The sequence below is a fragment of the Mitsuaria sp. CC2 genome (assembly GCF_048957715.1).
Lineage (GTDB): Bacteria > Pseudomonadota > Gammaproteobacteria > Burkholderiales > Burkholderiaceae_C > Roseateles.
In genome coordinates this window covers 282,762-330,580 of sequence record NZ_JARVXN010000018.1, presented here as the reverse complement: position 1 = coordinate 330,580, position 47,819 = coordinate 282,762, and the positions used below count along the sequence as shown (strand labels likewise).

General features: G+C 69.1%; 45 protein-coding genes (1 of these 45 only partly in view). 18 read left to right on the top strand and 27 right to left on the bottom strand.

The window, feature by feature from the left end; all coding sequences use genetic code 11:
- From PV762_RS14135 to PV762_RS14110, 6 genes are all read right to left on the bottom strand, one after another.
- On the bottom strand, positions 1 to 1,010 hold a 1,010-nt coding region (locus PV762_RS14135; RefSeq protein WP_421035642.1), incomplete at its 3' end, for a peptide chain release factor 3.
- Between the two features lie 63 nt (positions 1,011 to 1,073).
- The gene (locus PV762_RS14130; RefSeq protein ID WP_421035641.1) at positions 1,074 to 1,679 is read right to left on the bottom strand and encodes a DJ-1/PfpI family protein; all 606 of its coding nucleotides are present in this window, start codon (positions 1,677 to 1,679) and stop codon (positions 1,074 to 1,076) included.
- 67 nt (positions 1,680 to 1,746) lie between these two features.
- Positions 1,747 to 2,127 carry a hypothetical protein gene (locus tag PV762_RS14125; protein ID WP_421035640.1) on the bottom strand — a complete coding sequence of 127 codons (381 nt, stop codon included), beginning with the start codon at positions 2,125 to 2,127 and terminating at the stop codon, positions 1,747 to 1,749.
- A gap of 2 nt (positions 2,128 to 2,129) precedes the next feature.
- Positions 2,130 to 3,353: an acetate/propionate family kinase gene (locus PV762_RS14120; protein WP_421035639.1), complete on the bottom strand. Its 1,224-nt coding sequence runs from the start codon at positions 3,351 to 3,353 to the stop codon at positions 2,130 to 2,132.
- 3 nt (positions 3,354 to 3,356) lie between these two features.
- On the bottom strand, positions 3,357 to 4,148 hold the full coding sequence (gene fabI, locus PV762_RS14115) for an enoyl-ACP reductase FabI (protein WP_421035638.1): 792 nt from the start codon (positions 4,146 to 4,148) through the stop codon (positions 3,357 to 3,359).
- Positions 4,145 to 6,421, bottom strand: coding sequence for a DUF3141 domain-containing protein (locus PV762_RS14110; protein ID WP_421035637.1), 2,277 nt, complete (start codon positions 6,419 to 6,421; stop codon positions 4,145 to 4,147). The genes fabI and PV762_RS14110 overlap by 4 nt, the downstream gene beginning before the upstream one ends.
- Positions 6,422 to 6,540: 119 nt before the next feature.
- Between PV762_RS14110 and PV762_RS14105 the strand changes: the two genes are divergently transcribed.
- From PV762_RS14105 to PV762_RS14095, 3 genes are all read left to right on the top strand, one after another.
- Positions 6,541 to 7,494 carry a phosphate acetyltransferase gene (locus PV762_RS14105; protein ID WP_421035636.1) on the top strand — a complete coding sequence of 318 codons (954 nt, stop codon included), beginning with the start codon at positions 6,541 to 6,543 and terminating at the stop codon, positions 7,492 to 7,494.
- A gap of 168 nt (positions 7,495 to 7,662) precedes the next feature.
- On the top strand, positions 7,663 to 8,067 hold the full coding sequence (locus PV762_RS14100) for a RusA family crossover junction endodeoxyribonuclease (protein WP_421035635.1): 405 nt from the start codon (positions 7,663 to 7,665) through the stop codon (positions 8,065 to 8,067).
- On the top strand, positions 8,064 to 8,744 hold the full coding sequence (locus PV762_RS14095; protein ID WP_421035634.1) for a hypothetical protein: 681 nt from the start codon (positions 8,064 to 8,066) through the stop codon (positions 8,742 to 8,744). Before PV762_RS14100 ends, PV762_RS14095 begins: the two co-directional genes overlap by 4 nt.
- A gap of 83 nt (positions 8,745 to 8,827) precedes the next feature.
- Here the strand turns inward: PV762_RS14095 and PV762_RS14090 are convergent, their stop codons facing one another.
- The 3 genes from PV762_RS14090 to PV762_RS14080 all read right to left on the bottom strand — a co-directional run bounded on the left by PV762_RS14090 (position 8,828) and on the right by PV762_RS14080 (position 12,208).
- Positions 8,828 to 9,352, bottom strand: coding sequence for a Dps family protein (locus tag PV762_RS14090; RefSeq protein WP_067280034.1), 525 nt, complete (start codon positions 9,350 to 9,352; stop codon positions 8,828 to 8,830).
- 239 nt (positions 9,353 to 9,591) lie between these two features.
- Entirely contained in the window at positions 9,592 to 11,076 is a 1,485-nt protein-coding gene (locus PV762_RS14085) for a catalase (protein WP_421035633.1), read from the bottom strand.
- Between the two features lie 211 nt (positions 11,077 to 11,287).
- Positions 11,288 to 12,208 (bottom strand): hydrogen peroxide-inducible genes activator, encoded by a 921-nt coding sequence (locus PV762_RS14080; protein ID WP_421035632.1) that lies wholly within the window; start codon positions 12,206 to 12,208, stop codon positions 11,288 to 11,290.
- Between the two features lie 101 nt (positions 12,209 to 12,309).
- On the opposite strand from PV762_RS14080, the gene panB reads away from it, so the two are divergent.
- From panB to PV762_RS14065, 3 genes are all read left to right on the top strand, one after another.
- Entirely contained in the window at positions 12,310 to 13,197 is an 888-nt protein-coding gene (panB, locus tag PV762_RS14075; RefSeq protein WP_421035631.1) for a 3-methyl-2-oxobutanoate hydroxymethyltransferase, read from the top strand.
- A 13-nt stretch (positions 13,198 to 13,210) separates the two neighbouring features.
- Complete coding sequence (gene panC, locus PV762_RS14070) at positions 13,211 to 14,044, top strand: pantoate--beta-alanine ligase (protein ID WP_421035656.1); 834 nt, start codon at positions 13,211 to 13,213, stop codon at positions 14,042 to 14,044.
- A gap of 217 nt (positions 14,045 to 14,261) precedes the next feature.
- Positions 14,262 to 14,981: a peptidylprolyl isomerase gene (locus PV762_RS14065; RefSeq protein WP_421035630.1), complete on the top strand. Its 720-nt coding sequence runs from the start codon at positions 14,262 to 14,264 to the stop codon at positions 14,979 to 14,981.
- 36 nt (positions 14,982 to 15,017) lie between these two features.
- Here PV762_RS14065 and recG read toward each other — a convergent pair whose 3' ends face one another.
- Positions 15,018 to 17,168, bottom strand: coding sequence for an ATP-dependent DNA helicase RecG (gene recG / locus PV762_RS14060; protein WP_421035629.1), 2,151 nt, complete (start codon positions 17,166 to 17,168; stop codon positions 15,018 to 15,020).
- Positions 17,169 to 17,297: 129 nt separating this feature from the next.
- On the opposite strand from recG, the gene PV762_RS14055 reads away from it, so the two are divergent.
- From PV762_RS14055 to PV762_RS14030, 6 genes are all read left to right on the top strand, one after another.
- A complete protein-coding gene (locus tag PV762_RS14055; protein ID WP_421035628.1) occupies positions 17,298 to 19,673 on the top strand; it encodes a YCF48-related protein in 2,376 nt (791 codons plus the stop codon).
- Between the two features lie 241 nt (positions 19,674 to 19,914).
- On the top strand, positions 19,915 to 22,332 hold the full coding sequence (locus PV762_RS14050) for a YCF48-related protein (RefSeq protein WP_421035627.1): 2,418 nt from the start codon (positions 19,915 to 19,917) through the stop codon (positions 22,330 to 22,332).
- A gap of 170 nt (positions 22,333 to 22,502) precedes the next feature.
- Positions 22,503 to 23,264: a substrate-binding periplasmic protein gene (locus tag PV762_RS14045; protein ID WP_421035626.1), complete on the top strand. Its 762-nt coding sequence runs from the start codon at positions 22,503 to 22,505 to the stop codon at positions 23,262 to 23,264.
- Between the two features lie 16 nt (positions 23,265 to 23,280).
- Complete coding sequence (gene queA, locus PV762_RS14040) at positions 23,281 to 24,324, top strand: tRNA preQ1(34) S-adenosylmethionine ribosyltransferase-isomerase QueA (protein ID WP_421035625.1); 1,044 nt, start codon at positions 23,281 to 23,283, stop codon at positions 24,322 to 24,324.
- Positions 24,325 to 24,328: 4 nt separating this feature from the next.
- Positions 24,329 to 25,246 carry an RNA polymerase sigma factor SigJ gene (sigJ, locus tag PV762_RS14035; RefSeq protein WP_421035624.1) on the top strand — a complete coding sequence of 306 codons (918 nt, stop codon included), beginning with the start codon at positions 24,329 to 24,331 and terminating at the stop codon, positions 25,244 to 25,246.
- 124 nt (positions 25,247 to 25,370) lie between these two features.
- Positions 25,371 to 26,042, top strand: a complete 672-nt coding sequence (locus PV762_RS14030; protein WP_421035623.1) for a PEP-CTERM sorting domain-containing protein — start codon at positions 25,371 to 25,373, stop codon at positions 26,040 to 26,042.
- Positions 26,043 to 26,281: 239 nt separating this feature from the next.
- On the opposite strand, the gene argG is transcribed toward PV762_RS14030, so the two are convergent.
- The 3 genes from argG to PV762_RS14015 all read right to left on the bottom strand — a co-directional run bounded on the left by argG (position 26,282) and on the right by PV762_RS14015 (position 29,562).
- Positions 26,282 to 27,622 (bottom strand): argininosuccinate synthase, encoded by a 1,341-nt coding sequence (argG, locus tag PV762_RS14025; RefSeq protein WP_421035622.1) that lies wholly within the window; start codon positions 27,620 to 27,622, stop codon positions 26,282 to 26,284.
- Positions 27,623 to 28,108: 486 nt separating this feature from the next.
- On the bottom strand, positions 28,109 to 28,705 hold the full coding sequence (locus tag PV762_RS14020) for an IMPACT family protein (protein ID WP_421035621.1): 597 nt from the start codon (positions 28,703 to 28,705) through the stop codon (positions 28,109 to 28,111).
- 65 nt (positions 28,706 to 28,770) lie between these two features.
- The gene (locus PV762_RS14015) at positions 28,771 to 29,562 is read right to left on the bottom strand and encodes a substrate-binding periplasmic protein (RefSeq protein WP_421035620.1); all 792 of its coding nucleotides are present in this window, start codon (positions 29,560 to 29,562) and stop codon (positions 28,771 to 28,773) included.
- A gap of 112 nt (positions 29,563 to 29,674) precedes the next feature.
- On the opposite strand from PV762_RS14015, the gene tgt reads away from it, so the two are divergent.
- Genes tgt through PV762_RS14000 form a run of 3 tightly spaced genes read left to right on the top strand, consistent with a single transcriptional unit; the run spans position 29,675 to position 31,874 of the window.
- Positions 29,675 to 30,802 carry a tRNA guanosine(34) transglycosylase Tgt gene (gene tgt, locus PV762_RS14010; protein ID WP_421035619.1) on the top strand — a complete coding sequence of 376 codons (1,128 nt, stop codon included), beginning with the start codon at positions 29,675 to 29,677 and terminating at the stop codon, positions 30,800 to 30,802.
- A 40-nt stretch (positions 30,803 to 30,842) separates the two neighbouring features.
- Positions 30,843 to 31,343 (top strand): hypothetical protein, encoded by a 501-nt coding sequence (locus PV762_RS14005; protein ID WP_421035618.1) that lies wholly within the window; start codon positions 30,843 to 30,845, stop codon positions 31,341 to 31,343.
- 12 nt (positions 31,344 to 31,355) lie between these two features.
- A complete protein-coding gene (locus PV762_RS14000) occupies positions 31,356 to 31,874 on the top strand; it encodes an STY0301 family protein (protein WP_421035617.1) in 519 nt (172 codons plus the stop codon).
- An 84-nt stretch (positions 31,875 to 31,958) separates the two neighbouring features.
- Here the strand turns inward: PV762_RS14000 and PV762_RS13995 are convergent, their stop codons facing one another.
- From PV762_RS13995 to PV762_RS13975, 5 genes are all read right to left on the bottom strand, one after another.
- The gene (locus tag PV762_RS13995; RefSeq protein WP_421035616.1) at positions 31,959 to 33,884 is read right to left on the bottom strand and encodes an MFS transporter; all 1,926 of its coding nucleotides are present in this window, start codon (positions 33,882 to 33,884) and stop codon (positions 31,959 to 31,961) included.
- 68 nt (positions 33,885 to 33,952) lie between these two features.
- Positions 33,953 to 34,780, bottom strand: a complete 828-nt coding sequence (locus PV762_RS13990) for a DUF2145 domain-containing protein (protein WP_421035615.1) — start codon at positions 34,778 to 34,780, stop codon at positions 33,953 to 33,955.
- Positions 34,777 to 35,226 (bottom strand): hypothetical protein, encoded by a 450-nt coding sequence (locus PV762_RS13985; protein ID WP_421035614.1) that lies wholly within the window; start codon positions 35,224 to 35,226, stop codon positions 34,777 to 34,779. The genes PV762_RS13990 and PV762_RS13985 overlap by 4 nt, the downstream gene beginning before the upstream one ends.
- Before the next feature lie 74 nt (positions 35,227 to 35,300).
- Entirely contained in the window at positions 35,301 to 35,774 is a 474-nt protein-coding gene (locus tag PV762_RS13980; protein WP_421035613.1) for a YiaA/YiaB family inner membrane protein, read from the bottom strand.
- A 229-nt stretch (positions 35,775 to 36,003) separates the two neighbouring features.
- Positions 36,004 to 37,251, bottom strand: a complete 1,248-nt coding sequence (locus PV762_RS13975) for an amidohydrolase family protein (protein ID WP_421035612.1) — start codon at positions 37,249 to 37,251, stop codon at positions 36,004 to 36,006.
- 160 nt (positions 37,252 to 37,411) lie between these two features.
- On the opposite strand from PV762_RS13975, the gene PV762_RS13970 reads away from it, so the two are divergent.
- Positions 37,412 to 38,176: a helix-turn-helix domain-containing protein gene (locus PV762_RS13970; protein ID WP_421035611.1), complete on the top strand. Its 765-nt coding sequence runs from the start codon at positions 37,412 to 37,414 to the stop codon at positions 38,174 to 38,176.
- A gap of 18 nt (positions 38,177 to 38,194) precedes the next feature.
- On the opposite strand, the gene PV762_RS13965 is transcribed toward PV762_RS13970, so the two are convergent.
- The 4 genes from PV762_RS13965 to PV762_RS13950 form a co-directional block, all read right to left on the bottom strand.
- The gene (locus PV762_RS13965; protein WP_421035610.1) at positions 38,195 to 38,869 is read right to left on the bottom strand and encodes a CAAX prenyl protease-related protein; all 675 of its coding nucleotides are present in this window, start codon (positions 38,867 to 38,869) and stop codon (positions 38,195 to 38,197) included.
- Positions 38,870 to 38,959: 90 nt separating this feature from the next.
- A complete protein-coding gene (locus PV762_RS13960; protein WP_421035609.1) occupies positions 38,960 to 39,367 on the bottom strand; it encodes a DUF2000 family protein in 408 nt (135 codons plus the stop codon).
- A gap of 40 nt (positions 39,368 to 39,407) precedes the next feature.
- Entirely contained in the window at positions 39,408 to 40,259 is an 852-nt protein-coding gene (locus PV762_RS13955; RefSeq protein ID WP_421035608.1) for an AraC family ligand binding domain-containing protein, read from the bottom strand.
- A gap of 28 nt (positions 40,260 to 40,287) precedes the next feature.
- Positions 40,288 to 41,220, bottom strand: a complete 933-nt coding sequence (locus tag PV762_RS13950) for a LysR family transcriptional regulator (protein WP_421035607.1) — start codon at positions 41,218 to 41,220, stop codon at positions 40,288 to 40,290.
- Between the two features lie 150 nt (positions 41,221 to 41,370).
- Here PV762_RS13950 and PV762_RS13945 point away from each other — a divergent pair, with 150 nt between their 5' ends.
- Entirely contained in the window at positions 41,371 to 42,012 is a 642-nt protein-coding gene (locus PV762_RS13945; RefSeq protein WP_421035606.1) for an NAD(P)-dependent oxidoreductase, read from the top strand.
- On the opposite strand, the gene PV762_RS13940 is transcribed toward PV762_RS13945, so the two are convergent.
- Entirely contained in the window at positions 42,013 to 42,867 is an 855-nt protein-coding gene (locus tag PV762_RS13940; RefSeq protein WP_421035605.1) for a 23S rRNA (adenine(2030)-N(6))-methyltransferase RlmJ, read from the bottom strand.
- A gap of 193 nt (positions 42,868 to 43,060) precedes the next feature.
- Positions 43,061 to 44,284, bottom strand: a complete 1,224-nt coding sequence (locus PV762_RS13935; protein WP_421035604.1) for a hypothetical protein — start codon at positions 44,282 to 44,284, stop codon at positions 43,061 to 43,063.
- Positions 44,285 to 44,533: 249 nt separating this feature from the next.
- Here PV762_RS13935 and PV762_RS13930 point away from each other — a divergent pair, with 249 nt between their 5' ends.
- Complete coding sequence (locus PV762_RS13930; RefSeq protein WP_421035603.1) at positions 44,534 to 45,610, top strand: alkene reductase; 1,077 nt, start codon at positions 44,534 to 44,536, stop codon at positions 45,608 to 45,610.
- Between the two features lie 3 nt (positions 45,611 to 45,613).
- Here the strand turns inward: PV762_RS13930 and PV762_RS13925 are convergent, their stop codons facing one another.
- The 3 genes from PV762_RS13925 to PV762_RS13915 all read right to left on the bottom strand — a co-directional run.
- The gene (locus PV762_RS13925) at positions 45,614 to 46,180 is read right to left on the bottom strand and encodes an MOSC domain-containing protein (RefSeq protein WP_421035602.1); all 567 of its coding nucleotides are present in this window, start codon (positions 46,178 to 46,180) and stop codon (positions 45,614 to 45,616) included.
- 22 nt (positions 46,181 to 46,202) lie between these two features.
- Positions 46,203 to 47,513, bottom strand: coding sequence for a GAF domain-containing protein (locus PV762_RS13920; RefSeq protein ID WP_421035601.1), 1,311 nt, complete (start codon positions 47,511 to 47,513; stop codon positions 46,203 to 46,205).
- A gap of 214 nt (positions 47,514 to 47,727) precedes the next feature.
- Positions 47,728 to 47,819: the 3' end of a YDG domain-containing protein gene (locus PV762_RS13915; protein WP_421035600.1), read on the bottom strand. 6,088 nt of this gene lie beyond the right edge of the window; 92 of the gene's 6,180 nt are visible here — the last part of the coding sequence; its start codon lies off the right edge, out of view; its stop codon occupies positions 47,728 to 47,730.

Below are 47,819 nucleotides of genomic sequence, written 5' to 3'. Positions count from 1 at the left end.
GAGCGGACCACCTTCAGGCGCATGCCGCGCTCGAAGTGGCCCGAGGCCACGCGCAGGAACGCGATGCGGTCGCGGTGCGCCGGGTCCATGTTGGCCTGGATCTTGAAGACGACGCCGGTGAACTTGGGTTCTTCCGGCTGCACCACGCGCTGCATCGCGGCGCGTTTGGCCGGGGCGGGCGCCAGCTCGACCAGCGCGTCCAGCACTTCCTGCACGCCGAAATTGTTGACCGCGGAGCCGAAGAACATCGGCGTCTGCTTCCCGTCGAGGAAGGCGGCTTCGTCGAAGGCGGGCGCGGCTTCCTTGACCAGTTCGATCTCGCCCTGCGCGTTGTCGTACTGCATGCCGAAGCGCTCGGCGTAGGCCGGGTTGTCCAGGCCGTCCAGCACTTCCTCGGTCCCGGCGGCGCGGTCCTCGCCGGGCGCGAAGACGCGCATGCGCTGCTGGCGCAGGTCCATCACGCCGTGGAAGTGCTTGCCCATGCCGACCGGCCAGGTGAACGGCACCACCGTCATGCCCAGCTCGCGCTCGATCTCGTCCATCAGCGCCAGCGGTTCCTGGACCTCGCGGTCCATCTTGTTGACGAAGGTCAGGATCGGCGTGTTGCGCGCGCGGCAGACCTGGATCAGCCGGCGGGTCTGCGGCTCGACGCCGTTGGCCGCGTCGATCACCATCAGCGCCGCGTCGACCGCGGTCAGCACGCGGTAGGTGTCCTCCGAGAAGTCCTGGTGGCCGGGGGTGTCCAGCAGGTTGATGACGCAGTCGCGGTACTCCATCTGCATCACCGACGAAGCCACCGAGATGCCGCGCTGCTTCTCGATCTCCATCCAGTCCGAGGTCGCGTGCCGCGAGGCCTTGCGCGCCTTCACCGAACCCGCGATCTGGATCGCGCCGGAGAACAGCAGCAGCTTCTCCGTCAGCGTGGTCTTGCCCGCGTCAGGGTGGGAAATGATGGCGAAGGTGCGGCGACGGCGCACTTCGGAGGGGATGCGGGAGAGGTCGGTGGACATGGCGACTCGGGGCGGCTCTGGGGCGGCGAACCCGCGATTATCGGCCATGCACCGCGCGCGTTCTCACGGCGTCGCCATGAAGGGACGCACGCGCGCCAGCAGCCGTTCGACGTACTCGTCCTTCTCCCCGACCGGCGCGGCATAGGTGAGCGCATCGCGCGCGGCGGACTCGCCGGCCTTGCTCCACATGAGCCATGCCGAGAGGTATTGCGATGCGAGGCAGCCGCCCGAGGTCGCCACGGGGCCGCGGGCGTGGAAGGGTTCGTCGAGGACCCGCACGCCGGCTTCGACCAGCCAGGGGCGGGTGGAGGCGTCGGTGCAGGCGGGCGCGTCGCCCAGCAGCCCCAGCCGCGCCACCAGCAGCGCGCCCGAGCATTGCGAGGCGACCAGCTGCCGCGTCGGGTCGAGCTGCAGCCGGTCCAGCACCGCCGAGTTCTCCGCGATCGCCCGCGTGTAAATGCCCGAGCCGAACCAGACCGCGTCGGCCTCGTTGGCCCATTCGAGCGGATGCTTGAGCTGGACGGTGACGCCGTTCATCGAGGTGACCGTCGGCCCCGGCCCGCAGAGCTCGGCGGACCAGCCCAGCGGCTTGAGCCGGTTCAGCAGTCCCAGCGGGATGAAGCTGTCGATCTCGTTGAAGCCGTCGAAGGAAAGGAGGGCGATGCGCATGGATGGACCCCGCAAGGCGATGCGGCCCACTGTAGCGCCGACGATGGCCGCGCCCAAGCCGATGGGGTTATTGAGCGCCAGGACCGCCCGGACCGGCGGCATCGCCGGGCGCCTGCGGCGTGCCCAGCGTGCCGAGCTGCCTGCCGATGCGCACCAGCAGGTGCTGGCGCACGCGCTGGACCACTTCGGCCGCGTCGACCGGACCGAGTTCCTCGGCCAGCCGGGCCTGGACTTCATAGTGCAGGTAGAGCATGCCGCGCAGTGTCTCGAAGCCGCTCTCATGGCCTTCGCCGCAGATGCGCAGGTCGTTGTCGAGCACGCGCTCGATGACGCCGGGATCGAGCAGCCGCACGTGGCACATGATCGCCAGCTGCGCGATCTGAAGGTCGACGTCCTCGACGGTCTTCTCCCATTCGTCGTGGCTGTAGCGTTGCTTGGGGGTTCGCATGGTCACTCCTCCCCGGCGAGCAGCCGGAACGTGTGGCGGGCCATCATGAGTTCCTCGTCGGTGGGGATCACCCAGGCCTCGCACCGGCTGTCGACGGTGCTGATCCGACGCTCCGCCGGCCCCTCGCGGTTGGCGGCGTCCTGCACGGACACCCCCAGCCACAGGCAGCGCGACAGCACGCGGCGACGGACTTCCGCGGCATGCTCACCGATGCCGGCGGTGAACACCAGTCCGTCCAGGCCGCCCATCTCGGCGGCCAGCGCGCCGATCTCGCGGGCGACCCGGTGGACGAAGACGTCGATCGCGAAACGCGCCCGCGGCGCGTCGCTGGCCAGCAGCTGGCGCATGTCGCTGGACACGCCGGACAGGCCCAGCAGGCCGGACTGCTTGTAGAGCAGGGCTTCGAGCGCGCGCGCGTCCATGTGCTGCTCGTCCATCAGGTAGATGAGCACGCCGGGGTCGACCGCGCCGCTGCGCGTGCCCATCGGCAGGCCGTCGAGCGCGGTGAAGCCCATGCTGCTGGCGACGCTGCGGCCGCGGTGCAGCGCGCAGGCGCTGGCGCCGTTGCCCAGGTGCAGGATGACGGTGCGCCCGTCCGCCAGCCGCGGCGACAGCGCCGGCAGCCGCGACGCGATGTACTCGTAGCTCAGCCCGTGGAACCCGTAGCGGCGCACGCCGGCCTCGAACAGCGCGTAGGGCAGGGCGAAGGCATCGGCGACGTCGGACTGGCCGCGGTGGAAGGCCGTGTCGAAGCACGCGACCTGCGGCAGTCCGGGCCGCGCCGAGAAGGCGCGGCGGATCGGTGCCAGGTTGTGCGGCTGATGCAGCGGTGCGAGCGGCGTCAGCGCCTCCAGTTGCGCCAGCACCGGCGGCGTCACCCGTACCGGCTTCGCGAACGCGGTGCCGCCGTGCACGACGCGATGGCCGATGCCCAGCATCTCGATGCGCGGGAATTCATGGGCGACGAACTCGACCAGGTGATCGAGCGCCCCCTCGTGCGTCAGCGTGTCGCCGACGGGCCAGTCGCGCGAGCCGGCGGTCGAGCCGTCGGCATGCGAGGCCTCGAAGTGGGGCTTGGCCGTCCCGATGCCGTCGACCTGCGCGCGCAGTTCCAGCCGCAGCGGTCCCCGCCGGCGGTCCTCGTGCAGCGAGTACATCGACAGCTTGATGCTGGAGGACCCCGCATTGACGACCGCGATGAATTCGCCTTCAAGTCGTGCATCCATCGCTCACCCCATGATGTGATAGCCGCCGTCCACGTAGAGCGTGGAGCCGGTGATGAGCCGCGCGTGATCGGCCGCGAGCATCGCGGTCGCATAGCCGACATCGTCGATCGTCGCCAGCGCATGGGCCGGCGCGCGGGCGGCGGCGTCGGCGAGCAGCTGGTCGAACTCCTCCAGGCCCGAGGCCGCGCGTGTCGCGATCGGCCCCGGCGAGATCGCATGCACCCGGATCCCGGCCGGACCCAGCTCGTGCGCCAGGTAGCGCACCGAGGCTTCCAGCGCTGCCTTGACCGGACCCATCAGGTTGTAGTGCTCGACGACGCGGCTCGCGCCCTGGAAGCTCATCGTGAACAACGTGCCGCCGGAGGTTCGCATCAGCGGCTCCGCCAGGCGCGCCATGCGGATGAAGCTGTGGCACGAGATGTCCATCGCCAGCGCGAAACCGGCGGCGCTGCTGTCGACGAGCCGGCCGTGCAGGTCGTCCTTCGGTGCGAAGGCGATCGAATGCAGCGCGGCGTGCAGGATGCCCCAGCGCTCGGACACGGCGGCGAAGACGGCGTCCAGTGCGTCGGGATCGCGCAGGTCCAGCGGCAGCAGCAGTTCGGCGCCGAGTTCGTCGGCCAGCGGCTTCACGTGCGCGAGCGCCTTGTCGTTGAGGTAGGTCAGCGCCAGGTCCGCGCCCATTGCGCGGAAGGCCCGGGCGCAACCGTAGGCGATGGACTGGTCGTTGGCGATGCCGGTGATCAGCACCTTGCGCCCGGCCAGCAGGCGGCCGAACTGGACGGCGGCGGAGTTCATGCCACCGCCTTGCGGCGACGCGCGGGCTTGGCCGCCGCCGTCGAGGCCGCGATCGAGACCGTCGCCGTGGTCGCCGCGATCGGTGCCGACAACGCGAGCGCCATGTCGGCGACACGCGCCGGATCGACGTGCAGCAGGTCGTGGACGTAGCGCGCCGCGGGCGACTGCGGGTCGGCGAGCTCGGATTCGGCCATCAGCACCGCGCTCGCCAGGGCCAGCGCCTGCTCCCGGTCCTCGAGCGTCGGCAGCAGCGTCGGCAGCGCGGCCATCGCCTCGTCGGGCGCGAAGGTCACGATGAGCGCCTGCCGATGCAGGAGCGTCGCCCAGTCCTCGCCGGGCACCGCCGCGGCGGCGACGGCCCCTTCGGCCTCCTCGGCCATGCGGCGGTGGGAATCGGCCAGCAGCTGGCCCAGGACCAGCCCGCGCCGCTGGACGACGCCGCGATGAGCCAGCCCCGCCAGCAGGATGCGGCAGACCGCGTCCGCGAATCCGCCTTGTTCGACCTGCTCCAGCGCCATGCGACGGCCTTCGCGCTCGTCGGCGGCCGCGTGCGCGATGCCGGACGCGAGGTCCGAGTCACGCGGTGGCAGCACGGCGCCCAGCCCGCCCGGGCCATACACCGCCTCGACCCAGTGCACGAGCGTCGCGTCACGCTGGTGGCCGAGCCGGTCCAGCGATTCGCTGATCGCGCGGGAGCCGAGCTGCTCCCACTTCAGCCACGGGTTGTCGGCATCGACGTTCTGGCGCTGCGTGCGCGCGTGGTCGGCGGCCTGCTTGAGCCACGGCGCCAGCGGATGCAGGTCGGAGATCGCCAGATGCTGCAGGCGCAGCGGGTGCGTCCAGCGCAGCCACTCGCCGAGCGCCTTGCTGCCGACCGCGCGCACCGCCGGTTGCAGCCACTGGCGGTAGCGACGCATGTTCATCTCGGACACCTGCGCGATCGTGCTGAACAGCGCCTCGTCGCGGCGGCATTCCGGATTCAGCGCGCGCAGGTCGTCCACGGTGCGGGTCTCGAAGCTCACCGAGTAGTCGCCCGATTCCAGCGCCGCCAGTGGCGCGTCGGGATCGCGGGCATCGATCTTCATTTCGTAGAGACCGGGCGGCAGTGCGACGATCTGTTCGAGCGTGTCGAAGATCTGCTCATGCTCGCGCCGCGCGATGCCGCCGCCGACGAAGATGCCCAGGTGACCGATCTTCGGATGCAGCATGTAGACGATGGTGCGGCCCGCCTTGACCAGCGCCTTCTCGCTGCCCCAGACGTCGATGATCCAGTCCAGCGCCTGCTGCGGCGGCGTGATGTTGTCGCCCCAGGACGCGAAGATCACCATCGGCGCGGTGATGTGGCGCAGGTCCAGCCGGTAGCCTTCGAGCTCGACCTCGCCGCGCGCCAGCCGGTTGCCGATGAACAGGTTCTCGACGATCGCCTCGATCTCCTCGCCGGTCATCCGGAAGTAGCCGCCCCACCAGCGCTCGAAGTCGAGGAAGCGTTCCCGCTCGGTGTCGACGTTGGCATAGAGGTGGTAGTACTTGTCCCACCAGCTGTTGGCGAGGTTGAGGTTCTCGAAGTTGGAGACCAGGTGCGCGCCGTCGAAGCGGTCGCCGCCCAGGTCCGCCGACATCGCCGACATCCAGGCGCCGCCGAGCGCGCCGCCCGCGTAGCGCATCGGGTTCTGCTCCGGCGAGCCGGCCCAGTACGACAGCGGGGCGCCGTTCAGCACGATCGGGCCCATCAGGTCGCTGCGCACGGCGGCCAGCGCGGCGACGGCCCAGCCGGCCTGGCAGTTGCCGATCACCGCCGGCAGCCCCGGCGCCTTCGGATGGCGCCGGGCGACTTCCTCGATGAACTGTGCTTCGGCGCGGGCGACATCGAGCAAGGTCTGACCCTCGACCGGTTCCGGCTCGAAGGTGATGAAGTAGACCGGATGACCGGCGCGCAGCGCGACGCCGATCTCGGAGTCCGGCTTGAAGCCGCCGATGCCGGGTCCGTGGCCGGCGCGCGGGTCGATGACGACGATAGGCCGCCGCGCGGGATCGACGATGTCGCCGTCCGCCGGCAGGATGCGCAGCAGCGCGTAGTTGCAGGGCTGCGGCAGGTCGCGGCCGTCGATCAGCAGTTCATGTTCGAACTTGAGCAGCGCCGGCTTGCCGGCCTGCAGATGGTCGAGGAACACGTTGCCGCGCTCGCGCATCGTGTCCAGCGTCAGCAGCGTGCGCTGCCACGCGTCGGTCGCGTACGCTTGCCAGTCGTGGATCCAGTCGGACGTTCCGGACATTCGCTTTGCTCCCAGCACTGCCTCGCGAGATCCGCTCGGCTTGATTTGTTGCACCGCAGCATGCATCATCGACCGCGACTCGTTGCCAATGTCCCAGGGAGACGCAGGGTGATCGAACAATGACCGAACAAACGCCCCAGGCCCATCCGCACTACGACCGTCTCATCGATGCGGTGCGCGATCTGCCGCCGTTGCGCATGGCGGTGGTCCATCCCTGCAACGAGGTGTCCCTGCTGGCCGCGACGGAAGCGGCGGCGTTGGGTCTGATCGAGCCGATCCTGATCGGCCCGGCGCGCAAGGTGTCAGAGGCCGCGGCGGCGGCCGGCGTGGACCTTTCTCGCTACATCCTGGTCGACGTGCCGCACAGCCATGCGGCGGCGGAGATGGGCGTGGCGATGGCGCTCAAGGGCGAGGTCGACGCGCTGATGAAGGGCAGCCTGCACACCGACGAACTGATGGCCGCGGTGGTGCGGCGCGACGGCGGCCTGCGGACCGCGCGGCGGATCAGCCACTGCTTCGTGATGGACGTGCCGGGACATGCGCAGCCGCTGATCATCTCGGACGCGGCGATCAACATCGCGCCGACGCTGGAGGAGAAGGTCGACATCGTGCAGAACGCGATCGACCTGGCGCATGCGCTGCACCTGCCGGAGGTGCGGGTGGCGCTGCTGTCGGCAATGGAAACGGTGAATCCGAAGGTGCCGTCGACCTTGGACGCGGCGGCGCTGTGCAAGATGGCGGACCGCGGACAGATCACCGGCGCGGTGCTGGACGGTCCGCTGGCGATGGACAACGCCATCGATCCCGAGGCGGCGCGCATCAAGGGCATCGTGTCGCCGGTGGCGGGCAAGGCCAACGTGCTGATCGTGCCGGATCTGGACGCGGGCAACATGCTCGCCAAGAGCCTGAGCTTCCTGGCGCAGGCCTATGCGGCGGGGGTGGTGCTCGGCGCGAAGGTGCCGATCGTGCTGACCAGCCGCGCCGATTCGCGCACGGCGCGGCTCGCGTCGTGCGCGTTGGCCTCGATGCTGGCGCAGGCCCGCCGGGACGGGCGCATCAAGGCCGTGGGGTAGTCACCCCGATTTAATCGCAATGCGCAGCTGGCGTGCCCTTCCAAGCGCCGACTCACAGCACCAAGCTGGGGCAATGTGTTGGGGCAGCACCCTCTCTGAGGTGATGGCTCTCCGCGAAGCGCTCTGGAGAATGGTGGCAGCGATTCATTCTTTCGAACACGCCTGCCGTTGATTGTCGATTTCCTTTTGCCGAGAACTCCGGTTTCTCATCAGGCCAAGAACAAGGACCACAAGGAGGCTTGGCGGGACTACGTTTATGGCCGAGCCATGCAGGCTTGGCCTGCGAATCCATTGATCGACTGTCATCTCAAGTTCACGATGGTCTATTTGGCCGATGATCCCAGGGCGGGAGACATCAACAATTTTGTGAAACCGGTGCAGGACGCGTTGTGCGCGTTGATCTATGCGGACGACGCGATGGTCCTGGACGTTTCCGCGCACATGCGTTCGCTTACTGTGCCTAATTCGATTGCAGGAATTCCACGTTTGTTGGCTCAAGCGATCATCGATGGGGAGCCTTGTGTGTATGTAGCCATCTCGGATTCAAGGGATCTGGCAGAGGAACTGAAATGAGTACAGAAAAGGCCCGTCAGGCAGAACGTTTGATCGCCAAGCGCTACGAGTTGCAGGGATATGCGGTAACAGTGGAGCCATCCATGAGCCAGCTTCCGTTCTCACTTGGAAGCTATCGTCCCGATCTACTTGCAGTTAATGGGAAGGAACATCTGCTGATTGAGGTAAAGACGGCAGGCAGCCCGCTAAATGCCGAACTCATCTTTGACGTGGATCAGGAAGTTCAGCGCCATCCCGGCTGGAAATTTCTGATCGTCACGGTTCGCGACGACGAGTTGGTGGATGACGCATCGTCAGGGCCGACGGCATCGGGCGGCGTCACGATTCGCAGCTTGCAGGCCCGATTGGCAGAAGTCGATCGACTTGGAATTCGAGCTGAAACTGCGGGCTTCTTGGTGCCAGTCCTCTGGACCGTGCTGGTGTCCGCGTTGAGAGCGTTGATTTCAAAGGATGGCGAGGTGGCGGACGGCTACACAGATTTCAGCCTCATCAACAAGGCCTATTCGTCAGGGCACATCTCCGCCGAGCAGCATCAAACTCTAAAGAAGTTTCTTTCCCTCAGGAACGACGAAGTGCATGGGCTGGAGTCGAAGGCTACAGAAGCAGATTGCTGGGCAATGCGAGACATGGCCGAGAGCTTGACTGTGTGGCTTCAAGAGGGAGACCGAAGCCGTTGAGCGTCACGCGACACGCGATGGAATCAAAGAAAAAGGGACCGAACGGTCCCTTCCTTCTCAGCGAGCAATGCGTTGGCGGCTGATCACTCTTCCAGCAGCGAGCGCAGCATCCACGCGGTCTGCTCGTGCACCGTCAGGCGCTGGGTGAGCAGGTCGGCGGTCGGTTCGTCGCTGGCCTTGTCGACCAGGTCGAACAACGCGCGCGCGGTGCGGGCGACGCCTTCATGACCGTCGACCAGGATGCGGACCATGTCCAGCGCCTTGGGCGGCGTGGTCGGCGCGTCCGGCAGCGAGCTCAGCGCCGCGAATTGCGCGTAGGAGCCCGGCGCCTTGTGACCCAGCGAGCGGATGCGCTCGGCGACCGGGTCCACGGCGTTCCACAGCTCGGTGTACTGGGCCATGAACATCGCGTGCAGCGAGTTGAACATCGGCCCGGTCACGTTCCAGTGGAAGTTGTGCGTGGTCAGGTAGAGGGTGTAGGTGTCGGCCAGCAGCTTGGACAGGCCCTGCGCGATCGCGGCGCGGTCCTTGTCGCTGATGCCGATCTGGATGGACGGCGCGCCCTTGGCGGAGGCGGCTTTGGCGGGCGAGGGGCTCTTCTTGGCCATCGAGGGACTCCTTACGGGAATGGAAGACAAAAGACGCCCCGCAGCCTAACCGATCCAGGGGATCGGCAACATGACCGTGGGGCGCGAGGCGGGTGCTGCTCAGGTGACGCTGTGTTGCATCCAGTCGATCAATGACTGTGCATTCAGCGCGGCGCCGGCGGCCACCAGCAGCCAACCCAAGGTGCGTTGTCCGGATCGTGGGGTCATGTCTTGCTCCTTACAGATGAAATCCGGCGGTGTCAGACGGTGAACTCGATGTCGAGCGCGCTCAGCGCGGCGCGCACGACACGGCCGTAGGCCGGATCGGCCTTGTCGAAGTGGCCCAGCTGTCGATCGATGATGAAGGACGGCACGCCGCGCATCGATTCGGCGATGTTGCGACCCAGGCGCTGCTGCTGTTCTTCGCCGAGCAGGCGGAACAAGGCGCCGGGCTGCGCGTAGTCGTCGTTGCCGACGCGATGGTCGAAGCGCGCCGCGTCGCCCTGCAGACGCAGCGGCGGTTCGGCCACGGAAGGATCCTGCGTCGCGCCGCCAAGGCTGTTGGGCTCGTAATACGCGTTCGGATTGCCGGTCGGCGTGCGGAAGAACTTCATCGCGCCGTCCTTGTGATAGTGATGGACGGGGCATTTGGGCGCGTTCACCGGCAGCGCCTCGTAATGGGTGCCGAGGCGGTACCGGTGCGCGTCGGCGTAGCTGAAGATCCGCGCCTGCAGCACCTTGTCCGGGCTGAAGCCGATGCCCGGGACGATGTTGCTGGGCGAGAACGCGGCCTGCTCGATCTCCTCGAAGTAGTTCGCCGGGTTGCGGTTGAGTTCCAGCACGCCGACCTCGATCAGCGGGTACTCGGCGTGCGGCCACACCTTGGTCAGGTCGAAGGGGTTATAGGAGGTCTTGTCGGCGTCGAGTTCCGGCATCACCTGCACGGACATCGTCCACTGCGGGAACTGGCCCTGGTCGATGGCGCCGAAGAGGTCTTCCTGGTAGCTCTCGCGGGACTGTCCGATGACGGCGGTCGCTTCGGCGTTCGTGAGGGTGCGATGGCCCTGGCGGGTCTTGAAGTGGAACTTCACCCAGAAACGCTCGCCGTCGGCGTTCCAGAAGCTGTAGGTGTGGGAGCCGAAGCCGTCCATGAAACGCGGGCTGACGGGGATGCCGCGGTCGCTCATCAGGATGGTGACCTGATGCAGGCTCTCCGGCGAAAGGCTCCAGAAGTCCCACGCGGCGGTGCCGGAGCGCAGGTTGTTCACCGGATGGCGCTTCTGCGTGCGGATGAAGTCGGGAAACTTGAGCGGGTCGCGGATGAAGAACACTGGCGTGTTGTTGCCGACCAGGTCCCAGTTGCCTTCCTCGGTGTAGAACTTCAGCGAGAAGCCGCGGACGTCGCGTTCCGCGTCAGCGGCGCCCTGCTCGCCGGCGACCGTCGAGAAGCGCGCCAGCAGGGGCGTCTGCTTGCCGACCTCACCGAACAGCTTCGCGCGGGTGAAACGGGTGATGTCCTGCGTGACGGTGAGCGTGCCGAAGGCGCCCCAGCCCTTGGCATGCACGACGCGTTCGGGGATGCGCTCGCGGTTCTGGTGGGCCAGCTTTTCCATCAGCTGGTAGTCCTGCATCAGGACGGGGCCCCGCGGGCCGGCGGTCAGCGAGTTCTGGTTGTCGGCGATCGGCGCGCCGGCGCTCGTCGTCATGACCGGGCACTGGGCGGGATGTTGGGGCTTGGCGCTCATTCGGGGCACTCCTCGATGCTTCAGACAGGGACGCTTTTGTAGAGGTCCGGACCGGCGCTGAACTCTCCCGGAAGGAGGACCGCGACGGCGCATGAGGAGGACTTTAGATAAATGCTATCGATGAAGATATTTGGATAGCTTAAAACTGGCGATTGGGAAAAACTAAAGCGACCCCGAGGCGGCTGTGGCTGGGGTCGGGTCTTGCGCGTGGTTACGACAGCAACGTCACCCCTTTGAGCGTGCACGCATACACCGCGTTGCGCAGTGCCGCGACCGCCTCGTAGCGGGTGAAGGTGCGGCGCCAGGCCAGCACGACGCGGCGCGTCGGCGCCGGCTCTTCGAAAGGCACGTAGCGCAGGTGCGGCGGGACATGGTCCGGCACGCTCAGCGCCGGCACCACGGTGACCCCCATCCCGGACGCCACCATGTGCTTGATCGTCTCCAGCGAACTGCCCTCGAAACTCTTTCGGATGCCTTCGGCGTCCGTCGAGAAGCGCGCGAACTCCGGGCAGACCTCCAGCACGTGATCGCGGAAGCAGTGGCCGTTGCCCAGCAGCAGCATGGTCTCGGCCTTGAGTTCCTCGGCGCTGATGCGCGGCTTCTTCGCCAGCGGATGCACCGCCGGCACCGCGACGACGAAGCTCTCGTCGTACAGCGGCGCCACCGCCAGACCCGCGTCGGGGAAGGGCTCGGCCATGATCGCGCAGTCCAGCTCGCCGGTGCGCAGCATGTCCAGCAGCTTCTGGGTGAAGTTCTCCTGCAGCATCAGCGGCATGCGCGGATAGAGGTCGATGCAGTGCTTGACCAGTTCCGGCAGCAGGTAGGGCCCGATCGTGTAGATGATGCCCAGCCGCAGCGGCCCATCCAGCGGATCCTTGCCGCGCTTGGCGATGTCCTTGATCGCACTGGCCTGCTCGATCACCGATTGCGCCTGTCGCACAATGTCCTCGCCCAGCGGCGTCATCGTCACCTCGTTGGCGCCGCGCTCGAAGATCTTGACGTCGAGTTCCTCCTCCAGCTTCTTGATCGCCACCGACAGCGTCGGTTGGGAGACGAAGCAGGCTTCCGCGGCGCGGCCAAAGTGGCGCTCGCGGGCGACGGCGACGATGTAGCGCAGTTCGGTCAGGGTCATGGCCGGCATTGTCCTCAGAAAGCGGCATCGTGGCATCGCCCCGGTACACTGCCGGCCCATTCCCCGGCCCCTCCCCGGATCCATCCTCCAGGGGGACACGCATGACCGACTCGACCTCCCCCCCGAATTCCCCGCCGCCGTCCGCCCCGACGTCGCTTTATGCGGTGCCGCGTCCGGCCGGCGCTTCGCCCGACCGCAAGCCCGTCACGCTGCAGCGCCTGCTCGACATGCATGCCGCCGGCGAGAAGATCGCGATGCTGACCGCCTACGACGCCACCTTCGCGCACGCGATGGAGGACGCCGGCGTGGATTCGATCCTGATCGGCGATTCACTGGGCAACGTCGTGCAGGGCCTGCAGACGACGGTGCCGGTCACGCTGGAAGCGATGGTCTATCACACGGCCAACGTGGCGCGCGCGCGCCGCGTGTCCTGGGTCGTCGCGGACCTGCCGTTCGGCACGTACCACGAGTCGCCGCAGATCGCCTGGAAGAACGCGATGCAACTGGTGCAGGCCGGCGCGCACATGGTCAAGCTCGAAGGCGGCGGCTGGACCACCGAGACGGTCCGCTTCCTGACCGAACGCGGCATCCCCGTCTGCGCCCACCTGGGCCTGACGCCGCAGACCGTCACCGCGCTGAGCGGCTTCAAGGTGCAGGGTCGCGACGAGGCCGGCGCCGCGCGCATCAAGGCGCATGCGCGCGAACTGGTCGACGCCGGCGCGCAGATGCTGCTGCTGGAGATGGTGCCGGCGGCGCTGGCCGGTGAACTGACCCGCTCGCTCGGCGTGCCGGTGATCGGCATCGGTGCCGGCGCGGAATGCTCCGGCCAGGTGCTGGTGATGCACGACATGCTGGGCGTCGGCGGCGGGCGCAAGCCGCGCTTCGTGCGCGACTTCCTGCAGGGCGCGGGCTCGATCGGCGAGGCCTTCTCGCGCTACGTCACCGACGTGAAGTCCGGCGCCTTCCCCGCCGCCGAGCACACGTACTGATCGCCGGATGATCATGAAGATCCACCACGACATCGCCGGCCTGCGCGCCGCGCTCGCGGGCGGCCGCCCGGTGGCGTTCGTGCCCACGATGGGCAACCTGCACGACGGGCATCTGGCGCTGGTGCGCCAGGCCCGCGAGGCGGTCGGTCCGGACGGCCTCGTCGTCGCCAGCATCTTCGTCAACCGGCTGCAGTTCGCGCCGCACGAGGATTTCGACCGGTATCCCCGCACGCTCCCGCGCGACGCCGAGCTGCTGGAGGGCGCCACCTGCGACCTCGTCTTCGCGCCCGACGAGCGCGAGATGTACCCCGAGCCCCAGGGCTACAAGGTGCACCCGCCGGCAGCGCTGGCCGACATCCTCGAGGGCCACTTCCGGCCCGGCTTCTTCATCGGCGTCTGCACGGTGGTCGCGAAGCTGTTCCAGATCGTGCAGCCCGACGTGGCGGTCTTCGGCAAGAAGGACTACCAGCAGCTGATGGTGATCCGTCGCATGGTGGACCAGATGGCGATGCCTGTCCGCATCCTCGCGGGCGAGACCGAACGCAACGCCGACGGCCTGGCGCTGTCCTCGCGCAACGGCTACCTCAGCGGGCAGCAGAAGCAGGACGCGCTGCTGCTGTCGCGCACCTTGAAGGCGATGATCGCGCGCTGGTCGGCCGGCGAGCGGGACCTCGACCACATCGAGTCCGACGCGATGGCCTCGCTGCGCGAGGCGGGCTGGGCGCCGGACTACCTCACGCTGCGGCGGCGTCACGACCTCGGCGCGGCGCGCGAGGGCGAGCCGCTGGTGGCGCTGGCCGCTGCGCGGATCGGTCAGACCCGCCTGATCGACAATCTGGAATTCTGAAACCGGCCGTGTCTTTCGGGCAGGGATCCTGGCTCCTTCAACCCTGTCGAGAACCCGCTCGGTGAGGTCCGACACTGTGTAAAGACGCCGTTAGGGAAAGCCCGATCTCATTTCGTGCGGCGCGCGCACCTGCCCCCATGACTCGTGTCAGTCTGCCCACGATACTTCGCCCTTCTTTGCCAGAAAGCGCGAGCCACAAGCTCCCATCGCAAGCCCCATGAAGTCGATCACCATGACCTCCTCGATCTCCTCCAAGCCCCGTCTGCTGGCGCTCTCCGCCGCACTGGGCGGTGCGTTGATGCTGGCTGCTTGCGGCGGTGGCAGCGACAACGACAGCGGCAACCCGACGCAGACGCCCAAGCCGAACCCGGTGCCGGTCGCGCCGACCACGACCTGCAGCGCCGCCGGCGTCGCCGCCGCGAATCTGAGCACCGCGACCGCGGTCGTGTGCATGCTGACCAGCGACGGCGAACTGGTGGTCGAGCTCGACTCGCGCACGCCGATCACGACGGCCAACTTCCTGAAGTACGTCGCCGCGAAGTACTACGACAACACGATCTTCCATCGCGTGGTGCCGGACTTCGTCGCGCAGGGCGGCGGCTTCATCACCGGTTATGTCTCCAAGGCGCCCGGTGCCGACCTCGGCGGCGCGATCAAGCTGGAGACCAACGTCGGCGTCTCCAACCTGAAGTACACGATCGCGATGGCACGGACCTCGGTGGCGGACTCCGCGACCAGCCAGTTCTTCTTCAACTCCGTCGACAACAGCAAGGTGCTGGACTACAAGAGCGCCGCGGAACCCGGCTACGCCGCGTTCGGCCGCGTGATCTCGGGCACGGCCACGGTCGACAAGATCAACGCCGAACCGCAGCTCTTCGCCGGTGCCGAAGCCACGGCGACGGAAGTCCTGCTGTACTGGGCCGTCCGCCTGAAGTGATCGTCCCGTGTCCGGCCGCCAAGCCTGCGGTCGGGGTCAGGCCTTGAGGTACTCGGTCTTGTGACCGAGCCAGCGCTCGACCTGCAGCTGCGCCGCGCGCGGCTGCTCGTCGAGCAGCCGCGGCGCCAGCGCCCGCGCCGCGCTCAGCAGCGGCGCGTCTTCCTGCAGATCGGCGAAACGCAGCAGCTGGGCGCCGCTCTGGCGCGCGCCCATGAACTCCCCCGGTCCGCGGATGTCGAGGTCGCGTCGCGCGATCTCGAAGCCGTCGGTGGTCTCCGCCATCGCGCGCAGCCGCGACTTGCCGGTGTCCGACAGCGGCCCGGTGTAGATCAGGACGCACACGCTGGCGACCGAGCCCCGTCCGACGCGCCCGCGCAGCTGGTGCAGCTGCGACAGGCCGAAACGCTCGGCGTGCTCGATGACCATGACGCTTGCGTTGGGCACGTCGACGCCGACTTCGATGACGGTGGTCGCGACCAGGATGTGCATCTGGCCGCTGCTGAACAGGGACATCACCGCGGCCTTCTCCGCCGCCGGCATGCGACCGTGCAGCAGTCCGACCGTCTTTCCCGGCAGCGCCGCGCCGAGTTCGGCGTGCGTCTCGGTGGCGTTCTTGAGGTCGAGCGCCTCGGACTCCTCGATCAGCGGGCAGACCCAGTAGACCTGCCGCCCGTCCTCGACGGCGGCGGCGATCTTCTCGATCACATCGTCGCGTCTGCCGTCGGCGAAGACGCGGGTGACGATGGGGCTGCGGCCCGGCGGGAGTTCGTCGATCGTCGACACGTCCAGATCGGCGAAGTAGGTCATGGCCAGCGTGCGCGGGATGGGCGTGGCGCTCATCATCAGCAGGTGCGGTTCGAGCGGGCCTGAACCTGGCGGCACGCCCGGGCCGACCGCGCCCGTCGCCTCGTCGGCGAGCTTCTTGCGCAGCGCCAGGCGCTGTGCGACGCCGAAGCGGTGCTGCTCGTCGATGATCGCCAGCCCCAGCCGGTGGAAGCGCACCTTGTCCTCGATCACCGCGTGCGTGCCGACGATCAGCGTGGCCTCGCCCGAGGCGGCCGCGTCCAGCATCTTCTGCCGCGCCTTGCCCTTGACGCTGCCGGTGATCCACGCGACGCGGATGCCGAGCGGCTCCAGCCAGCCGATCAGCTTGCGGAAATGCTGCTCGGCCAGGATCTCGGTGGGCGCCATCAGCGCGCATTGCCAGCCGGCGTCGATCGCCACGGCCGCGGCCAGCGCCGCCACCACCGTCTTGCCGGAACCGACGTCGCCCTGGAGCAGCCGGTGCATGGGCTGCGGGCGGGCGAGGTCGGCGGCGATTTCCCCGGCGACACGGTGCTGAGCGCCGGTCAGCGCGAAGGGCAGGGCGGCGAGCAGCTGCTCGTGCAGGCCGCCCGGCCTGCCGCGCAGCGACGGGGCGCGCAGATGGGCGCGTTCGCGCTGGGCGCGCTGCTGGCTGAGCTGCTGGGCGAGCAGTTCTTCGAACTTGAGCCGCTGCCAGGCCGGATGCGTATGGTCCTCCAGCGTGGACAGGCCCGCGGACGGCGGCGGGTGATGCAGGAAGTTCAGCGCGTCGCGCAGCGCGGGCAGCCCCTTGGGCACCAGTGCGAGCGGCAGCACCTCGTCCAGCGGCGCTCTGCGCAGCGCGGAGGCGACCGCCTTGCGCAGATAGGTCTGCGGCAGCTGCGCGCTCGTCGGATAAACCGGCGTGAGCGAAGTCGACAGCGGCGTGTCCGCGTCGACCTTGCGGAAGTTGGGATGGACCATCTCGCGGCCGAAGAAGCCGACGCGGATCTCGCCGCGCACGCGCACGCGGGCGCCCACCGCCATCGTCTTCTGATGCGCGGGATAGAAGTGGAGGAAGCGCAGCGTGAGCAGCGCGCCGTCGTCGTCGCGCAGCTTGACCAGGAGCTGGCGGCGGCCGCGCATGTCGATGCGGCTCTCGATCACCTCGCCTTCGCACTGGAGCGTGTCGCCGTCGTGGGCACGATCCAACGGGGTCAGGGTGGTTTCGTCCTCGTAGCGCAATGGCAGGTGCAGCGCGAGGTCGATGTCGCGCGTCAGGCCCATTTTCTCCATCGCCTTCTGCGGCGCGGATTTGGCCGGCGCGGCGTCCGCGCCCGTCCCCGGGCGACCGGGCTTCGCGGGCGGCGGCGGTGGCGATGGAGCGGTGCTGGCCTGGGTCATGTGGACGGAGATTTTGCCTCGGGGCGATCCCCCGTTCGGGCGAGACGCGAGGGCGTTCAGATCACGTCAAGCTCCTGCAGAATCCGCCCGGCAAAAAACGCAAACAAATTGAAACATCGGGAGGATTGCATGAGCAAGAACGAACGCGTGCGCGCCGGCTGGGCCGGCGTGCTGATCAGTGCGGCGCTGTTGAGCGCCTGCGGCGGCGGCGGCGGTGACGACGCGCCGGCGCCGCCCCCGCCGGTGCAGGGCGTGGCGATTCCGGACAACCTGGCGATCGCCGCGTCCGCGAGCACCGACGTCACCTCGGCCACCGCCTTCACCAGCAATGCTGCCGCGACCGCGGGTCTGAGCTTCGCCTGGACCTTCGGCGACGGCACCACCAGCACGGATGCCAGCCCGAAGCATGACTTCGCGAAGGTCGGCGACTACCAGGTGACCTTGAAGGTTTCGAACGCCGCGGGCGCTTCCAAGGAGGTCAAGTGGACGGTGACGGTGCTGAACCGCGGCCACGTGCGGGGCCTGAACTGCACCGCCGCCGACAACGCCGGCTGGTGCTGGCAGGCGCCGCGGCCCACCGGCACCACGCAGAACGACGTGCGCTTCCTGGATGTCAACAACGGCTGGTCGGTCGGTGATGCTGGCGAGATCCTGCGCACGGTCGACGGAGGGCAGACCTGGTCCAAGGTCGCCAGCGGCGTGACGACGCGCCTCAACAGCGTGCGCTTCGCGGACGCGAAGAACGGCTGGATCGTCGGCGACTTCGGCGCGTTGCTGCGCACCACGGACGGGGGCGAGCACTGGACGCTGCAACCGGTCGGCACCGCCCAGGCCTACTCGCCCAAGCTCCAGCTGGCCGGCGCGAACACCTTGGCGCTGGTCGACGGGACCCGCCTGCGCGCGACCGCGGACGGCGGCGCGACCTGGGTCGACCAGAGCTTCCAGAGCGAACCCCAGCTGGCCAGCGACGGCACGCTGTGGGTGATGGAGGGCTTGACGCTGCGCCGTTCGACGGACTTCGGCAAGACGCTGGTCACCGCGGTGACCCTGGACGCGGCGGACCGCCAGCCCGTGGTGCAGACCTGGGGCAAGACGGTCCAGGTGCGCAGCTATACCGACACCTACGTGCCGGGCACCGGCACCACCTACGTGCAGCGCTTCCGTCTCAGCACGGACGGCGGCCTGACCTGGGCGAGCTTCGACGCCCAAGGGCTGCCCGCGAGCTTCTGGCCGTTCTCGGGATCGATCCAGATGCTCGACGGGCTGGTCGGCGCGACCAGCTACAACGGCGCGCTGTACCGCACCCAGGACGGCGGACGCACCTGGGCCGCGTTGAGCTTCGTTCCCGGCGGGTCGAATCCCGGCCTCTACTACTCGGCGCAGGCCGAGGGCAACTGGTTGCGCCAGTACTACGAGAACGGCACCGGCGTCACCGTCTATGAGGTATCGGCGGACGCTGGCGCGAGCTGGACGCGCGTGAAGGGGCTGCCGGACGCGCTTTACAACTACCGCCTGAGCCGCATTGGCGACCAGAGCTGGCTCGCGATGAGCAGCTACAACGGCGCCACCCTTCTGAGCAACGACGGGTTGCAGACGTGGCAGCGCGTCGCGGGTCCGGACCCGGAGGCGGCGGCCAAGACGCTGACCGCGTTCTGGTTCTTCGAGGGCAAGCGCGGGCTCGCGTTGACGAACGGCGGCGACCTGATGGAGACGGTCAACGGCGGGCTGGATTGGACGGCGAAGTTGACCGGTCTGGCGCAACAGACCAATTCGACGATCGCCAGCCGCTTCCAGTTCATCGACGCCAAGACCGGGTGGCTGCTCGCCGGCGACGGCCGCATCTACATGACCGAGGACGGCGGCGCGACGTGGCTGACCCCGCTGATGCCTGCCAACCGGGTGGTGAGCGCCTTCCACTTCACCGATGCCGCCAACGGCTTCGCGGTCACGACCTCGGCCTCCTGGGTCTATCCGATGACGTCGACGGTGGTGTCGACGACGGACGGCGGCAGGACCTGGACGGAACAAGCCAAGCTGGATGTCGGCTACAACGACATCAAGTTCAGCGGCAAGAACGGCGTGATGGTCGGGGACAGCGGCCGCGTGGCGGTGACTGCCGACGGCGGCAAGACATGGACCGGCCGCTTCACGGGCACCTCCTCGTCGTTGCGTCAGCTGGCCTTCAGCGACGCGGCGACCCTGTGGGTCGTCGGCGACGGCGGCGTGCTGATGTCCTCGACCGACCTGGGCGTCACCTGGCAGGCGGCCGGCATCGGCCTTTCCGGGCCGTCGCTGCGCGGCATCCGTTTCCTGGACGCGCAGCGCGGCTGGGTCGTGGGCGACTCGGGCACGATCCTGCTGACGGTCGACGGCGGCAAGACCTGGCGCTCGCAGGTGTCCGGCACGCAGCGCGCGCTGTCGCAGGTGCAGTTCCTGGATGCGCGTACGGGCTGGATCTCGGGCGCCAGCGGCACGCTGCTGGCCACGGGCACCGGCGGCCAGTGAGTCGACGGCCAGCGATCGGACGCGACGTCGTCTGATCCGCCCGCCAAGCCGGCCCGATCGAAAGACCGGCCGGCTTTTTTCATGAACGCCTGCCGCCCGATGGCCGCGTCTGTCTGTGCGCAGATCGCCCGCTTGTCGTCCGTCCTAAGGGCATGTCGGGAGCGGTCGCGGGGCGCGCGCTCGCCACAATCGCGCCGCTTCACAAGACAGACAAGAACGTCGGCACTCAGGGGGGCTCACGATGAACGGACAGGATCTTGCACGTGCCGGCTGGGCCGGCATGGTGCTCGGCACCGCACTGCTCGCCGGTTGCGGCGGCGGCGGTGGTGACAGCGGCGCCCCGCCCGTGGCGACGACCCCGCCGCCCGCGCCGGTACCTCCCGCGGCACCTGCTCCCTCTCCCGAGCCGCCTCCCGCGCCCCCACCGCCGGTGATCGGGGTGGAGGTCCCCGCGGACCTGAGCGTCACCGGACCGGCCGTGACCGACGTGTCCTCGGCGACCGCGTTCAGCAGCACGGCGGCGGCGACGCCCGGCCTGAGCTTCGCCTGGACCTTCGGCGACGGCGCGACGAGCGCCGAGCCCAGCCCCACCCACGATTACGTCAAGGTCGGCAACTACCCGGTCGGCCTGACCGTGACGAACGCCGCCGGCGCGTCGAAGACCGTGAGCTTCGCGGTGTCGGTGAACAACCGCTCCCATGTGAAGGGCCTGAACTGCTCGCGCGCCGACAGCGGCGGCTGGTGCTGGCAGGCACCGTTGCCGACCGGGTCCGCGCAGAGCGACACGCTTTTCCTCGACGGACTGAACGGCTGGTCGGTCGGGGACAACGGCGAGATCCTGCGTACCGTCGACGGGGGCAAGACCTGGCAGAGCCGGGCCAGCGGCGTGACGACGCGGCTGACCGGCGTGCGTTTCGGCGACGCGCTCAACGGCTGGGCCGTCGGCGACGGCGGCGTGGTATTGCGCACGACGGACGGCGGCACCACCTGGACCCGCATGGCGGTCACGCCGACGGGGACCTCCGGCGTGCAGCCGCAGGCGCGGGGCACGGGCACCTTCCTGTTCGCGAGCGGGGAGGGTACCTGGGCGACCGGAGACGGCGGCGCCACCTGGGTCACGGGCTCGATGAGCGCGGCGCGCCTCGGGGACGACGGCACGCTCTGGTCGGCCGAGAACGGGACACTGAGCAAATCCGTCGACCTCGGCAAGACGCGCACGGTCGTCCTGGCCCTGACCGGTCCGACCAGCATGAACAGCTATCAGGTGTTCGGTCAGACCGTCGTCGTGATGGCGACGACCTCGACCGCCGATGCCCAGCTGGGCAGCGTCCAGTCGGCGTCGATCCGTCGCAGCACGGACGGCGGCCAGACGTGGGAGACGATCGCGCCGCAAGGCCTACCGACGCAACAGAACCTCTATCCGGAGATGCGCTTCCGGAATGCGCTGAATGGCGGCGTCGTCATCGGCGGCACGCTGTATCGCACGCAGGACGGCGGGAGGACCTGGGCCTCGATGTCCAACCCGCCGGGCGTGACGCAGATCCGCGGCCTGGCGAACGGGGTCTGGGCGCGCCTGTACTCGCCGACGGCGTGGGAGATGACCGAGGACGACGGTCTCACCTGGACCCCCGTCGCGCTGGGCAGCGGCGGTTATGTGCGGCTGAACCGGGTCGACGCCTTGACCTGGACCATGACGGACTACGACGGATCGGTCACGCTGAGCATCGACGGCGGGAAGACCTGGACACAGGTGGTGCGCATGACTTCGGTGCCGTCGACGGAGCTGGTGACCGCGACATGGTTCTTCGACGCGAAGCGCGGCCTCGCGCAGCGCAGCGGCGGGCGGGTGATGGCGACGGCCGACGGCGGCCGCAGCTGGACCGTGAAGGCGACCGGCATCGGCACGGGCGGCAGCGGCCTGAACCCCTTGCGGATGCAATTCGCCGACGAGAACCTGGGCTGGACCCTGTCGGCGGACGGCCGACTGTTCCGGACCGAGAACGGCGGCGGTCGCTGGACCCCGACGATCTCGTTCGCGAACACCGGCCAGGTGGCGCGCGCCTTCCATTTCGTCGACGCCTCGACTGGCTTCGCCTTTGTCGTCGAAGGCGCGGCGCAGACGCGGGTGGTGCTGGCAACCGTCGACGGCGGCGTGACCTGGACGCGGCAGGCGGACCTCGGGACGTCGGTGTCCATGGTCCGGAGCCTGCGCTTCTCCAGCGCGCTCAAGGGCGTGATGGTCGGCGACGCGGGCGCCGTGGCCGTGACCGGCGACGGCGGGCAGACCTGGACATGGCGCACGTCGATGTCCGGCGCGCGGCTGAACGAAGCGGCCTACAGCGACGCGGGCACGCTCTGGGTGGTGGGCGACGGCGGGGTGCTGCGCGCGTCGAAGGACGACGGCCTCACCTGGCAGTCGCCAGGTCCTGCCGGGATCGCCACCGCGCTGTACGCGATCCGCTTCCTGGACGCCCAGCGGGGATGGGCGGTCGGCGACGACGGCGTGGCGCTGGCGACGACCGACGGGGGAGTCACGTGGACGCCGCAGGCCTCGGGCACGCGGCAGGCCCTGACGCAGGTCTTCTTCGTCGACGCCCGCACCGGCTGGATCGCCGGCAACAACGGGACCCTGCTGGCCACGGGCACCGGCGGCCAGTAGGCGCGCCTGCGACGTGTTTGCGGCGCGGCCGTGACCGATTGCCGGTCCGGCCCGTGGTTCAGGGGGCCAACCCGGGTCGGAGGGGAGTCGCCCGCCGTGGGCGACTGCTAGTCTGGGCCGGACGCGCCTGACGGGCGTGACATGACATCGACACCCCCCACCGTCCGCCCATGACCACCCGCCGTGAGAGCCTCTTCTGGCTCGCTGCCACCGCCGTGACGGCGCCGGCCGCGCGCCCGGCGCGCGCGGACGATGCACCGCTGCGGATGGTCGCCACCGAATTCCCGCCCTACACCGGCAGCGCCTTGCCCGGCGGCGGCGTGGCGTGCGAGATCACCCGCGCCGCGCTGCGGGAGGCCGGCCGATCGATGACCCTCACCTTCCGCCCCTGGGCGCGCGCACTGCTCGAATTCCAGCGCGGCGACCACGACGGCGTCATCGGCGCGTGGCGGTCCGTCGAGCGCGAGCGCACGATGCTGTTCCCGCCGCCGCTGGGCATCCTCAACCAGGTCGGCTTCATGGCGCGCGCGGACCGCCGACGTCGCATCGACGATCTGGCCGCGCTGCGCGACCTGCGCATCGGCGTGGTCCACGGCTATGCGAACCCGCCGCGCTTCGACGCGGCCAACCTGCCAGTCGAGGGCGCCGTCGACGACCTCGCCAACCTGCGCAAGCTGCTGGCCGGGCGCGTCGATCTGGCGCTGATCGACAAGGGCGTCGGCACGCACCTGCTGGAGACCCAGTTGCGCGGATTCGCCGGCCAGCTGGTGTGGCTGCCGCCCGCGTTGTCGGAAGTGCCGCTGTACACGGTGTTCTCGAAAGTCCGGCCCGAGGGGGAGCGATTCGCCGCCGCGCTGGGCCGCGGCATCGGCGATCTGCAGGGCAGCGGCCGGCTCGCCATGCTGCTGCAGCAGGGGGCGCGCTGGCAGTAGTGGGAAAATCGCGCCCATGTCCCGAACCTTCTCGGTGAGCGATTTCGATTTCGCTCTGCCTCCCGACCTCATCGCCCAGCATCCCGCCGCCGAACGCAGCGCCTCGCGCCTGCTCGACGGCCGGTCCGATCCGCCCGTCGACCGCGTCTTCCGCGAGCTGCCCGACCTGCTGAATCCCGGCGACCTGCTGGTGTTCAACGACACCAAGGTCATCAAGGCGCGCCTGTACGGCGCCAAGGCCAGCGGCGGCGCGGTGGAGGCCCTGGTCGAACGCGTGCTGCCCGGCACCCGCGAGGTCTGGGCCCACATGCGCGCCAGCAAGAGTCCGAAGGCGGGCGCGGTGGTCCGGTTCGCCGACGCATTCGACGCCGAGGTCCTGGGCCGCTGCGGGCCGGACGACGGCCTCTTCCACCTGCGCCTGTCCGGCGATCCGTTCGAGCTGCTGGAGCAGCACGGCCACGTGCCGCTGCCGCCCTACATCGCGCACGGCGACTCGGCGGACGACGTACGGCGTTACCAGACCGTGTTCGCGCGCGAGCCCGGCGCCGTGGCCGCGCCGACGGCGGCGCTGCACTTCGACGAGGCGCTGCTGTCGCGCCTGGCCGAACGCGGCGTCGGCACGGCGCACGTGACGCTGCACGTGGGCGCCGGCACCTTCCAGCCGGTGCGCGTGGAGTCGCTGGCCGAGCACAAGATGCACAGCGAGTGGTTCCAGGTCACGCCGGGCACCGTCGAGGCGATCGCGCGCTGCCGCGCCGCGGGCGGCCGGGTCACGGCGGTGGGCACCACGACGCTGCGCGCGCTGGAATCGGCGGCGCTGGGCGGCGGACTGAAGGCCGGCGCGCGCGAGACCGACATCTTCATCACGCCGGGTTTCGACTTCCAGGTCGTCGACCGGCTGGTGACCAACTTCCACCTGCCCAAGAGCACGCTGATGATGCTGGTGTCGGCCTTCGCCGGCTACGAGCCGATCATGGCGCTCTACCGTCACGCGATCGAGCGGCGCTACCGCTTCTTCAGCTACGGCGACGCCATGTTGCTCGAACGCGCCGCGGGGTGATCCCTTGAGCGACGACTCCCCCGCCGCACGTGCGCTCCGCTACGAGCGTGAACACGCGCGGTCGCTGCGCGCGCTGGCCTATCGCATGCTCGGGTCGCGTGCCGAAGCCGAGGACATCGTCCAGGAGGCGTGGCTGCGCTGGGCCGACGTCGACGAGTCGACCGTGCGTCACGCCGGCGCCTTCCTGTCGCGGCTGGTGACCAATCTCTGCCTGGACCGGCTGCAATCGGCGGCCATGCGGCGCGAGCAGTACGTCGGCGTCTGGCTGCCCGAGCCGCTGGTCGACGAGGCGGGCGACTGGTCGCCCAACCCGGAAACGCAGGCCGAGTTCGCGCAGGATGTGTCGGTCGCCTTCATGCTGACGCTGGATCGGCTGTCCCCGCTGGAGCGCGCCGCCTTCCTGCTGCACGAGGTCTTCGAACTGGACTTCGACGAGATCGCGCGCCGCCTCGGCCGCAGCAGCGCGGCGTGCCGGCAGCTCGCGAGTCGCGCGCGGCAGCACGTCAAGGCCGACTACGCGCGGCACGAGGTCGAGGACGAGGAGCGTCAGCGCCTGTTCCAGGCCTTCCTGGGGGCGCTGCAGTCCTTCGATGTCGAGGGCCTGGCCAAGGTGCTGACCGACGACGCCATCCTGCTGGCGGACGGCGGCGGCAAGGTCACGGCGGTGCCGCGGATGCTGGAGGGCGCGGTCGTGGTGGCACGGGCCTTCGTCGGCTGGGCGAAGATGCCGGCGAACCGCGACTGGCGGATCCGGCCCGCGCGCATCAACGGGCTGCCGGGCTGCATCGTCTACGACGCGGCCGGCGAACCGGTCCAGACGGTGGCGCTGCGACCGGCGACGACCTCGGGCCGCATCAGCGCGGTCTATGTGCAGCGCAATCCCGACAAGCTCGGCCACCTGCCGCGCATCGCGCCGGCCTGATCACGCGTTCCCCCTCTTTCGGACTGTGGTGTCCCCCCGTGCCTACGGGGGGTGGTGGTGTTTGGGAATCCCTATGTTTAGGGACAATCGCACAGACAAGACTTACCACCGCTCGGGATTCACCATGACGCTGATTGCACGCACCTCGATCGCCGCCGCCGCCGCGCTGTTCAGCGGCCTGGCTGCCGCCGCTTCCATCGGGGGCCTGGTGAACACCGGCGCCGGCCAGACCACCGGCAGCACCGACACGAACTACAAGTACACGGCCACCGGCGATGCGGCGGGCCTGGCCGGTTTCGGCGTGGTGAGCAACGGCGCGACCGATCCGTTCCCGTACTGGCTGCCCAACACCGCGTCCTCGTCGTGGCTGATCCCGGGTTCGGACCAGGGCACCAACTACAGCCCGACCGGCAATTCGACGTTCACCTGGACGCTGAACTTCGACCTGACCGGCTACGACGCCAGCAGCGCCTCGTTCAGCGGCCACTGGGCGGCGGACAACAACGGCGTGCTGCTGCTCAACGGCGTCGCGATCTCGTCGATCGCCGGCGAGCGCGGCTTCGCGGAGTGGACCTCGTTCTCGGCCTCCAGCGGCTTCGTCGCGGGCGTGAACACGCTGCAGTTCGTCGTGACCGACACGGCCAACTCGACCTACAACTTCACCGGCGTGCGCGCGGAGTTCCTGAGCTCCAATGTCAACGCCGCGATCGCGCCGGCCGTGCCGGAACCGCACAGCTACGCGCTGATGCTGGCCGGCCTCGGTGCGCTGGGCTTCCTGGCTCGCCGCCGCAGCTGAGTCCGACGGGGCTCGACCCCGCGGCGACGCGAAGAAAAAGCCGCTGAGCGATCAGCGGCTTTTTTCATCGGGGCCGCAGCGGGGGCGTACAGCGCGATGGCACGCATGGAGGCTCCTCAGGAAACAGGAAGCCCGTTCAGTGTCGCGAGGGGTCGCCGAGCACCAATGAAAAAGCCGCCGGTGACGGCGGCTTTTGCGATGAACCCCGGCGCGGGTCCGAGGCGTCCGGCGACGGAGACTTACTCGTCCCCGCCGGTCAGCAGCGGGATCGAACCTTCCGAGTGCTTGCCCAGCAGGCCGCTGCGGCTGTACACGCCCAGCTTGTCGCGCGTGTCGGCGATGTCCAGGTTGCGCATCGTCAGCTGGCCGATGCGGTCGGCCGGTGTGAACGGGGCGTCCTCGACCTTCTCCATCGACAGGCGCTCCGGCGCGTAGGTCAGGTTGGGGCTGACGGTGTCGAGGATCGTGTAGTCGTTGCCGCGGCGCAGCTCCAGCGTCACTTCGCCGGTGATCGCGCGGGCGACCCAGCGCTGGGCGGTCTCGCGCAGCATCAGGCATTGCGGGTCGAACCAGCGGCCCTGGTACAGCAGACGGCCGAGCTTCATGCCGTTCATGCGGTACTGCTCGATGGTGTCCTCGTTGTGGATGCCGGTGACCAGGCGTTCGTAGGCGATGTGCAGCAGCGCCATTCCCGGGGCCTCGTAGATGCCGCGGGACTTGGCCTCGATGATGCGGTTCTCGATCTGGTCGCACATGCCCAGGCCATGGCGGCCGCCGACGCGGTTCGCTTCCATGAACAGCTCGACCAGGTCGGGGAAGGTCCGGCCGTTGATCGCGACCGGCACGCCTTCCTCGAAGCGCACCGACACCGTCTCGGCCTTGATGACGACGTCTTCCTTCCAGAAGGCGACGCCCATGATCGGGTTGACGATGTTCATGCCCTGGTTCAGGAACTCCAGGTCCTTGGCCTCGTGGGTGGCGCCCAGCATGTTGGAGTCGGTCGAGTAGGCCTTCTCCACGCTCATCTTGTAGTCGAAGCCGTTGGCGATGAGGTATTCGCTCATCTCCTTGCGGCCGCCGAGTTCGTCGATGAAGGTCTGGTCCAGCCAGGGCTTGTAGATCTTCAGCGCCGGGTTGGCCAGCAGCCCGTAGCGGTAGAAGCGCTCGATGTCGTTGCCCTTGAAGGTCGAGCCGTCGCCCCAGATGTTGACGCCGTCGTCGCGCATCGCGACCACGAGGGCGGTGCCGGTCACGGCGCGGCCCAGCGGGGTGGTGTTGAAGTAGGTGGCGCCGCCGCTCTTGATGTGGAAGGCGCCGCACTGCAGGGCGGCGATGCCTTCGGCGACCAGCTGCGCGCGGCAGTCGACCAGGCGGGCGATCTCGGCGCCGTAGGCCTTGGCCTTGCGGGGGATCTCGTCGTAGTCGCTCTCGTCGGGCTGGCCGAGGTTGGCGGTGTAGGCGCAGGGCACGGCGCCCTTGCCGCGCATCCAGTGCACCGCGGCGCTGGTGTCCAGGCCGCCCGAGAAGGCGATGCCGACGCGCTCGCCGGCGGGAATCTTTTGGAGGATGGTTGCGGCCACGGGCAGTCTCGCGCGGTAGTGGGGAAAACAGCCGGCGATTCTAGGCTGCGCGGGGCCGCGAGGCTTCGCGGATGGGCGATGGAGGAGTAAAACCCGGTCCGCGTTCCAGCCGAAGGTCCCGCTCTCCATCGCCGACCTGGAACGGATCGACACTCCCCAACGCAAGCGCGCGAGGCCGGGCAAGACACGGGTGCCCTTGCGGTCCCAGACCTATTCGGACTTTCCGGACCACCTGGGGGGGTCCCGGGTTCATGGGGCGCTGACGTCGGTGATGGGGGAGGCGAAGGCGCCGCGGCGCACGCATCTCCTGCGCCTGGCACAGGCCTGCGACCTCCCGGCGCAACACGCGGCTGACGTCATCGACCAGAGGTGCGATGCCGCGCGCGGGCTCGCCGACTTGTTGGACGCAGAAGGTGTACGAAGGGTCACCAGGCAGGCCATCGGCGCGACCGTCGCGGCCAATGTTCGAGCTTGCGGAGCGCCTGCTTAGCCTTCAAGCGTCTTCAGCCATCCGATTCGTCCCTGGCCCGATTCGTTCAGGGTCGCGATGAAAGCGTCCGCGACTGAGTCCGGCAGGCGCAAGGTGACGTCGACCAGCGCCCCATGCGCCACGTCCACCAGTTGTGCCCCGGCCTTCTCGGCCTCGCGGCGCAGCAAGCCTTCCTGCGCATAGGGCAGGGTGCAGCGCAGCGTCCGCAGCCGGATCACCGGTACCTTGTCCGCCTTGAGGAGCGCTTGCGCAACCGCGTCCGTGTAGGCGCGCACCAGCCCGCCCGCGCCCAGCTTCACGCCGCCGAAGTAACGCACCACCGTGGCCAGCACGCCCTCCAGGTCCTGGTGGCGGAGCACTTCCAGCATGGGCCGGCCGGCGGTGCCGCCGGGCTCGCCGTCGTCGTTCGCGGCCGATTGCCCGCCCGCCATCAGCGCCCAGCAGACGTGGGCGGCGCCGGGGTGTTGGGCGCGCAACTGCTCGACCCGCGCCAGCGCCGCCACGCGATCGGGCACCGACTCCACGCAGCCGAGGAAGCGGCTCTTCTTGATGATGAGTTCGGCGTGGACCGGCGCGGCAAGGCTGTGGGGCATGGGGGGATTGTCGCGGTGCCGTTCGCGCCCAGGTCCGACGGCGGTCGGTCCGACAGCGCCGGACGCTACGGCGTTTCGGACACGTCGCCCAGGTGCCGGTACTTGTAGCCGTCGATGGTGCCGTCCTTCAGCATCTCGTCGACCGCATGCCGCATGAGGTCGCGATCGGCCTGGGGAATGCGTTCACGGGACAGCGCCAGCGCGCCGATGCTGCGCTCGGTCGGCGCGAAGGACAGCGCGGTGAAGTTCGCGAAGACCGGATCGGCACGTCGTGCGAGGGCCAGACTGTGCGCGCCCAGCACCACGGCGTCGCCGCGACCGGCCCTGAAGATGCGGATGGCGGTGGGTTGGTCGGGTGCCTCGTCGACGCGGCCCTGGATGCGCAGGGACGTGAGCCAGGATTCGACCGTCGGCGTGAAGACGTAGCCGCGCACGACGATGACGCGTCGTCGCTTGTCGGCGAGGAAAGCGGCCGGCGTCCCGCTGGACGCGGCCAGCGCCGGGCGCATCACGACGAACTGCCGGGACTCGATGTAGGGGATGAACTCGACGAGCAGCTCGCGCTCCTTCGTCATCAGCGCGGAGACCGTCATGTCCATCTGGCCGGAGGCGATCTGCGCCCAGATGCGCACGCGCGACTCGGTGACGGCCTTGAGCTTGCAGCCGCTGCGTCGGGCGATTTCGTCGACGACGTCCTTGTCGATGCCGGTCCACCGGCCCTGGGCGTCGCGGTAGTAGAGCCCGCTGTACTCGTAGAGGCCGACCGTGTACGGCCCGCAGGCGAGCGCCGCCGCGGGCGCGATGGCGCAGGCGGCCGTCGCGATGACGGCGGCGAGGGCGGCGATCCAGGACCTCAAGATGCTTCTCCGGGGAGTCTCCGCTCCCGATTGCGCGCCGAGTCTACGCCGACGCCACGAGGCGCCGGCAGCGCGCGAACCCCAGGGGACGCGGGGCCCGATAATCGCGTCCATGCTGAAGTTCGAACTGCTCAAGACCGAAGGCCGCGCACGACGCGGCGTCATGACGCTCAACCACGGCGTCGTGCAGACGCCCATCTTCATGCCGGTGGGCACCTACGGCACCGTCAAGGGGGTGATGCCGCGCTCGCTCGAGGAGATGGGCGCGCAGATCATCCTGGGCAACACCTTCCACCTGTGGATGCGTCCGGGCCTGGACATCATGAAGCAGTTCGGCGGCCTGCACCGTTTCGAGAGCTGGAACAAGCCCATCCTGACGGACTCGGGCGGCTTCCAGGTCTGGTCGCTGGGGGAGATGCGCAAGATCACCGAGGAGGGCGTCAAGTTCGCGTCTCCGGTGAACGGCGACAAGCTGTTCCTGACGCCGGAGATCTCGATGCAGATCCAGACGGTGCTCAACAGCGACATCGTCATGCAATTCGACGAGTGCACGCCGTATGAATCCAAGGGCCAGCTGACGACCGAGAAGGAAGCGCGGCTGTCGATGGAGATGAGCCTGCGCTGGGCCAAGCGCTGCCAGGACGAGTTCCAGAAGCTGCAGAACCCGAACGCGCTGTTCGGCATCGTGCAGGGCGGGATGTTCGAGAACCTGCGTGACGTGTCGCTGGCGGGGCTGAAGGAGCTGGACTTGCCGGGTTACGCGATCGGCGGCCTGTCGGTGGGCGAGCCGAAGGCGGACATGCTCCGCATCCTCGATCACATCGCGCATCAGCTGCCGGCGGACAAGCCGCGTTACCTGATGGGCGTGGGCACGCCGGAAGACCTGGTCGAAGGCGTGCGCCAGGGCGTGGACATGTTCGACTGCGTCATGCCGACGCGCAATGCGCGCAACGGCCACATGTTCACCCGCTTCGGCGACCTGCGGCTGCGCAACGCGCGCTACAAGTCGGACGAGAAGCCGGTCGACGAGACCTGCACCTGCTACTGCTGCCAGAACTTCAGCCGCGCCTACCTGCATCACCTCGACCGCTGCGGCGAGATGCTCGGCCCCATGCTGACGAGCGTGCACAACCTGCACTACTACCTCAACCTGATGAAGGAAGTCCGCGAGTCGCTGGACGCTGGCGACTTCGAAGGCTTCCGGCAGCGGTTCGCGGAGGATCGGGCGCGCGGGGTCTGACTTCAGAGGGCCCTAAGGTGGGCCGTGCAAAGATGGCGTGATGCTGAAGTTGCTCTTCGCGCCCATCCGCTGGCTGATCCGCGTGGTCCTGGCCATCGTCATCCTCTTCGAGGAATGGGGCTGGGAGCCGCTGCAGCGCGCGATGGCCGCCATCGGTCGGCTGCCCGTGTTCCGGCAGCTGGAAGCCGTCGTGAGGCGGCTGCCGCCCTATGTGGCGCTGGTTGTGTTCTTCCTCCCCGGGCTCCTGCTGCTGCCCATCAAGCTGCTGGCGCTGTGGCTCATCGGCATCGGCCACGCGGGCATGGGGCTGTGCGTCATCGTCGGGGCCAAGGTCATCGGCACGGCGGTGGTGGCGCGAATCTTCGCGCTCACGCAGCCCGCGCTGATGAGCCTGCCCTGGTTCGCGCGTCTCTACGGGCGCTGGACCGTGTGGAAGGAAGGCCTGCTGGTCTGGGTCCGCGCGAGCGCGGTGTGGCGCTCGGCGAGGGCGATCAAGTTGCGGATCAGGCGGTTGATGCGGCGAGGCGCTCGCAGCGCTTGACAGTCCAGCGGGATGACGATGGTCAGCGGATGTCGATGCCACCGCCGCCTAGACTTCCGCCCCATCATGCGCATTGACACGTCGTTCCGACTCCACCTCGTTGCCGCGATGCTGTCGGCCAGCGTCGGAACGGTATCCGCCGATCCGAAGCCAGAGCCTTTCAGCTGTCCGGTCCAGCTTCCGCTGACGAATCAGTCGTTGACGTCCGTGCCGGCTGGCTGGGCTGCGACGACCGCTGGCAGCGAGCGCACGCAGCATGACCTGACCAACTTCGCCGTCAACGGCGGCCCGGTCGGCTCGCCCAACGGGGAGATCTACGACAAGGAAGAAGAGCGCAAGGACGGCAAGGGCGGCGCGACGCGCACGCAGAGCTGGAACCTGCAAGGCATGTCCGGCGGCTTCGCTGTCTGCAGCTACTTCCGTACGCGCGTCGAGTTGGCACGCTCGCTCGACGGCTACTCTAGCTGCGAGGTGGTCTACAAGCGCTCGAAGAGCAGCGACTTCAAGATGGCGTCGGCGACCTGCCGTTGAGGGCCTCGGAGAGTCCCTCTGCAAGGCGAAACGCAGAAGGCCTCCTTTCGGAGGCCTTCTTGCTGTCTACCGCATCAGGTCAGTTCACGCCTTCACCGGCTGCGTGACCGTGACTGCTTCTGGACCGAGCAACGCCGCCACCCGCTCGCGCAGCAGTTCCGGTGTCACGTCCTTCGCCGCGATCGGCGCCGACGCGACCAGCCCCACGCGGCTGAACAGCCCGCGCCGGAACGGCCGCACCATCGCCTGACCCTGCTCGACGCGCGAGAAGAACGAGCCCCACAGGTTCTGCAGTGCCATCGGCACCACCGGGATGTCGGGCCGTCCCTCCAGCAGCTTCATCACGCCGCCCTTGAACGCCTGCAGCGAGCCGTCGCGCGTCAGGCCGCCTTCCGGGAAGATCCCCACCAGTTCGCCGTCGTCCAGCACCGCCTGCGCGGCGGCGAAGGCCGCGTCGTAGGTCGCCGCGTCCTCCTTCTGCGGCGCGATCGGGATCGCCTTCGCCAGCTTGAACATCCAGCCCAGCACCGGCACGCGGAAGATGCGATGGTCCATCAGGAAGCGGATCGGCCGCGGGCTCGCCGCCATCAGCAGCACGGCGTCGACGAAGCTCACGTGGTTGCAGACCAGCACCGCCGCGCCCTGCGTCGGGATGTGCTGATCGCCGCTGACGCGGAAACGGTAGATGAGGCGCGACAGCACGAAGGCGAAGAAGCGCAGCAGGTACTCCGGCACGACCAGGAAGATGTAGAACGCCACCACGGCGTTGGCGATGCCGACCACCAGGAACAGCTGCGGGATGGTCAGCCCGGCGCCCAGCAGCGCGCCGGCCAGGATCGAGCTCGCGATCATGAACAGCGCGTTGAGGATGTTGTTCGCCGCGATGATCCGCGCGCGGTGCGAGGGTTGCGCCCGCATCTGGATCAGCGCGTACATCGGCACGCTGTACAGGCCGGCGAAGAGCGCCAGCAGGCCCAGGTCGGCCAGCACGCGCCAGTGCGCTTGGTTCGCGAGGAAGGCGCCCACGCTCAGCGGCGCCGACGGCGGCAGCCCGCGCGAGGCGAAGTACAGGTCGATGGCGAAGACGCTCATGCCGATGGCGCCCAGCGGCACCAGGCCGATCTCGACCTGCCGGCGCGACAGCACCTCGCACAGCAGCGAGCCGACGCCGATGCCCACCGAGAAGACCATCAGCAGCAGCGAGGCCACCTGCTCGTTGCCGTGCAGCACCTCCTTTGCGAACGACGGGAAGTTGGCCAGGAACACCGCGCCGAAGAACCACATCCACGAGATGCCCAGCAGAGAACGGAACACCGCCAGCTGGCCGTGCGCCAGCCTGAGGTTGCGCCAGGTCTCGGAGACCGGATTCCAGTTGATGACGAGGTCCGGCACCGTCGACGGGCTGGCGGGAATCGCCTGCGCCGTCGCGCGGCCCAGCAGCGCCACCGCCACGCAAGCGATCGCCACGTGCTGCGGCCCGACGATCGGCGTGGCGACCAGCAGCCCGCCCGCCAGGTTGCCCAGAAGGATGGAGACGAAGGTCCCCATCTCGACCATGCCGTTGCCGCCGGTGATCTCGTGGTCGCTCAGGTGCTGCGGCAGGTAGGCGTACTTGACCGGCCCGAACAGCGTGGAGTGCAGCCCCATCAGGAACACGCAGCCCAGCAGCACCGGCACGTTGACGGCGTAGAAGCCGTAGGCCGCGAGCGCCATGATGACGATCTCGAGCGACTTCACGAAGCGCATCAGCCGCGCCTTGTCGTACTTGTCGGCGAGCTGCCCGCTGGTGGCCGAGAACAGCACGAACGGCAGGATGAACAAGGCGCCTATGGCCAGCCCCGCCTGCGTCGGCGGCAGCCAGCTCACGCTGAGCTGGTAGGTCACCAGCACCGTGAAGGCGAACTTGAACAGGTTGTCGTTGCCCGCGCCCAGGAACTGTGTCCAGAAGAAGGGCGCGAACCGGCGTTGGCTCAGCAACGCGAACTGGCTGGTATGGGAAGAGTCGCTCATGGGAGGGCTCGCTGTGGAAGTCGGGGAGGAGATCGATGGCTCATCGGTCGTTGTCCGGGCGAACCCGGTCAGGGCGCCTTGACGCTTTGCGGGGGTTGGCCGTAACCGCTGCGCGGCAGCCAGGCGAAGACGGTGTCCGCCGTCGTGGTCTCGATGTGGCCGGCGAAACGCTTGGCGGACGGATGGTCGTCGAAGGCGACGTTGGCCATGCCGATGCGCGCGCCCAGGCGCTTGGCGGTCGACAGGCGCAAGTCCGACGGCTGGTAGCCCTGGCGCTTGAGCCAATCCTGCGCCTGGGCGCGGTTGAGCACCTCGCGCGGCGCGGCGGCGGAAGCCAGGGTCTCCAGCGCCCACTGGTTGCTCTGCTGGTACTGGCGCGACCAGGGGTAGGCGACCATGTTGTAGTCCGGCGTGTGCAGGGCCGCCAAGCGGGCGTTCTCTTTCAGCACCGGCAGCAGCGCTTGCTGCAACTCAGGCTTGAGGACCGAGAACGCTGCTTCATAGCGATGCGGGTTGTCCAGGAAGAACTCGCCCAGCCCCTGCCGATACAGGTCGGCCTGCGCCGTGCCGCATTGGTTGAGCTTGTGCACCACGCGCCAGACAGGTTTGGCGTCGGCGCCGCTGCCCATCGTGTCGCGATAGACGAAGCCCACGTGCGACCAGCGCAGCCCGTACTCGCCGAGGTCCTGTCCCGCGCGCGCCAGCAGCACGACGTCCGCGCCGCTGCGGTCCAGCGCGGCCGCAGTCGACTGCGCGAGGTTCATGCCGCGCCGGATCTGGTCGATCGTGGGCTTGGCGTTCTCGCACGGACGACCGGCCCAGGCCGGTCCCGCACCGAGCGTTGCCGCCAGCACAGCGGTCGCGAACATCGTCTTCATGGCCGGGCGGGCGCTCATCGCGTCACGCGATCCTTGTCGGTGATGCGCTCGTTGTAGAGCAGCGAGGCGCCGATCTCGTTCGGGATGAAGGCGACCGCCTCGCTCGCCGCGGACAGGACGAAACCGGTGCTGATCGCCGTGACGACGAGGGCCGTGCCGACGGCATTCGAGGCGCCGACGACGGCCTTGCCGGAGAACTCGACGCTGATGCGCACGCCGTCGGAGGCGCGCTCCAGCACCCAGACGGTGCCGCGGGCGGTGCTCTCGATCGCGACGACGACGAAGGCCGTGCCGGCGGACAGCACTGCGGAGGGCGCGACGACCGAGATGGCGACCGGGATGGCCGACAGCGCGGCGCTGGCGTCGCTCGGGCCGTGGGCCCGGGCCGCGCCGGTCGCCCCGAAGGCCAGGGCGGCGGCGGTCAGGAGCGAGAGGAGGGGACGGAAGGACGAATGGGGACGCATGGGAAGACTCCTTGTGGTGAGGTCAATCGGATGACGGGCGCGTGCGCGGGTCGAGACGAGGTGGGCGCCGGTGTTCATTGAGCGGCGGTCGGCACGGCTTCGCGCAGGGCGTCGCGGCGGCCTTGCTGGCGCGCGTCGGCCAGATCGGCCTCGTGGGGGTCGCGCAGCATCTTGGCCAGCGTGAAGACGTTGGAGATCAGGTAGAACCAGCAGACCAGCAGGTAGGCCTTCCAGACCGGCTGGACCTCCATGCGCCACAGGCCCCAGCCGGTGAGCGCCATCGCCAGCGCGAAGCCGCTCCAGACGACCAGGCCCCACATCGGGGTGTCGGTGCGGGCGCCCTGGTTGTCGCGGATGTACTTGGACAACGCGAAGGCGGCGGACAGGCAGAACACGTAGCCCATGACCATGAAGGCGCGGTCCAGGTCGGCGCCGGGCAGCCAGGCCAGGCCGATCGCGCAGAGCGCGACGCTGATGCCGAAGGAGATCCACACCTGATAGCGCCAGGCCTTGGTGTCGCGCTGGATGCGGATGTGCGGGGTGGTCATGTCTACGTTTCCTCCTGGGGACCGGTCGTCGGGGACCGGGCGTGGTTGCCGGGGTCATCGCCCCGTCGGGTGGTTGCCGGTGGCGATGGCGCAACTGTCGCCGCGCCCGCCCGGTTCCCCCTGCTGATTTGCGGTGAGTATCACCCGCCGCCTGGGCCGGTATCGATCGGTGCTACCGCCCGGTCCGGTCCCGATCGCCAGGCAGGGACGCGGGTTCTGGGGGAGTGCTTCACGCCGCCCGGACGGGGAAGTGCCGGGCAGTCGCGAAGACCGTGGCGCTCAAGGCATCGCCCTGCCATCGGGCGAACCGCTTGAGGGCGAGATCAAACATCAGCGGGTGGTGGTTGCGCAATGCCCCCAAAGGGGCGACGTGGGCTTCATCCAGGACCCCCGCGCGGACGAGCTGGGGCAGGCGGACCAGCGGCAGCACACCCGGCAGGGGGTAGTCGGAACCGTGCAACAGCCGGTCGTGCCAGTCCTGGCGTCGCAGCACGGTGCGCCAGACCTCGGGGCGACGATTGAACTGGAACATCGCGGAGACATCGCCGAGCAGCAGACCGCGCCAGGTCGGTTCGTCCATCAGGCGGACGAAGAGGTCGAAAGCCGGGGCGGGTCGGGGTCGGGGGAGATCCAGGTCCATTGCCAGTCCCAGCGAGGCGCAGTGCGCCGCGATCACGCGCACGCCGTGGCGCAGCGGCTCGCGCAGCAGCAGCGGATTGCCGAGGTCCTGCCGGTCCGCGCCGGGCACGGCGTGTTCTTCGCCGCAATGGACGATGAGCGGCAGTCGAGCGGCCGCGAGGCGGTCGTAGAAGGGCCGCAGACGCGCGTCGCGCAAGTCGATGGCCATGCTGCTCGGCAGCCACTTGATTGCGAGGGCTCCCCCTGCGATCGCCCGGTCCAGGCGTTCCAGCGCGTCCTCCCGGTTCGGATGGATGCTGGCCACCCAGCCGAAGCGATCGGGACGTTCGGCGGCGACCGCGCGGGCGTACGCATCGGGGACGTGGAAGGTCGTCCAGTCGGGGCGTCGATGGCCGGCGGTATCCACCGCCTCGTCGAAGGCAAAGAGCAGCCAGCGCGCGCCCGTCGGGAAGGCGTCGGCCAGCGCAGTGAGGCGCCGGACATAGGCTCGATCGATGTCACCCGAGGCGACGGAGCGAGGATCCACGCAGGCGCCGTTGAGGATCGCGTGCTTGCGGGCGAATTCGGCCGGATGCCACCACTGCGACAGCGACGGCGCGATCCAGCAGCCCGACCCCGAGTCGCCGGTGCCGATCAGGTGGGCGTGGACGTCCCAGAGCTGCGCGGGATCGATGCCGTCCCAGACGCGTTCGAGCCACTGCGGATCGACGCCGGGAATCGGCAGCGCGGCATGACCGCAGGGATTGCGCAACGGGCCGGCCGCGTCGGCCGCGAGCGCGCTGAAGAGGCCCGCCGCCGCGGCGGCGCCGCAGCACAGGAGATGACGTCGGCGGAGCATGGTCGGCGCCCGTGGAAGTGGAACGGGTGCGATCGTCGGGAGCCGCCTCGTCCCTGGCGCGCTTCGCTTGCGTCGGTATCGCGGCGCGGGCCGGCGGGTCTCGAATGCCGCTACCGGTCATGGGTTCTCCCGCCACCGACTTGCGCTAACGTCCGCCCCCATGGCGAGCACGCAATCCCTCATCGATCTCATCAAGGCCGAGCTGAAGCAGTCCGGCATCAGCTACGCGCAGCTGGCGACGGCGCTGGACCTGTCCGAGTCCAGCGTGAAGCGCATGTTCGCGTCGGGCGGGGAGATGCCGCTGTCGCGCATCGACGAGATCTGCCGCGTGCTGAAGACCGACTTCGCCGAGCTGTCGCAGCGCCTGGCCCGGTCGACGTCGCTGCGGAGCGAATTGACGCTGCAGCAGGAACGCGAGGTCGTCGCCGACGAGAAGCTGCTGCTGACCGCCATCTGCTGCCTGAGCCAGTGGAGCTTCGAGCAGATCGTCGCGACCTACCGGATGGGCGAGTCGGACGTGACGCGCGCGCTGGCGCAGCTGGACCGGCTGGGCATCATCGAACTGCGACCCCTGAACCGCTACCGGCTGCAGGTCGCGAAGACCTTCCGCTGGCGGCCGCAGGGTCCGGTGATGGCCTTCTTCCGCGAGAACGTCATGCAGGACTTCTTCGCCGGCGGCTTCGACAACGACGCGGAACTGCTGATGCTGGTCCACGGCCAGCTCAGCCCGGGCATGGCGCGCGAGCTGCGCGACCGGCTGCAGCGCGTCGCCGAGGACTTCGCGCGTCAGCATCTGCTCGACCAGAAGCTGCCCGACGAGGAGAAACGTCAGTTCACGCTGGTAATGGGCATGCGCTGCTGGCTGTTCGAGCGCTTCAAGCACCTGCAGCGGCCGGCGGCCGTGACGAAGGCGCTCAAGCGCTGAGACGGGGCGGGCAGCGGCTCACCAGAACTCCCACCGCCCGCTCCAGACCACCCAGATCCCGAGCACGCCGTTCGTCACCGCATGCGCGATGACGGCGCACCACAGCTTGCCGGTGCGGATGTAGAGCCACGCGTAGGCCGCGCCCGCCACGATCGCCGCGAGCCACAGCGTGTGCGCGAGCATGAAGACGAAGGTCGACAGCACCAGCGCGCGCAGGCCAGCCGCGCGCGGATCGACCGTCTCGAACTGCGGGCTGGCGATCCAGCGCATCAGGAAGCTGCGCCAGAACAGCTCTTCCATCACCGGCACGATCAGCGCAGCGCCCAGCCAGCGGATGGCGATCAGCGGCCAGTCGACGCGGCCGTCCGCCGTCATCGGCACGAAGGCGGCGGTCGCCTCGCCGAGCCGCATCCACGGCGCGTCGAGGTGGATCCACAGGCCGAAGACGATCAGCCCGACGGCGACGGCCAGGCCGGCCTCGCGCAGGCTGGGGCGGTTCTGCCGGTCGAACTCGCCGTAGCCGCGCCAGAACCACGCCAGCGCGCCGCCGACCACCACCAGGTTCAGCGCATAGATCCAGCGCGGATCGAGGCCCAGGGCGTTCTGCTCGGGCAGGGCGCCCCGCAGCGCCAGCAGCAGCATGAAGAGGGCGAACGGGACGATGCGGGCCCAGGCGGCTTGACTCAACGGCATCCGGCGAATGTACCGGTGCGCCGTGACGGCGCCATGCGGACAACCGAGAGGCCGTGTGCGGCGCAGTCTGCGCTGCAGTCAGCGGTGCAGTCAGCGGTGCAGCGAGAGGCCCTTGATCGCCTTGTCGACGGCCTTCTTCGGTCCGCGCAGCGCCAGCCCGACGAGGTCGGGCCGGTCGGCGTCCTCGGCGAGGAAGGCGTTGCGGTTGGCCTCGTCGTGACCGGTCGAGAACATCGCGTGGACGTAAGGCACCAGGGTCAGGTCGTGCTCGATGCCCTTGCGGTGCGCGGCCAGCAGGCCGGCGAGGTCGGCCTCGAAAACCATCATCGGCTGGCCCAGCATGGCGGCGTAGCGCCGGCCGAGGGCATCGACATAGGGTTCCCCGATCGCCTCCGGGGCCGAGGCCGCCACGCCCGTCGCGAGGAACGCGGTCACGTTCAGGCGTTGCCAGGTCGCGAGGTCGTTCCGGACGATGATGGCCACTTTCGTATCAAACATGGCGGGCGCACTGCGTGCTTCAACAACGAAGCCCGCATCGTCACGGCGAGCCCGGATCGCGGTCTAGAAGATTCGTGCAGCGGCGCCTGTAGTCTGCGGGCGTGAGGCGGTAAGCCCGCTGGAACCAGCGCCCCAGGTGGCTCTGATCGCAGAAGCCGACCTCGGTGGCGACCTCGGACGGCCGGTGGCCGCGCGCCAGCAGCGCCCGCGCCGCGCGCAGCCGCAGGCTCACGAGGTAGGCGTGCGGCGACTGGCCGAAGGACTGCTTGAACTGGCGCGTCAACCGGAAGCGGTCCATGCCGGTGTGCGCGACCAGGTCGTCCAGGCCGATGTCCCAGGCCATCCGGTCGTGGAGCAACTCGCGGGCGCGCTCCGCGAGCCGGGACGAGTCGCCGCGCGCCTGCTCGGACGTGACGTCGACATGCCGGGCGAGCAGACCGATCAGGCGATCGAGCTGCTGGTCGCAGCCCAGTCGCGCCTCGCCGGCGTGAAGGGCATCGAAAGCCGACTCGATCGCCGTGAAGAGGCGAGGGTCCTCCGCCAGCGTGTCGCGGAACGCCGGCTGGATCGCGGACAGGCCGGCGAGCCCGTGCTGCGCCAGCAGCCGGGTGGTCCAGTCCTGGGGCAGGTAGAGCATCGCGTAGGTGAAGCCGGCTTCCTCCGGCGCGTGGCCGTCGTGGACGGCGCCCGGCTCGATCAGGATCGCGCGGCCGGGCGTGCTCGTGTGCAGCGCGCGCTGGCAGCGGAAGCGCTGCACGCCTTGCTGGGTGATGCCGATCAGCAACTCGTCGTGGCCATGCGGGTCGTAGGCGTGACCGGTGAAATGCGCCCGCACGGTCTCGATGCCGGTGCGCGGATCGCGTCGCAGCTGGATCCAGTGGTCATCGGGCATCGGAGCGCTCCTGACGGTTCCTGGTCGACTATGCAACGGACGCCGCCGTGGTCGATGACGTCGATGATGCCGCGCCGGCGAACGCATGGGCGAGCGCGTCGATGGCGTGGCGGACCTTTGCCGGCTGCGCATCGCGCTGCGGCGTCATCACGTAGACCGGCAGGGTCGGCAGCGACCAGCCCGGCAGCAAGGGCAACAACCGACCCTGCGCCAGGGATTCGTCGACATCCTCCGCGCTGAGCAGCGCCAGACCGATGCCCGCCTCGCAGAACTGCTGCAGGCTGAGCTGGTTGTTGCTGCTCGCGCGCGGGCTGACGCGAAGCACCTCCTCGCGGCCCTCGGGGCCGACCATCGAGAGGCTGCGGATCGCGCCGGTGTCGGAGCGCAGGAACACCCAGTCGTGCCGGGTCAGGTCCGACATCGACGTGGGGACGCCGCGTCGCGCTAGATAGGCGGGCGCGGCGTAGAGGCCGACCGTCCGCTGACCGATGCGCTGCGCGACCCAACTGCTGTCGGGCAACCTGCCGAAGCGCACGGCAAGGTCGATGCGCTTGGCGACGAGGTCGGTGAACCCGTCGTCGACCTCCAGGTGCAGGCTCATCCCTGGATTCGCTGCCAGCAGCGGCGCCAGCGACGGCCCGATCTGCCGCGCCGCGCCGACGGGCGCGCTGATGCGCAGTTCGCCTTCGGGCGCGTCGCGAAGATGGTGGAGCTGGGTCTGCGCGTCGCGCGCGGCGGCGAGCATCGCCTGGCAGCCCTGGACGAAGCGCTCGCCGGCGGGCGTGAGGCCGATGCGGCGCGTGGAGCGGTGCAGCAGCGTCACGCCCATGTCGCGCTCCAGCGCGCGCAGCTGCTGGCTGACGGCGGAGGTCGTGGTCTGGAGCTGCCGGGCCGCCGCGACCAGGCTGCCCTGTTCGACGACGGTCGCCAGCACGGCCATCCGGCGGAGTTGGTCCAGCATTCGAAGATTGTGTAGATCGTCTAAAGAATGGACTCGGATTTTGAGGACTTCTATGGCGATTGTGAAGTTTCTAAAGTCCACTTCGTCGCGACATCTCGTCGCTGTCCCGGAATCTTCCGGCCTCCCCGGAACCCCTCGAAAGGAATTCTCATGAAAGTCGCCCTGATCGGACCGACCGGCTTCGTCGGCAAGGAAGTGCTCAAGGAACTGCTGTCCCGCGGTCACGAGGTCGTGGCCCTGGCGCGCGATCCGGCCAAGCTGGACGCCCGCGCCGGGCTCACCGTGGTGAAGGCGGACGCGAAGCAGTCGGGCCAGGTGGCGGCCGCGGTGGAAGGCGTCGACGCCGTCGTCAGCGCCTACAACCCGGGCTGGTCGGTGGCGGACATCCACACCGAGTTCCTGGAAGGCACCCGCGCGATCTACGACGGCGTGAAGCGCGCCGGTGTGAAGCGCCTGCTGGTGGTCGGCGGCGCCGGCAGCCTGTACGCGGCGCCGGGCGTGCAGATCGTCGATCTGCCAGAGTTCCCGGACCAGTGGAAGCAGGGCGCGCTGGCCGCGCGCGAAGCGCTGAACCTGATCCGCCTGGAGTCGTCGCTGGACTGGACCTTCCTGTCGCCCGCGCCCCATCTGGAACCGGGCGAGCGCCGCGGCAGCTACCGCGTCAGCCTGGACACGCCGGTGATGGACGCCGACGGCCCGGCGCACATCTCGACCGCCGACCTGGCGGTGGCGATCGTCGACGAGCTGGAGCGTCCGCAGCACATCCGCCGGCGCTTCACCGTCGGGCACTGATCAGGCGCTCTGCTGCTCCAGCAGGTAGTTGGCGTCGTCGTACTGGCCGAGCGTGTCCACGAGGGTGGGCAGGCATTCGGCCAGCTTGTCGTGCAGCACGAAGGGCGGATTCACGACGAACATGCCGCTGCCCATCATGCCGAAGCCGCGCTCGTCGGCCTGGGTGACGGTCAGGCGCACGTGCAGCCAGCCCTTCTTGGCCACGGGCTCGGAGGCGGACTTCAGACGCTGCACGAGTTGCGCGGACTCGACGGTCTGCAGCTGCGGATACCAGATCGCGAACGTGCCGTCGGCGAAGCGTTGCAGCCCCTCGCGCAGCGCGGCGACGACCTTGCCGTAGTCGGCCTTGATCTCGTAGGACGGATCCATCAGCACGACGCCGCGGCGCGACGGCGGCGGCAGCTCCGCCTTCAGCGACGCGAAGCCGTCCTGCTGCAGGACCTGCGTGTTGGCGCGGTCTTCCAGGTAACTGGCGAGGATGCGGTGATCGGTGCCGTGCAGCTCGTAGCAGCGCAGGCGGTCGTCGAAGCGCATCAGCATGCGCGAGATGGCCGGCGAGCCGGGGTACTGTTCGAGCTTCTTGCCGGGATTGAAGTCGTGCACCAGCTGCACGTACTGCTGCAGCGGTTCGGGCAGGTCCTTGCGCGCGTAGAGGGCGGCGATGCCGCCGGCGTGCTCGGCGTTCTTCTGGGCGTAGCGGCCGTCCAGGGCGTAGCCGCCGGCGCCGGCATGGGTGTCCACCAGGGTGTAGGGCTTGTCCTTTTCCGCCATGTAGCGGAGGACCTCGGCCAATACCAGGTGTTTGAGCACGTCGGCATGGTTGCCGGCGTGGAAGGCGTGTCGGTAAGCGAGCATGGGCAGGACTGTAGCGCGCCCCCGGCCATCGCTCCCACGATGGGGTGGCCAATCCAAGGCATCAGGCTTCTGGCGCGGAGCTTGCGGAAGGCCAAGGTGGCCATTCAGACGCCATCATCGCGAGCGTCCAGCACGTCGACGTCGTCCGGAACGCCGAACTCGCTGCGGAGCGCGAGGCGAAGAGGCAGATGGATCACACCTGAAACGCCCCCGGCGAATACGCCGTCCCCGCCGGCACGTCCTGGAGTCCGCACGGATGCTGGTACTGCATCGCCGGCTTGAGCACCTGTCCATCGACCGCGCCCGCGTCCACCGCGCGGCCGATCAACGGCGAGTCCGGCCGGAGGCGAAAGTCGTAGCCGTCCGCGTCGACGAAGCTGTCCAGTTCGACGAAGTAGTTGTGGTGCTGCTCGCGGTCGGGACCCGCCGGCAGTTCGTGCTTGCCGCACAGCAGGTTGTTGATCAACCGCAGCTTCTGCGCCTGCTTCGCCATGCGCAGGTAGACCCCACCGGCCTGGCGTCGGTCGACCAGCGTGTTGTTGATCAGGTGCAGCTCGTTGCGCCGTTGGGACAAGCCCTCGCTGCCGTACGCGATCAGGTGGTAGTTCTCGCTCGACGGACTCTGCTGGATCACGTTGCCCATGACCAGCGCGACGCCGCCGCTGGGGAACTCGAGCTCGAAGCTCGACCGGCCGGTCTCGTCGGTCAGGCGGTTGTAGAAGATGTGGTTCATCGCCGCGCGGGACTTCAGCAGATGGCCCGACGCGCCGTGGTGGAAATAGCTTCCGACCACCGAGAGCTTGGCGATCGCGCCGACATAGCAGTTGTGCGTCCGACCCTCGCCGGGCGCGATCGGACCGAAGTCGCAGCCTTCGATGCGCAGCTCGATGCTCCCGTCGTTGCTCGACAACAGGCCGTTCTCGTTGTCCTGGAAGCGGCAGTCGCGCAGCGTCAGCGAGCCGCGCTCCAGGCGGATGCCCGCGCCGTTGCGGTCCGGCACGCGCGCGCCGACGAAGTCGAAGCCCTCGATCGTCAGGCGCTTGCCGCTCGTGACGAAGATCCCCTTGCCCTGCGCGTGCGCGCCCTTGGCGAGCATCCGCACGCGGCCGCCGACGGCGCGCAGCGTGAGGTCGTCCTGCGGCCACGCGGCGACGTCGCCGGTGTAATCGCCGGCCTGCACCTCGATCGTCATGCCCGGCTTCGCCTGCGACGCGGCCGCCGCCAGCGTCTTCACCGGATGGTCCGCGCCGACGTGCATCACGGCACCCGAGGCGCCGCCTCGCTGGGCCTGGACCGGCAGCAGCCCGTGCGACAGCGCCGCCGCGGCACCGACGTGCAGCAGGCGTCGGCGGCCCGTGTCGGCGAGCGGCGCGCGCAGCCGGGTTTCAAGCGAGGAGAGCGAGGAACCAGAGGGCATCGACAGGCTCCCGTGTCGGGGCGGTGGAGGAGGGCATGCCGCACACAGGCAGGGACGACGCCCCCCGGCAGCCGGGCGAGTGTAGCCAAGCGTTACGGACCGGCCGTGAAGGCCGCGCAAGGCCCCAGCCGGCGTCCGGGCTGTCGCCTAGGCGCTGCGAAGGCCGGATCCGGTCGCTAAGCTGCGTCCCATCCTGGTCCGGCCTCCCGCCGGACGCCATCCACCTTCACCTGCCTCCTCGACATCCTCATGCCCAGTCTCTTCGATCCCCTGCAAGTCGGCGCCGTCTCGCTGGCCAACCGCATCGTCATGGCGCCGCTCACGCGCAACCGCTCCGTCGGCCTGGTGCCGGGACCGCTCGCGGTCGAGTACTACCGTCAGCGCGCCAGCGCCGGCCTGATCATCAGCGAGGGCGCCCAGATCACGCAGCAGGGCCAGGGCTATCTCGACACGCCCGGGATCCACTCGCCCGAACAGATCGCCGCCTGGAAGCAGGTGACGGACGCCGTCCACCAGGCCGGCGGCAAGATCGCCGTGCAGCTGTGGCACGTGGGTCGCATCTCCCACGCCGACTTCCAGCCCGGCGGCGCCAAGCCTTTGTCGGCGACGGACCGCCAGGCCAACAGCAAGACCTTCACCAAGGACGGCTTCGTCGACGTCGCCGCGCCACGCGCGCTGACGCTGGAGGAACTGCCCGGCGTCATCGAGTCCTACGTCCATGCGGCGAAGGCGGCGATGGCGGCAGGCTTCGACGCCGTCGAGGTGCACGGCGCCAACGGCTATCTGCTGGACCAGTTCCTGCGCGACAGCATCAACGACCGCACGGACGCCTACGGCGGGTCCATCGAGAATCGCGCGCGCCTGCTGCTCGAGGTGATGACGGCCATCGCCGGCGCGATCGGCGCCGACCGCACCGGCCTGCGCCTGTCGCCGGTCACGCCGGTCAACGACGCGGGTCAGGACAGCGACGCGCAGAAGCTCTTCAACCATGTCGTGGAGCAGCTGTCGCCGATGAAGCTGGCCTTCCTGCATGTCATCGAAGGGCACACCGGCGGTCCGCGCGATGTGGCGCCGTTCGACTACGACGCGCTGCGTGAGCGCTTCAAGGGCGTCTACATCGCCAACAACGGCTACACCCGCGAGATGGCGATCGATGCCGTCGCCAAGGGGCATGCGGACGCGGTGGCCTTCGGTCGCAGCTTCATCTCGAATCCGGACCTGGTGCGTCGACTGAAGCTGAACGCGCCGCTGCAGAAGGCGCACTCGGCGACGATGTACGGCGGTGGCGCTGAAGGCTACACGGACTACCCCGCACTGGCGGATTGAGCGTCAGCGCTGCGTCTTGGCCCGGAAGATCTCCGCGATGGAGACTTCGCGCGGGCCGGGGCGGACGGTGAAGGACTGTCCGGCCTGGATCGTGCCGGGCTGCCTCACCGCGAGGTAGAAGCCGCACCAGCCGCTCTGCGTCATCATCTTCGCGGCCTTGTTGAATCCCATCACCGCGTTGAACTTGAAGCAGGGGTAACGCGGCTCGCTGATGGCGAGTTCGCAGTCGGGGAAGACCAGCACGTCGCCGATCCAGGCGTCGTTCTCGGCGAGGCCGGCGATCGACAGGTTCTCGCCCATCGCGCCCCAGGGCAGCGCGTCGTCCCAGCCTGCGACCTGCGCCTGCGCGCGCACGGTGCGCCAGAAGGCGTAGTGTTCGCTCGGATAGGCGTAGACCGCCTTGGACAGGCCGCCGTGGACGCTGGGATCGGCCTGCTCATCGCCGTCGAGGCCCAGCGGGCGCACTTCGACAGCGCCGTCCACCGGCTGCTTGCGGATGCCGGTCATCACCGACTGCCCGTTGATGAGCAGCGGTTCAGCGGGGGCCGTGTTCAGACTGATCAGTTGCATCCGGCGATTCTGCCGCAGGCCGCTATCGCGTCGGCGTCGGAGGCGGCATCGGCGGCCGGAACGCCGCCGGCGTCGTTGTCTCGACCAGGCCGTACTCCTGGCGACGCAGCAGATCGCGCAGGCCTTCGAGTTCACGGGCCTGGTCGCGTTCGCGCCGCAGGTGGTCGAGCGCGAAGGACAGGTCGCCGGCCATCTCGTCCATCAATCCGAGCACCTGCGGATCGAAGTAGCCGCGTTCTCCGGCGAGCAGGCTGATCGCGCCCACGACCTCGCCGCCGCGGCGCAGCGGGAAGGCCGCCATCGACTCGACGCCGGGCGGGATCAGCGGCGCGCCTGCCGTGGCGAGGGTCGGGTCCTCCAGCGCTTGATTGCTGACCTGATATCTGCCTTCGAGGATCGCGCGCGTCGCCATCGAGCTGCGCGCGAAGGGCGCGTCGCGGGACCATTGCCTCGGCGCGCCGGGCATCAGGCGATCGGCGGGGCCGTGCTCCGCGACGCGCTCGAAGTGGTCGCCGTCAGCCAGCACCACCGCCGCGAAGCGGGCGTGGCCGGTCTCGACGCAGATGCGGCACAGGCCTTCGAACAGGCGCTGTTCAGCGCGCGGATCGTCGAAGGCGTCGGCCTCGCGGCGCACGATCAGCTGGTTGGTCTGAGACAACGCGACGTAGAGCCGCTGCAGCCGCTCGCGCGACGCCTGGCCGAGGCGGCGTTCGTCGTCGTAGCGGGTCCACACGGTGCAGACCACCACACTGCACAGTCCCCCGGTCAGCAGCACCAGCAGCAGGCCGAGGTGCGCGGCTTCGGTGGCGGTCTGCCGGGCGCGTTCGGTGTCGACGCTGGCCTGGCTGAGCTGGAACGCGATCAGCTCGTCGAGCATGCGCATCGTGGCGAGGCGGCGCTGGTTGAGCTCGCGCAGCGTGTCCGGCGTGGGCGCCCGGTTCGCATCGAGCGCGGCCCAGAGCTGGTCGAGCAGCGGCTGCGTGCGGGCGATCAGGCCCCGCTCGGCCGGCGACATGCGGGTGGCGAGGTAGCGGGTCCAGAGCTGGCGGGTCGAATCGGCGAAGCGACGACCCGCGTCCTCCATCTTGACGGCGTCGGGCTGTTGCGTCTGTGCCGTCACCAGCGCGCCCAGTTGATGAGCGCCCACCGTGTGCTCGAGTTCCCGCAGCAGGTCGACGGGGACGAGACGGTCCTCATACAGCGACTTCGCGATGCCGGCGAGCCGCTGCGACTGCCACCAGCCCAGCAGCGCGGAGGCCGCGACCAACGAGAGCGCCAGGCCCAGGACCAGGTAGAGGCGGGCGCGCAGCGACAGGCCGGTGGGGACGGACATGGACGTCGGGGACCTCGACGGGGGATGCGCCGAGCATAGGACGTTTCGGCGCGCGGGCCGATCCCCGAAGCATTGGGGGGCGGGCCGCTCGCGCGGCCTCCCCGCACTCAGCGGATGAACAGGATCTGCGACTGGCCGCAAACGGCAACGCCGCGGCGTGGAAGCGCCGCGGCGTTGCTGCGATCCCGTTGCGGGGATCGTCGGGTCCGGCGGATCAGCCGCCGCGGCGCAGCATCACGGCGCGCACGCTGGTGGGCGCGATGCCGGTCTGCTGCTTGAGCGCGCTGAGCGCCAGCGTGGTGACGA

Bases quoted from the DNA above. Each gene is read 5' to 3' on its own strand.
- PV762_RS14065 (WP_421035630.1), top strand. From the start codon at position 14,262: ATGAAGTCGATCACCATGACCTCCTCGATCTCCTCCAAGCCCCGTCTG.
- PV762_RS13955 (WP_421035608.1), bottom strand. From the start codon at position 40,259: ATGCCCGATGACCACTGGATCCAGCTGCGACGCGATCCGCGCACCGGC.
- PV762_RS13930 (WP_421035603.1), top strand. From the start codon at position 44,534: ATGCCCAGTCTCTTCGATCCCCTGCAAGTCGGCGCCGTCTCGCTGGCC.
- PV762_RS13995 (WP_421035616.1), bottom strand. From the start codon at position 33,884: ATGAGCGACTCTTCCCATACCAGCCAGTTCGCGTTGCTGAGCCAACGC.
- PV762_RS13985 (WP_421035614.1), bottom strand. From the start codon at position 35,226: ATGCGTCCCCATTCGTCCTTCCGTCCCCTCCTCTCGCTCCTGACCGCC.
- PV762_RS14085 (WP_421035633.1), bottom strand. From the start codon at position 11,076: ATGAGCGCCAAGCCCCAACATCCCGCCCAGTGCCCGGTCATGACGACG.
- PV762_RS13960 (WP_421035609.1), bottom strand. From the start codon at position 39,367: ATGTTTGATACGAAAGTGGCCATCATCGTCCGGAACGACCTCGCGACC.
- PV762_RS14045 (WP_421035626.1), top strand. From the start codon at position 22,503: ATGACCACCCGCCGTGAGAGCCTCTTCTGGCTCGCTGCCACCGCCGTG.
- panB (WP_421035631.1), top strand. From the start codon at position 12,310: ATGACCGACTCGACCTCCCCCCCGAATTCCCCGCCGCCGTCCGCCCCG.
- panC (WP_421035656.1), top strand. From the start codon at position 13,211: ATGAAGATCCACCACGACATCGCCGGCCTGCGCGCCGCGCTCGCGGGC.
- PV762_RS14130 (WP_421035641.1), bottom strand. From the start codon at position 1,679: ATGCGCATCGCCCTCCTTTCCTTCGACGGCTTCAACGAGATCGACAGC.
- PV762_RS14080 (WP_421035632.1), bottom strand. From the start codon at position 12,208: ATGACCCTGACCGAACTGCGCTACATCGTCGCCGTCGCCCGCGAGCGC.
- PV762_RS14095 (WP_421035634.1), top strand. From the start codon at position 8,064: ATGAGTACAGAAAAGGCCCGTCAGGCAGAACGTTTGATCGCCAAGCGC.
- PV762_RS14105 (WP_421035636.1), top strand. From the start codon at position 6,541: ATGACCGAACAAACGCCCCAGGCCCATCCGCACTACGACCGTCTCATC.
- PV762_RS13965 (WP_421035610.1), bottom strand. From the start codon at position 38,869: ATGCCGTTGAGTCAAGCCGCCTGGGCCCGCATCGTCCCGTTCGCCCTC.
- PV762_RS14055 (WP_421035628.1), top strand. From the start codon at position 17,298: ATGAGCAAGAACGAACGCGTGCGCGCCGGCTGGGCCGGCGTGCTGATC.
- PV762_RS13990 (WP_421035615.1), bottom strand. From the start codon at position 34,780: ATGAGCGCCCGCCCGGCCATGAAGACGATGTTCGCGACCGCTGTGCTG.
- PV762_RS14050 (WP_421035627.1), top strand. From the start codon at position 19,915: ATGAACGGACAGGATCTTGCACGTGCCGGCTGGGCCGGCATGGTGCTC.
- PV762_RS14020 (WP_421035621.1), bottom strand. From the start codon at position 28,705: ATGCCCCACAGCCTTGCCGCGCCGGTCCACGCCGAACTCATCATCAAG.
- PV762_RS14120 (WP_421035639.1), bottom strand. From the start codon at position 3,353: ATGGATGCACGACTTGAAGGCGAATTCATCGCGGTCGTCAATGCGGGG.
- queA (WP_421035625.1), top strand. From the start codon at position 23,281: ATGTCCCGAACCTTCTCGGTGAGCGATTTCGATTTCGCTCTGCCTCCC.
- PV762_RS13970 (WP_421035611.1), top strand. From the start codon at position 37,412: ATGGCGAGCACGCAATCCCTCATCGATCTCATCAAGGCCGAGCTGAAG.
- PV762_RS14110 (WP_421035637.1), bottom strand. From the start codon at position 6,421: ATGTCCGGAACGTCCGACTGGATCCACGACTGGCAAGCGTACGCGACC.
- fabI (WP_421035638.1), bottom strand. From the start codon at position 4,148: ATGAACTCCGCCGCCGTCCAGTTCGGCCGCCTGCTGGCCGGGCGCAAG.
- PV762_RS14090 (WP_067280034.1), bottom strand. From the start codon at position 9,352: ATGGCCAAGAAGAGCCCCTCGCCCGCCAAAGCCGCCTCCGCCAAGGGC.
- PV762_RS13945 (WP_421035606.1), top strand. From the start codon at position 41,371: ATGAAAGTCGCCCTGATCGGACCGACCGGCTTCGTCGGCAAGGAAGTG.
- PV762_RS14000 (WP_421035617.1), top strand. From the start codon at position 31,356: ATGACGATGGTCAGCGGATGTCGATGCCACCGCCGCCTAGACTTCCGC.
- PV762_RS13920 (WP_421035601.1), bottom strand. From the start codon at position 47,513: ATGTCCGTCCCCACCGGCCTGTCGCTGCGCGCCCGCCTCTACCTGGTC.
- recG (WP_421035629.1), bottom strand. From the start codon at position 17,168: ATGACCCAGGCCAGCACCGCTCCATCGCCACCGCCGCCGCCCGCGAAG.
- tgt (WP_421035619.1), top strand. From the start codon at position 29,675: ATGCTGAAGTTCGAACTGCTCAAGACCGAAGGCCGCGCACGACGCGGC.
- PV762_RS13925 (WP_421035602.1), bottom strand. From the start codon at position 46,180: ATGCAACTGATCAGTCTGAACACGGCCCCCGCTGAACCGCTGCTCATC.
- PV762_RS14030 (WP_421035623.1), top strand. From the start codon at position 25,371: ATGACGCTGATTGCACGCACCTCGATCGCCGCCGCCGCCGCGCTGTTC.
- PV762_RS13980 (WP_421035613.1), bottom strand. From the start codon at position 35,774: ATGACCACCCCGCACATCCGCATCCAGCGCGACACCAAGGCCTGGCGC.
- PV762_RS13975 (WP_421035612.1), bottom strand. From the start codon at position 37,251: ATGCTCCGCCGACGTCATCTCCTGTGCTGCGGCGCCGCCGCGGCGGCG.
- PV762_RS14005 (WP_421035618.1), top strand. From the start codon at position 30,843: ATGCTGAAGTTGCTCTTCGCGCCCATCCGCTGGCTGATCCGCGTGGTC.
- PV762_RS13940 (WP_421035605.1), bottom strand. From the start codon at position 42,867: ATGCTCGCTTACCGACACGCCTTCCACGCCGGCAACCATGCCGACGTG.
- PV762_RS13950 (WP_421035607.1), bottom strand. From the start codon at position 41,220: ATGCTGGACCAACTCCGCCGGATGGCCGTGCTGGCGACCGTCGTCGAA.
- PV762_RS13935 (WP_421035604.1), bottom strand. From the start codon at position 44,284: ATGCCCTCTGGTTCCTCGCTCTCCTCGCTTGAAACCCGGCTGCGCGCG.
- PV762_RS14125 (WP_421035640.1), bottom strand. From the start codon at position 2,127: ATGCGAACCCCCAAGCAACGCTACAGCCACGACGAATGGGAGAAGACC.